This window comes from Streptomyces sp. NPDC002698 (assembly GCF_042888945.1).
Lineage (GTDB): Bacteria > Actinomycetota > Actinomycetes > Streptomycetales > Streptomycetaceae > Streptomyces.
The window spans coordinates 57672-114688 of sequence record NZ_JBIAQM010000008.1 but is presented as its reverse complement, the minus strand read 5'-3'; the positions used below and the strand labels follow the sequence as shown (position 1 = coordinate 114688).

Below are 57017 nucleotides of genomic sequence, written 5' to 3'. Positions count from 1 at the left end.
ATCGGCGCGTTCGTGTTCGGCGACCTGGCGGGCGCGGACGCCGCCCGGTACACGGCGTACGAGGGCGAGTTGCCGTCCGGGCAACTGCGCGAGGCCCACGAACTGGTCTACCGTCCGCTGCGCAACCCGGACGGTCCCCCGCAGCCGCAGGTCGAGTACAAGCTGCGCCGCTTCGTGAACGACTACGTGGCCCCGCCGAAGTCCGGGGCCCGGCTGTCCCTCGCCCTGGAGGCGTTCGAGCGGATGCGGGCCGACATCTCCGCGATGGGCGCCCGTACCCCGCACGAGCTGATGCGCTGCGCCGAGGTCACCTTCATCCGCGACTGCGCGGAGATGGCGGCGCGATCCTCCCTGGCCCGTACGGAGTCCCGCTGGGGTCTCTACCACGACCGCCTGGACCACCCTCGGCGCGACGACACGTCCTGGTTCCACCACCTGGACCTGTACAAGTCCCCTTCCGGAGCGATGGAGTTCACGGCCCGTCCGGTGGCTCCGTACGCGGTACCGGTCGACGGCTTCCGCCCGGTCGGCGGTCCTTCCCGTCACCTCGGTGAGGTCCACCCGGAGCAGGTGGCGACGGCCGGGACCCGGGAAGCGGCACCGGTGGCGATGGGGCCCGAGCACACTCCGGTGGGCACGGCCCTCCCCCACGGTGCCGCCACCGGGGCGCCTGCCACGCCACGCCTGCTCCAGCTCCTCTCGCTCGCGGAGGAGGAACCCGAACTCGCTGCCGTCGCGCCCTACTTGACCGACCCCGACCCCGTCGTCCGCAGGACCGCCGTCACCGTTCTGACGGAGACCGTGCCGACCGGCACCGGCCCGGCCCTCGCCGCCGCGCTCGTCGACACCGACGCCGGCGTGCGCGAGGCCGCGGCGGGCTCACTGCGCGAACTCGTCGAGACGCTGCCGCCCGGAGAAGCCCTGCGCGAGGGCCTCGCCTCCGCCCTGTCCGCCGACGACCCCGTCGTACGCGCCGCCGCACTCGACGTCCTGCGCGCCCTTCGCCTCGGTGACGCCGGACTCTTCAGGGGGTCTCTGTCCGACTCCAGCATCGCCGTCCGGATCGAGGCCGTACGGGCGCTCGTGTCGGTCGACGCCACTGAAGCGGTTGCCCGTGCGGCCGGGGATCCGTCCCGCGAGGTCCGCGTCACGATCGCCAGGGCGCTGGGCACCGGCGTCTCCGGGCGGCTCGACGACACGACACCGAGGGCTTCAGGACCGGCCCGCGCGGTCCTGACCGAGCTCGTCGCCGACCCGGACGCCCTGGTGCGAGCGGCCGCCTACGAGGCGCTGGCGGCCACCGGCTGCCCGGCGCCCCTGGACGCCGGCGCCGTGGCCGCCCTGAACGACCCGGCCTGGCAGGTCCGGGCCGGCTCCGCCAAGGCCCTGTCGGCCGCGGACCCCGGCACGGCCGTCCCCGCCCTCGCCCGAACCCTCGCCGACCCGAACGCCGACGTGCGCAAGGCCGCCGTACTCGCGCTGACCCGCCACCGTGCCACCGAGGGCGCCCGCGCGGCCCTGGCCACGGCGACGACGGACCCGGACGCGGATGTACGGGCCTACGCGGCGCGAGCGCTGTGACGACGCCCCGGTTCGGACGTCGCGGCATTCACTCCGGATCGCACGAATTGCGCCATTCGTGTGACGATGACTGAGGGGCATGGACCCTCCCCCTCGAGTGTCACGCGAGGTGTCCGCACGGAATACCGAGGAGGTCCTGATGACGGACCTGACCACCCGCTCCGCGACCACCAGGAACGAAACGGGCGAGGCCACGGGGAGCCGGCGCTCCGGCACCGGTGATCCGGGAGGCAAGGGACGGACCACCATCGCCGACGGCGTGGTGGCGAAGATCGCGGCGGCGTCCGCGCGCGAGGTGATGGGCGTCCACGACCTCGGCACGGGCATGACCCGGGCCCTCGGGTCCGTCCGCGACCGCGTGCCCGCCGGGCGCCCCGGTCAGACCCGCGGCGTGAGCGTCGAGGTCGGTGAACGGCAGACCGCGGTGGATCTCGACGTCGTCGTCGAGTACGGGTACGCCATCACGGACGTGGTCGCGGACATGCGCGTCGCCGTGGTCTCCGCCGTCGAGCGCATGACCGGCCTGGAGGTCGTGGAGGTGAATGTCGCCGTCGGCGACGTGCGCCTGCCGGACGAACCGGACGAGGAACCGCAGGACGGCCCTCGCGTGACGTGACCCGCCGCCCCGGCGCCGGAGGCTCGCAGCCACCGGCCGCCGTGGAAGAACGCTCAGGAGGTGCGTGGCCGTGGACGAAAAGGACCACGCGGACGGTGTCCGGCTCACAGCGCGCGAACGTGCCGCGCTGGCGGAGATCGAGGAGGGGCTACGGCGGGACCACGCGCCGGCGCCTGCGCCGCACCACCCGTCCGGCGGGCGCCGCCTCCCCGTCGCGGTCGCACTGATGCTGGTGTGCTCGGTGGTCCTCGCGGTGGTCGGCATCCGCACGTCGGACGCCGCGTTTCTCTGGTGCTTCGCGGTTCTGTGGCCGCTGACCGTGCTGCAGATCGTCAGGTTGCTGGGCCGCTGGATCAGAGCCACGGGCCCTTTCACCCCGTGGTTCTGATCCGCCCGCCGCCTCCGGGGCCGACGACGGAACTTCCCGGCTTCCCTCGTGCGGGCAGGCCGACGACGTCGCCGTGAGCGCCTCGCGGGATCCCATGACGTGCGCGGCGGCCCGGGTGAGCCGTGTCTCACAAGGGCTGCGGCGCTTGCCTATGCAACGAGTTGCATAGAAAGCTGTGCGGTATGGCGCTCGAACACGCGATCCTCGTCTCCCTGCTGGAAAAGCCGGGGTCCGGCTATGAGCTGGCCCGGCGGTTCGAGCGGTCCATCGGGTACTTCTGGACCGCCACGCACCAGCAGATCTACCGCGTGCTCAAGCGCATGGAGAGCGAGGGCGTGCTCGCCGTCCGGGACGTGCCGCAGCAGGGGCGGCCGGACAAGAAGGTGTACTCGGTCGCCGGCCCCGGGCGTGCCGCGCTCTCCCGGTGGCTGCACGAGCCGATCGAACCGGAGAGCATCCGTCACGAACTGGCGGTGAAGATCCGCGGCGCCGCCTTCGATGACCCGGCGGCGCTCGTCGACGAGGTCGAACGGCACCACCGGATCCACAGCGACCGGCTCGCGCGCTATCTCGCCGGGGAACTGCGCGACTTCACCGGTCCGGACGCGCCCGCACCGCTCGACGCCGGTCAGGAGCTGCAGCATGTCGTGCTGCGCGGCGGCATCGCCTACGAGCGGATGACGATCGCCTGGCTCGACGACGTCCTCGCCACGCTCCGCGCCCTCGGCACGACGACCGGTGTCACGGGCGGCGACCCGCAGGGCGACCCGGCGCGGCAGTCGCCCTGACTCACCCAAGCTTCCTCCCTCTCCCCGTCAGGCAATCCCCAACCCTCCATCCCTCGGAAGGCGAACCTCTGTGACCACCACTCCCTTGCTGTTCAACCCGCACACCTACGACCCGGCGCACTTCGACCCCGAGACCCGCAGGCTGCTGCGCGCCACCGTCGACTGGTTCGAGGAGCGCGGCAAGCGCCGGATCATCGAGGACTACCGCACCCGCGCCTGGCTCGGTGACTTCCTCGCCTTCGCCGCCAAGGAGCGCCTGTTCGCCACCTTCCTCACCCCGGCCTCCGCCGCCACGGACGAGGACCAGCGCTGGGACACCGCCCGGATCGCCGCGCTGAACGAGATCCTCGGCTTCTACGGTCTCGACTACTGGTACGCCTGGCAGGTGACCATCCTCGGTCTGGGCCCGGTCTGGCAGAGCGAGAACGCCACGGCCCGCACGCGTGCCGCGGACCTCCTGTCCCAGGGCGAGGTGTTCGCCTTCGGTCTGTCCGAGAAGGCCCACGGCGCCGACATCTACTCCACCGACATGCTGCTGGAGCCCCAGGCCGACGGCGGTTTCCTGGCCACCGGCTCCAAGTACTACATCGGCAACGGCAACGCCGCCGGCCTCGTCTCCGTGTTCGGCCGCCGCACCGACGTCGAGGGCCCGGACGGATACGTCTTCTTCGCCGCCGACAGCCGCCACCCGGCGTACCACCTGGTGAAGAACGTCGTCGACTCCTCCAAGTTCGTCAGCGAGTTCCGCCTGGAGAACTACCCGGTCGCCTCCGAGGACGTCCTGCACACCGGCCGAGCCGCTTTCGACGCGGCCCTCAACACGGTCAACGTCGGCAAGTTCAACCTCTGCACCGCCTCGATCGGCATCTGCGAGCACGCGATGTACGAGGCCGTCACCCACGCGCAGAACCGCATCCTCTACGGCCGACCCGTCACCGCGTTCCCGCACGTCCGCCGGGAGCTGGCCGAGGCGTACGTCCGACTCATCGGCATGAAGCTGTTCAGCGACCGCGCCGTCGACTACTTCCGTACGGCGGGTCCTGAGGACCGGCGCTACCTCCTCTTCAACCCGATGACGAAGATGAAGGTGACCACGGAGGGCGAGAAGGTCATCGACCTGATGTGGGACGTGATCGCCGCCAAGGGCTTCGAGAAGGACAACTACTTCTCCCAGGCCGCGATCGAGATCCGGGGCCTGCCCAAGCTGGAGGGCACGGTCCACGTCAACCTCGCGCTGATCCTCAAGTTCATGCGCAACCACCTGCTGGACCCGATCGACGTGCCCGCCGTGCCGACCCGACTCGACGCGGCCGACGACGACTTCCTCTTCCGGCAGGGACCGGCCCGTGGCCTGGGTTCCGTCCGCTTCCACGACTGGCGCGCCGCCTACGACGCCTACGCCGAGGTCCCGAACGTCGCCCGCCTCCGCGAACAGGCCGACGCGCTGTGCGAGTTCGTCACCACCATGGCCCCTGACGAGGCGCAGAGCCGCGACCTCGACTTCCTCCTCGCCGTGGGGCAGTTGTTCGCGCTGGTGGTGCACGGACAACTCATCCTGGAGCAGGCGCGTCTGACGGACCTGGACGAGTCGGTGCTCGACGAGCTGTTCTCCGTGCTGGTCCGCGACTTCTCCGGCCACTGCGTCGAACTGCACGGCAAGGACTCCGCGACCGAGCAGCAGCAGGCTTGGGCACTGGGCGCGATCCGCCGTCCCGTCGTGGACGAGGCGCGCTCGGCCGGGATCTGGAAGCGCGTGGAGGCACTGTCCGGCGCGTACGAGATGTCCCTGTAGCGGCGCCGACCCGAAACTGTCGTGTGCAACCGGCGCCTGTGCAGCGCCGGTTGCGCACGACCTGCCGCCACCCGGCCGAGCTGGGCTCCGGCTGTCCGGGCCGCGGGCCGCGGGCCGGGATCTGCCTACCCGAGGGTCCAGCCGTTGGCGAAGTCGCACCGGAGGTCGGTCCGGCGACGCTGTTCGGCGGGGATCCAGCGGGGGTCGCCCCGGAGGTGGGCCAGGGAGTCGACCCACTGCTCCCAGAGGCCGTCGGGTCCGGTGAAGCGATCCGCGTGGCGGGTGCCGAGGTGGGCGTCGAGGCGGAGGAGTGCACCGAGGGCGGCGGGCTGGTCGTAGCGCAGGTCGGTGCGCGGCAGGTAGTGGTCGAGGTAGGCGGTGAGGATCTCGGCGTCCGCGTGCGTGCCGAGGCGGGCCAGGGCGAAGCAGTAGGCGCCGCCGGAGTAGCAGACCTCGCTGGCCAGGAGCAGGTCCCCGAGGCGCTCGCGGAACGACGTGCGGCGGGCGACACCGATCAGCCAGGCGGCGGTCAGGCGCGAGCGCCGTTCGTAGCCGAGCAGGGCGTTCAGCTCGGCGTCGGTGATCGCGGCGGCGTCGATGAGGCTGCGTGTGATCATCATGGCCGTGCCGTGCTGACGGATCCCGTGGTCAGGAGTTGAAGTCCGCGCCCAGCGCGGAGTTGAACTGTTCGGGGGCGCCGAGGGTGCTGGGTCCGATGACGATCGAGCCCTTCGGGGTCACCCCGCACGCCGTCGACGGAAACACCCAGACCGCGCCGCGAGCGCCGTGCGGGGTGCCGTCCGGAGCGACCTCACCCCCGGCGAGCACATCGGCACGGCCGTCGCCGTCGACGTCGACGATCTTGGTCGCTGACCCGAACGCGTCGGCGCCCTGAGCGGTGCCGGGCACGCCTACGGTGTCCTGGGTGAGGAGCTGCGCGCCCTTTCCGGTCAGGCCGTGCGCGGTTCCCCGCAGCGTGACGACACTGCCCGCGCCGTCCGCGCCGCCGACGTCCTTCTGCGGTATTCCGGCGGATACGTCCGCGTACCCGTCACCGTCGATGTCGCCGACCGAGACGCCGGCGCCGAAGTACTCGGTCCCGCCCTCCTCGTCGGCTCCGGAATCCTCATGGGCGACGCCGGGTATTCCAGGACTGTCCTGGTTGAGCATCGTCATCTTCTCGACGTCGGGGCCGCTCCTGCCGCCCGGCAGATAGACGACCGCCCCGCTCTTGAGGTGCGGCAGGCGGTACTTCCTGGCGTACTCCTGCTCCTCCACCCCACTGCCGCCGGCGCCGCTGTCGACGGGGACGAACTCGAAGAAGGCGTTGGTGACGATGTCGGCGTAACCGTCGCCGTTCACATCCCCGACGGCCACCGCATGACCGGCGTCCTGTGGACCGTGGATACCGCTCAGGGCGACGCCGGCGGTGAGGCCGTCAGGGGTGCCCTTCCAGTACAGGACGTCGCTTCGGCTCGTGCTCCCGTTCTCCGTCTCACCCACGGAGACCAGGTCGGTGATGCCGTCGCCGTTCACGTCCCCGGCGGCCAGGTCCCTCATCCCGGCTTCGCGCGGGCCCTTCACGTCGTGCACGCCGCCGGCCGGCGTGCCGTCATGCCCGAACGGCCCGGACAGGACGCGCAGGTCGCCGCCCCGGACCTGGGTCGCCACATCCGGCGCACCGTCGCCGTCGAAGTCCCCCGCCACGACGAGCGAACCGACCCCGTCGCGGGAGGCGGCGCGACTGGGCAGCGTGACCGAGCCGGACAGCCCGTGCCGGCCTCCCCAGATGACCGAGAGGGATCCCTGCCAGTGATACCGGCGGAGTCGCCCGTCCTCGACCCCACCGCTTCCGTACGCCTCGTCGTGACTGTTCTCGCGGGACCCGACGATCAGATCCGCGTACCCGTCCTGGTCGAGGTCCGCGGTGGTCACGGAACTGCCGTAGTAGTCACCCGGTTCGCCGACTCCCGGCACGCCGGGCTTGTCCTGGTCGAAGATCTGCTTGGACGAGATCCGCAGACCGTGGGACGAGCCGTACACGACGGCCACATAGCCGGGCTTTCGACGGGCTTTGCTCCGGCCGAGGTCGCCGCGCGGAACAGGGAAGGCGACATCGGAGTAGCCGTCGCCGTTGAGGTCGTCATGGAGCGCTCCACGGTGGAGCTCGCCGGCACCGGACGACGCGCTCGGCACGCCGTTCACACACCAGCTGGCCGGAGGGGGGCCGTACACCTTGCTCTTGGCACCGCGGTCGGGTTCACCGGGGTCGGCACTCGTGCACGCCGTGACGGACAGGCCGACCGCCATGGTCAGCGCCAAGCCGCGGGCGTGCGCGGTTCGGAGTGAGTTCATCGGTGTCCTCCATGCGGTGCGCACGCGTGCCCCCGACGCCCGCCCCTTCCCGGTCAGCAGGTGTCACCGGGACGGCGGCCTTCTCAAGAGCATCGAACAGGGCGGGTTCGCGGGCGCGCAGATGCGGTTCCGCACACACGGAACAAGGGCGAAGGCAAAGCAGCGCCTGGCCAGTGGGCGTCAGGTGGTGGTGGGCCAGGTCCGCAGCAGGGCGGCGATCTTCCCGGCGGTGCAGGCGGGGTCGAGGAGCAGGTCCCTGAGGGCGATGGCGTCCTCGCGTACGGGCTTGACGCCGATCCCGGCGGCTTCGAGGTACATGACGCCGCTGGCCGCGGCGACGGCGAGATTGGAGCGCTCCAGCCAGCGGCACCGGCCCAGGGTGTGCACCAGGGCGGCGGCTTTGGCGTAGGGGCCCTCGTAGACGGGTCGCTCGAACAGTTCGGCGCGGTGGCGCGCGACCGCCGAGGCGGGAACGCCGTAGTCGTCCGGAGCCGGATCGTCGGCTCCGGCGGCCTCGGCCACCTGAAGGATCCAGGGAACGTCGATGTGCAGATCCATCAGGCCGCGTGCGCTCCCCGGGCCGTCTGCTGGGCCTGTTCGACCTCGTCGAAGACACTCTGGTGTTCGCTCAGGAAGCGGGCTGCCGCGTCCACCGCACGGGCACGCAGGCCGCTGGTGTCGTCCTGCACCAGTCGGGCGAGATAGTCCCCGATACTCAGCCCCAGGTCGGCGGCTCGCTTCTTCGCGAGGTCCGCGATGTCCTCGTCCACACGCGCGCCCAGCTGTGTCTTCGCCATACCAGCATGGTAACAGCCGTTACCAGACGAGGGAGGGGAATGAGGACATCCCGGCGATGACGGCAAATGCACGGCTCACGCGGGAAGCCGAACGTCCGGCATGCCCTGGGCGTCACAGGTGCGGAACCGGATCCGGCTCCGTTCGACCGTCTTTCCATGGGGGCATCATGCGGTCCTGCAAACTACTCGTAACCCTCGGCCTGGTCGCCGCCGCGGTCGTCGGATGCGGCGACCTGAGTGTGCCCGGCGGTGGGCACGTCCGCGACGACGACACCGCCGAGCGCGCCCGCCGCGTCGCCGCCGCCTGGGAGGGTTCCGAGACGGCGCGCGCGTGGTATCAGGACTACTACCTGCTCGGCGACCCCGTTCAGCTGCCGGACGGCGCCTTTCACAACGACGCCGACAAACGCGCGTACGCCGCCCAGAACTTCGACCTGCGCACCCCCCTCCCCGACGCTCCGAAGAAGCCGGGGAGGATCCGGTGGACCGACGGCGAAGCCCTCTCCTTCCCCCTCACCTCGGCACGAGCGGCCTACGACAAGCTGGACCGCGGCGAGAACCCCGGCCCGGCACTCACCGTGACCGGTGCCCGGCTCGGCGACATGACGGTACTGACCAGCAGGGGGAAAGCGACCGTGCCCGCCTGGCTCTTCACGGTCAAGGGCTACGACACCCCGCTCAAACGCGTCGCGGTCACTCCCCCGAAACCGCTCCGCTTCCCGATCGGGGCCGTACAGCAGGAGACGGACGAACTGGTACCGCTCTACGGGCTGAACACCGTCGCGCGGGACGGCCGGACGCTCACCGTGCTCGCCAAGCACGGCGCGTGCGACGACGGCCCGGCCGTCGATGTGCTCGAGGCCGAGGGCAGCGTGGTGCTCTCGGCCTCGATCCGTGGCACCTCCGACGGACCGTGCACCAGCCAGGCACTCGCCAAGAAGGTGACGGTGAAGCTGCGCCGCCCGGTCGGTGAGCGCATCCTCCTCGACGCGTTCACCGGCAGGCCCGTACCCTACGAGGAGCCCTACTCGGCCTCGCCCAAATCGCGTTGACCCACCATAACCACGGCAAAGAGCGCGCCCCGCTCCGAAACGGCCGCGCATGCGGCACTCGTTCGAAGCACGGGTACGGGGCCGCCCCCGGTGAGGGCGGCCCCGTACCGATCGGTGGTGTCCGGCACCTACTCGACGTTGATCCTGAAGGTGCTGGTCGTGTTGCGGATGTCCTGGGCGTTGCCGCTCATCCGCAGGTTGCGGAAGGTGGCTTCACCGACCGCCGGCCCCTGGCCGGGCTCCGGCAACTCGTTGGCCCAGATGCCGAATCCGGACTTGGCGTCGAAGGCGTCCCCGCTCTTCTTGGAGTTCGTGATGGAGACGTCGGTGAAAATGGTGTCCTTCACCGGGAACTGGGGCTGCCCACCGACGTAGTTGGTCTGGAACATCACGCCTCCATAGGTGGAGTCGTCGATGTCGACGTCGTTGACCCGGATGCCCTGGAAGACCTTCGAGGCGGAGAACGCCCAGATGGCGGGGAAGACCTGCGAGCCCCAGAAGTGGCCGCCCGTCCGCTCCAGGGACACGTTCTCGATGGTCGTGGGCTCGGTCCCGAAGCCGTTCATCGGATAGCCGAAGTCCAGCGAGGAGATGGTGATGCCGGAGTAGACCAGGGTGTCGGCCACCCGGAGGTTGCGGAAGGTGTTGTTGTACCCGCCGTAGACGGCGATGCCGGCCGCTCTCCAGGTGAGCGTCGATGTCAGGTTCTCGTAGAGGTTGTTCTTCTCGTCGGCGCCTCCGGCGTCGATCGCCGAGAAGAGGGCGAAGCTGTCGTCGCCGGTGGCACGGGCGTCGTTGTTGACGACGTGGTTGTCCGTGGAGCCGTTCGTCATGTTGATGCCGTCGGCGAACGTGTTACGGATACGGGAGTTCTTGATGGTCATGCTGTCGGTGTTGGCGCCCCAGTACATGCACACCATGTGCTCGACCCAGATGTTGTCGATGGTGATGTTCGCGACGTTGGCGAAGTCGAACACCTTGCCCGGGCCGTCGATGCGGGACGTGTAGTTGCCGAGGTAGGTGAAGCCGGCGAACGTCGAGCCGTTGGCCGTGGAGTCGGCGCGGAAGCCGACGTCCGTGTTCTCCTGCGAGGAGGGGGCGTGGAAGCGGGTGAACCAGGGGCCCGCCCCGACGACCTTGACCGCCTTGCCGTAGACCTGGAACTTGCTGGAGGTGTCGTAGTCACCGGCGGGCAGGTAGACACCGACGAGCTTGCCGGTGGTGTCCATGCGGACCTTGTCCAGGGCGTTCTGCACGTCCTGGTGGGTGAATCCGGTCGGGACCGCGTACGCGGCCGGGTCCGGGTTGGCGGCCGCCGTCGCCTGCTCGGTGTTGATGAAGTCGACGGCGTACGTGGAGGAGTTGGCCGCGTCCTTCTGGAGCCGGATCTTGGAGCCGGCCGCGACGGTCCTGCCGAGTTGCAGGCTCGCCTCGTCGTAGATGTGGCGCGGGGCACCGGAGCCGGGCGAGTTGCCGGGCGCGGTCTCACTGCCGTACAGCCAGGCGTACTTCGAGGTGAGGTCGATCGCCTTGAGGAACTGGCCGTCCACGTAGACGTTGAGCGTCGAGTCGGTGCCGTCCGGGATCGAGAAACGGGTCACCAGGGTGTTGGTGGCCGCACGGGTGGTCCATTCGACGTACTGTCCGGTCCCGTTGAGGGTCACCGCCTTGCGGCCGCTCGCCTCGCCGGCGACATCGCCGACGGTCCGGTTCGGTCCCACGACCTTGGCGCCGCCACCGAGGGTGCCGTCCTCCGCCTCGTACATGTCGTACGGCATGTCGGCGCCGCGGCCGACGAACAGGGCCTGCGTGGTGGTGTTGTTGGTCCGCTTGACCGGCAGTTCGTTCGCGTCGTCGGCGATGACGGTCTTGACGGTGTACTTGCCGTTGGCGGCCGTCCACGAGCCCAGACTGACCGGCGCGGTCGTCTGGCCCGCGGCGATGGCACCGCTGTAGGAGCCGCTGAGCGTCTTGACCGTGGCGCCGTTGGAGTTCTGGACCGTCAGCGTCACCCCGTGGGTGCCGGAGGCGGAGGCCACCGTGCCCTGGTTCTTGATCGCGACGGTGAACTTGACCTCGTCGCCCGCCGAGGCGCTGGAGGGACTCCAGGAGACCGGTGCGGCCAGGAGGTCGGAGCTGGAGACGGGCTTGACGACCAGGGCGTCGGAGCGGGTGAAGGTGTTGTTCGCCTCGTTCTGCTCGATCACCTTGTTCGACGGGTCCACCTCGGCGCCGACGGGGTAACTGCCCGCGTCCCGGGCCCCGATGCTCGCGGTGACCGTCTTCGTCTCACCGGCCGTGAGCGCCGGGACGTCGGCCGTGGCGACCTTGGTGCCGCCGAGGGTGAAGTTGAGGTCGGTGGCCTTGGACGCCTTGGTCCCGCTGTTGGTGACGGTCGCCGTCAGGCTGATGGCGTCCGACTCGACCGGTGCCGCGGGTGTGTTGGTGATGCCGGTGACCTTGAGGTCGGGGTTGGCGGCCGGGGTGCCGATCACCTGGAACTCGGCGACCTGTCCGCCCGGGGCACCGGAGTTGGACGTGAACTTGAGTTGGATGTCGGCGGCGGCCCCGGTGACCGGGATGGTCACGGTGTTCCCGCTCGACGGGTTGAAGGTGTAGTCCTTCGCCGCGACGAGGCCGGTGAAGGCCGCCGCGTCCTGGTCACGGCCGAGCACCTGGATGTTCTGGGTGCGGGTCGCCCAGGCGGCGTCCGGGTTGAGCTTGACGACGACCTGGGCGAGGTCGGCGTTGGCCCCCAGCCTGGTGGTCAGCGTGGCCGGGTAGGCGCCGCCTCCGCTCTCCCAATAGGTGCCGATCTGACCGTCGTTGGCGTTGGCGGCGACGTAGGTGAAGGTGGAGGAGGAGGCCTCGATGGGCTTGCCCTCGGCGAGGTTGGAGCCGGAGCCGGTCGAGCCGGTCCGGGTGACGCTGTTGCCGGCCGCCGACACGTTCCCGGCGGCGTCCTTCGCCTTCACGTAGTAGGTGACGGTGGCCGTCGCCGAGGGGGTGTCGGTGTACGTCGTGACGTCGCCCGCGACGGACTTGAGCAGCTGGCCGCCCGCGTAGACGTCGTAGCCGGTCACCTTGACGTTGTCGCTCGACGCCTGCCAGGTGAGCTTCACGTCGTTGCCGGACTGGGTGTAGGCGAGGTTGCCGGGGGCCGTCGGTGCCTGGGTGTCCCCGCCCGATCCCTGCCGGGTCACGCTGTTGCTGTTGGAGGAGACGTTGCCCGCGGCGTCCTTGGCCCGCACGAAGTACGTGATGGCGGTGCCGGCCGGCTGGGTGTCGGTGTAGGTCAGGACGTTCCCGGCGACGCTCGCCCGCAGTTGGCCGTTGGCGTAGACGTCGTACCCGGTGACGGCCGTGTCGTCGCTCGCCGCGTTCCAGGTCAGCTTGATCTGCCCGGTGGCCGGCTCGGTGAGGGCCAGGTTCGACGGAGCGGTCGGCGCCTGGGTGTCGCCGGTGGCGGGTCCGTAGACCTCCAGCTCGGATAACTGCCCCGCCGGCCAGCCGGTGTTGGCGGTGATCAGCACGCGCACGTACCGCGTGGTGACCGTGTCGAGGGAGATGGTCGTCGACTGGTCGTTGGAGCTGTCGAAGGTGTACGCCTTCGAGGCCGTCAGATCGGTGAAGTTCTGGTTGTCGGTGGAGCCCTGGACCTTCAGGGTCTGGCTGCGGCTCGGCCAGCCGCCGGGCAGCCGCAGCGTCACCTGGTTCACCTTGACCGATGAGCCGAGGTCGACCTGGATCCACTGCGGGAAGGCGTTGTTGGTGCTCTCCCAGTAGGTGTTGCGGTTGCCGTCACCCGCGTTGGCGGCGGGGTAGACGTCGGCGTGCCCGCTCTCGGTGAAGGGCTTGCCCTGCGCGAGGTTGGGGGTCGAGGCGGCGGCCGTGAGGACCTGCATCTCGGCGAGCTGGGCCGTGGGTGCCACCGAGTTGCCGCTGAAGTCGGCCCGTACGTACCGGGCGAGGGTCGCGGGGAAGGAGACCTTCACCGTGTTGTCGTTGCCGGGGCTGAAGACGTACTGCGCCGACGACTTGAGCGTGGCGAAGCTCTTTCCGTCGGCGCTTCCCTGGAGTGCCAGCGTCTGCTTGCGGGTCTGCCAGTGCTCGGGCAGGCGCAGCACGACCTGGCGGACACGCTCGGTCCGCCCGAGGTCGGTCTGCACCCACTGGGCCGACTTCTTTCCGGCCTGCCAATACGTGTCGGTGTCGCCGTCGGTGACGTTGACGGCCGCGTGTGCGGCGCGGGCACTGCCGGCCTTGGTGGCGGCGTCCGCGGCGGCATCGGGACCGCCGGCGGCGTGGGCACCGACGGCGGGCAGGCCCAGAACCATGACGGTGGAAGCCAGCGCGGCGGTGGCTGCGCGGTGTCTCCAGGATCTCGGCTTGTGTGGAGTCATGCGGGGTTCACTCCCTGCGGAGGTTCGCGCGCCGGAGGGGCGGCGGGGTCGGCTCGTTCCTGGGCAGAGCGGTGGCGCGTTGCGAAGAACGGCAAGAGGCGGCTGCACGCGCGTACGGCGTCCTCAACGGAGCATACGCGCAGCTTCTTGCATTGTTTCATCGCAATATTGCAGAGCAGTGCGAGTACGTCTACCGTCATGACGTCACAAGTTTCACCATCAACACCCGCGCCTCAGCACCAAGGGTCGACCAAGCACCCCCACATGGCCGACAATTGGACCAATACGTGAGGCTCGTCGCGCCAAGTGAAGCGACACTGCAAGCGAACGCAAGTCACGCAAATTCTTGCGCAATTGTGCGGCGCAGCGGAAGCCGATCGTGCCGCGGACCACGGCTCATCCCCTCGCGGACCTGGCCCGTCGAGGAGCGGCCGTCTCGACACCGGAAGGGGAGCGACCGGGACAGGGCGGAGAGGCATACTCGGCGGCATGACTGATCACAGCCCCCACAGAGACCTGACCGTGCCGGTCGCCCCCGACACGGCCGCTTGCGCCGCCGCCCTCGAAGTCGCCACCGCGTACTGCTCCCCCGCGCTGCTCAACCATTCGGTGCGGTCCTATGTGTGGGCCTCCGCGTATGCCGCGCAGCGTGGCATCGAGCACGACGCCGAGCTGCTGTACGTGTCCGCGCTGCTCCACGACATAGGGCTGGTCGCGGAGTTCGACAGTCACAGGGTCGACTTCGACGTGGCCGGCGGGCATGTGGCCTGGGTGTTCGCGGCGGGTGCCGGATGGCCGGCGGAGCGTCGACAGCGCCTGTCGGAGGTCATCGTCCGGCACATGTGGGACAAGGTGGACGTGCGGGAGGACCCGGAGGGTCATCTGCTGGAGCGGGCCACCGGCGTGGACATCTCGGGGCGGCATCTGGACGATTTCACCGCCGGCTTCCAGGCGGACGTCCTGGCCCGGTACCCGCGCGCGGGACTCGCGGACGAGTTCATGGCCTGTTTCCAGGACCAGGCCGCCCGTAAGCCGCAGAGCTCACCGGCCGTGTCGGTCCGGGGCGGCCTCGCCGAACGCGTCCGCGCCAACCCGCTGGACCGCCAGGCCGGTTGACCCCGCCGGGCCCTGTCCGGCAGGTGCGGTCGCGAGCCGTTCCACCGGGTGGCGACGTGACCGGCCCGCGACCGCACCTGCCTGGTCGGTCAGGCGGGTGTGAGCACCATCCGGAAGCGGGCGGCTCCGGAGAGCATCTTCTGGAAAGCCTCATCGGCGTGGTCCAGCGGCACGGTCTCGGTCATCGGCCGGATGCCGTGCAGGACGCTGAAGGCCATGGTGTCCTCCACGTCCTGCGAGGTGCCGGACGGATGGCCGCGGACGACACGGCCGCTGAGAAGCAGTTGGGCGGGGGCGATGCTCATCGGCGAGGGATCCGCCCCGATGACCACCAGCTCACCTCGCGGTGTCAGCCCTTCCACGGTCGCACTGATGGCCTGGGAATTTCCCGCGGTGGCCAGCACGGTCCTCGCACCGCCGAGGGCCTGCAGCGCCTCCGCGACCGGGACGTCCGAGGTGCTGTCGATGTAGTGGTGGGCACCCAGCCGCTCGGCGAACTCCGCCTTCTCGGCGCCGCGGGCGATCGCCACGGTCTCGAAGCCGAGGGCGAACGCGTACTGGACGCCGAGATGCCCCAGGCCGCCCAGGCCAAGGACGGCGACGAGGTCTCCGGGCCTGGCGGAACTGCGTCGCAGTCCGTTGAACGTCGTCACACCGGCACAGGCCATGGGTCCCGCGTCGGTCGCCGCGAGATCGTCGGGGATTTCGGCGAGCGCGTCGGCGGGCGCGATCATCTTGTCGCCGAAGCCCCCGTCGTAGGCCCAGCCGGGGACCTTCAGGTTCTCGCAGACGATGAAGTCGCCTTGACGGCAGCGGATGCAGTGACCGCAGCTACCGCCGAACCAGCCGACCGCCACTCGGTCACCCACCTGCCACCCGCGCTCGTGCACCCCGTCGCCCAGTTCCTCGATGCGCCCGGCGATCTCGTGTCCAGGCACCTCCGGGAACGAGACTCCCGGCAGATGCCCCCCGACGAAACCGGCGTCGCTGTGGCAGACACCGCACGCCTCCACGGCGATTCTGACGTGTCCGGGGCCGGGCTGCGGCACCTCTCGCTCGACGATCTCGAAGGAGCCGCCCGGGGCGGTCACCTGCGCAACTCGGTAGCTGTTCATCGGTCCCTCCGATAGATGTGTGCAAGGGCCTGATTCCAGGGCAACAGGTCTGGGGCGATCACGCGCGTCGAGCCCTGTCCCGGATGAGGCCGCCCCCGGACGTTCTCCTCGTGCGCCCGCGTCCTGGCCGCCGGATACTCGATGCGGGCCCAATGCCTCCCGACCGCAGTCCAGGAGCTGAAGAACATCGACCTTCCTTCCTGGCCCCGAGCGATGAGGAGATTGCGTCATGCGCTCCCAAAGGATCCCGCTGACTCCCCTGGAGGCCGTGACGGCCGGTCTGCTGGCCGGGGCGGTGGGAACGGTGTGCCTGGATGCCGTCCACTACCTGAAATACCGTCGCGCGGGCGGGACGGACAGCCCGCCCGCCTGGGAATTCGCGCCGGTCGAGAGCTGGGAGAAGGCCCCTGATCCGGGGCAGGTGGCGAAGCGGGTGATCGAGGGCTTCACCCAGCGCCCGCTCCCAGATGATTCCGCCTGGCTCACGAGCACCATCGCTCACTGGGCCTACGGATCGGCGGCCGGCGCGGCCTACGGCATCGTGGCCGGATCACTGCCCAGGCCCTCCCCCGTGTATGGCGTGCCCTTCGGTGCCGCGGTGTTCGCCGGTGACTACGTCGCGTTGCCGATCGCGGGGCTCTACAAGCCGATCTGGCAGTACGACGCCAAGATCCTGGCCTGGGATCTCGGCGCGCACGTCGCCTACGGCACCGGCACCGCGATCACCTTCTGGCTGCTCAGCCGACTCGGCACCGGCGCCGTCGGCCGGAGACCGTAAGCCGGCTGCAGGCCCGGTGTGGACCGGGCCACCGTCCACCGGATTCCCGGACGCGGCCCGCGTCCGGCCGTGCGAGTCTCGACATGTCGGCATCTTGTACGAGCGGAGGAAGTGTCAGTCATGGACATGAAACTCGAAATCGTGGTGGTGCCGGTGTCCGACGTCGACCGGGCCAAGAGCTTCTACACGCGATTGGGCTGGAGGCTGGACGCGGACATCGCCCCGGACGAGAACTTCCGGGTGGTGCAGGTGACGCCGCCGGGCTCGCCGGCGTCGGTCATCTTCGGCACCTCGGTCACGTCCCAGACGCCGGGCTCGGCTCAGGGCCTGCAACTGGTCGTGGACGACATCAACGCCGCGTACGACGAGCTGAAACGGCTCGGCGCCGAGCCGAGCGAGGTGTTCCACGACGCCGGCGGCGTCTTCCACCACGCCGGAACGGACGCCCGGCTGCCGGGGCCGGATCCCCAGCGCACGAGCTACGGCTCGTTCCTGTCCTTCAGCGACCCGGACGGCAACGGCTGGCTCCTCCAGGAGATCACCACCCGGCTCCCGGGACGCCTCGACCCCGCGACCACGACGTTCTCCTCCGCGGAGGACCTGGCGAGCGCGCTGCGCCGCGCCGCGGCCGCGCACGGGGTGCATGAGGCACGCACCGGTGCGGAGGACCCGAACTGGCCGGACTGGTACGCCGAGTACATGGTGCGTGAGCAGGCCGGGACCGAACTGCCGTCGTGACCGCGTCTCCGCCGAAGCAGCACTCTCCTGACGGCCACGTTGTTCCCGCCCAGGCGGAAGAAGGCGCCCCATGGACAAGCCCGCGCGGGGGGAGAACGCGGGGTGGGCTCCGGTATCGCTGCTGTCCCGGGACCAGCTCGAGAAGCTGGCGGCTCTCGGATCAGAGTATCCGGCACCCGTCGGCGCGGTCCTCTTCTCGGCAGGTGACGCGTCCTACGACTTCTTTGTCGTTCTGGAGGGAACCGCGGAGATCATCGATCGGCTCGGTCAGCCGGAAGAGCGGCTCGTCGCGTCTTACGGCCACGCGGAGTTCCTGGGCGAGATAGGCATGCTGACGGGCGAGCGCTCACGCTTTTCCGGCGTCATGAAGAGCCCGGGCCGACTGCTGAGGGTGCCGCTGGAGCAGATCCAGACGATCGTCGCGCAGGACAGTGATCTGAGCGAGCTCATCCTCCGGACATTCCTCGTACGCCGGGCGAACCTGTTGAGACGGGGTGCGGGTATCACCCTCATCGGCTCCCGCTACGACGAACGATGCCGAGTCCTGTTGCATTCGTTCTCGCTCAGCAGGACGGCCGTGGAGTGGCTGGACCTGGAGGACCGGCCCGAGGCCGAGGTGCTGTTGCGAAGGCTCAAGGTGTCCCTGGCGGACCTTCCCATCATCCTCGTCCCCGGCCGGCCGTTGATGCGCAATCCACAGCCGGCCGACATCGCCGCGGAGTTCGGGGAATCGCCGCACGCGGTCGACGATCAAGAGTTGTGCGACCTGCTCGTCGTCGGTGGCGGCCCGGGCGGTCTGGCGGCCGCGGTGTACGGCGCGTCCGAGGGACTGACGACCGCCCTCATCGACGCGGACGCCTTCGGCGGTCAGGCCGCCACATCATCGAGAATCGAGAACTATCTCGGATTCCCGGCCGGTCTGCCCGGTGCCGAACTGGCGGCGCGAGGGACGATCCAGGCGGCGAAGTTCGGAGTGCGGCTTCACCGGAACGCCCGCGCGGCGGCCTTCACCAGCGAGGGCGGTGTCCACACCGTCACCTGCGACGACGGCCGGGCGTTCAGCGCTCGCGACGTCATCATCGCCACCGGCGCCAACCACCGGCGCCTGGCCGTGCCCGGCATCGAGGCCTGGGAGAGCAACGGCGTCTACTACGCCGCCACGGTGGTCGAGGCGACGTACTCGCGCGGGCGACCCGTGGCAGTGATCGGCGGCGCGAACTCGGCAGGTCAGGCGGCACTGTTCCTGGCCCGGACGTCCGACCCGGTGCACCTCGTGGTCCGCGGGGACGACCTTGATCGTTCGATGTCCCACTACCTGATCGACGCGATCGCCGCAGACCCGAGGATCCATGTGCGGGTCCACACGGAGGTGGTCGGTCTTTCCGCCGACTCCGAGGTGACAGGGCTTGATGTGGTGGACCGGACGAGCCGACGCCGCTCCGCCCTGACGGTCAGCGCCGTCTTCGTGTTCATCGGTGCCACGCCCTGCACGGACTGGCTCGACGAGCGGCCTGCGATGGATCCCGACGGCTTCCTGCTGACCGGGCAGGACGTCGCCGTCCCTGCGGGCCGTCGCATGCCGCTGCCCTTCGAAACCAGCGTGCCCGGGGTGTTCTGCGTCGGTGACGCGCGAAGCGGAAGCGTGAAACGAGTCGCCGCCGCGGTCGGGGAAGGTTCCGCGGCGGTGCGGCTCATCTTCGACCGACGCAGAATCGATGGGGCCGAAGTCCTGTGACAGCCCCTCTCTTCACCCCGCGCGCGACACTGTGTCCGGACCCGGACACGGTCCGCGACAACACCTCTGGTCCCGGACACGGTCCCACGCGTGCGGGCCAGGAACCTGCTGGTGCGCGCTGCTGGGCGCAGGTGCATTCTGAAAGGTGAGCGTCCCGGTCAGCGAGCCTGCCCAGCAGGCCCTTACGAGGCCTCAGCAGGGCCGGGTCCGCGAACCGGCGCCGGCGAAGCGAGCCAGGCACCCGCGAGGTGCGTACCGGTGGCCGCAGACGGACAAAGGTCATCTCGAACCAGGGAGTAGGTCATGCCGTCCCTACACTTCCATGTGAACTCCTCGATGAGCCCAGGGGAGGTGATGGGCGTCCTGACGAACTTCAGCCCCTCTCGTGTCGACGAGTGGCCCTCCATCGATGCCGAGCACTTCCAGGTCCACGAGCGGGGCGACACCTGGGCGGAGGTGACCGAGGGGAACGACAAGTCGTGGGAGCGCGCACGCTACGAATGGGACCCCTCGGCGAACAGGGTCACGGTCACCACTCGGGACTCGGTGCCCTTCGGCTCGGGGGGCTGGCAGTTCCAGATGACCCCCACGGATGACGGCACCCGTGTCGACGTCAGACTGGAACGACACCCCGACTCGTTCGCGTCGAAGATGAAGTCCTCGATCATTCCCTTCGCCGGTCCGGTGTTCCGCAAGTCCTTCAGGGAACCCCTGCACACCGTGTAGCCGCGAGGCGGTCACCGCCGACCGGGCGCGGTCGGCGGTGACGCACCGTCGTCGATGTCTCCGAGGGGAGCCGTTCATGACCACGGCGAAAGATCTGTTCATCATCGCCCTGGACCTGAAGCATCCCGTGGGGCAGGGCGACCTGTCCCTCGCGCTCGCGGGAGCCGAGCTGATCGATCTCATCGGTGCGGGGGCGGTCGCCGTGGACGGCGACCGCATCGTGCCGGGTGGACCGCCGCCGCCGGGCGATCGATTCCTGGGCGAGGCCGCGGCAGGTCTCCCTCGGCAGGCACCGTACGAGCGGATCGAGGACTGGCTGTGGCGCCGGGGCCGGGACCTCTCGGCCGCGTACCAGGCCGCCCTGGAGGAGAACGGTGAGCTGAAGCCGCAGCGGAGCAGCCGGTTGTCCTTCGGCTCGGAAAGCCTGGAACCGGTCGACACGCCCGCGCGCCGCCGTGCGGTCGACCGCTGGGAAGAGAAGGAACCCGTCCTGACCGCCCTCGTCGCCGTCCTGAGCATCGACGACGAACCACCCGACGACGAGACCGGCCTCGATGACGAGACCGTGACGACGGTGGTGGCCGCCGTCCACGACGCGGTGATGGAGCTGGAGGCCGTACGCCAGCGGCGGACCATCGAGAACGCGGCCTTCGCCAACCTGTGGCGCGGACCGTGAGCCGGGCCGGGTCGTCCCGCCCTCCGTCGCTGCGGGCGAAACGCCATGGCCACAGGTCAGACCCCGGACGGGGTGACGCAGGCGTACAGGCGTAGGGGTTTCATGCCGTGGCGGGTCTTCATGGGCTCGTTGCTGCGGCCGCCCTCGACCCAGCGCTTGCGCCACTCGATGGCCGTGCGGATCTCCGTGGCCCACAGAAGGTAGTTGGGGCTGAAGCCGTCGAGGGTGGCGTGACTGGTGCCGCCCGCCCACATGTGCAGGCGCTCCTCGTCCAGGAGGACGACCGCGGCGGCCAGCGTCAGATCACCGCGGTCGACGCGGACCACACGGGCGTGGTCGCCCAGGGCCATGACGAAGTCGGTGAAGGCGCTCTCGGGATACATTCCGGCGCTGCCGTACTTGGCCGCCGTACGGCGGGTGAGGTCGCCGACCGTGCGCAGGAAGTCCGGGCGGGGTGCTTCGACGGCGGTCGTGACGCCCGCGTCCGCCGCGCGCCGCAGGTACTGGCGGATCGTACGCCGGGTGCGGGCGCCGAGGGTCGCGAGATAGGAGTCGTACGAGTCGAAGGAGCCTCCCTCCGCACTGTGCAGCGGGAGTTGGAAGCGGGTGACGATCGGCGCCACCCGCCACCCCTTGTCCCGGGCGACGTCGAGGACCGGGTCGCCCTCGGGGACGCTGACGAGTCCCGCGGTCAAGGCGCCGTCGGCGGCCGCCAGTTCACGCAGCGCGTCCAGCACGGCCCCGAGAGCACGCGCCCGTTGCGCCGGGCCCGTCGCCCGTACGGGCACGCGGGTGTCGTAGCAGTACCAGTTGTGCCCGAGGAGCGCGGGGCCGTCGGTGCCCTCGATGCCGACGGCGCGCAGGAAGCCGTACGGGTCGCCCTCCTTCTGGAGGTAGCACGGCAGCACGGCGAGAGTGCGGCCCGCGTCGGCGACCGTCATATAGCGCGCCGCGAGATACGGGCTCAACGGGCTTGTCTGATAGGCCCGCAGATACGCGGGGGTGTAGTGCACCGGCGCGGTGTCCGCCGCGGCGACCTGTTCCCACTGGACGGTGTCCACGTCGTCGACGGACTCGGTGACGGTCACGGTGATGCGCGGCGCGCTCAATTCCCTTTCCCTCCCTCGGCCCGTTCCCCTTCGCCCTCTTCCTCCCGCTCCCCTTCCTTCACCCAGCCCGCTCCCGCCATCGCGGCCAGGAAGCGTTCCCCGAAGCCCGGCTCCCACCGGATTCCCGCGTCGAGCTGGGCGGTTCGGACCACGTCCGCCGTGCCGGACACCCCGTCGACGCTCTGGGCCAGGGCCATCGCGGACGCGTAGAACCGGCCCCGGTCCTCGGCGAGGCGACGCGTGAACCAGTGCCGGTCGGACTCGTTCACGGCCCCCATCAGAGCGCGGAGGTTGAAGGGGCCCGGCCATGCCCGGCGCAGGGGCGGGCCCCCGTGGCGCTGCACGGGCACGTGGTCCCAGGCCGCCGCGAGGGTGTGGTGCAGACCGTCGAGGAGGGCCGCCTGCCGGTCGAGGACGCCGGGGTCGGCGCCGAAGGGCCGCAGGGTGTTCAGTGCGTCGCGTCCGTACCGCGCGTGGCGGGCCAGCGAAGTGGCGGCGAGCGGGTCGTCGTCGGGCGGGAGGCGGGCGGTCATCCGGCGTGCCGTCCAGCGGGTGAGGAGGTGGGCGAGCCGGTCGGCCTCCGGGGCGCCGGCCGTCGCGACGACGGCCGCTGCGGACGCGGCGATCGCGGCGGACCTGCGCAGTTCCTGCGGGTCGACCTTGTCCAGCGTGTCGGCGCCGGAGTGGTTGAACCGGTCGGGCCAGTGGCCCAGTTGGACGGAGGGACAGCCGATCGCACGGTCGGCGAGAACCGCGTGATCGGAGGCGCCGACGAACGGGGTCGTACGCCAGGCCCACACGTCACAGCCGACGGCTCCGCTGTAGGAGCGGGCGGCGGCCGGCAGGGCACGCACACAGGCTTCGACCAGGGCGTTGACGAAGTGCGGGAGGTACTCCGGGCTGCGTTCGACGATCAGCGGGCCTCCGCAGCTCCGTTGGTCCTGGCCCACCATGTCGAGGTCGACGGCCATCGTGGGCAGCGGTCCCGCGCCCTCCTCCACGAGCCGGTGGACGTAGGCGGCGAGTCCCACGAACTCGGGTGCCCAGAGGAACCGGACGGGGCGGCGCAGCGGGCGGGCCGCGAGGACGCGCCCGGCCGCGAGGGCGGCCGCGACTCCGGAGGCGTTGTCGTTGGCGCCGGGGGCGGGGTGGCACAGATGGGCGGTGATCAGGCAGGCGTCGGGCGACAGCGGCGACAGGCCGGCATCTCGCCCCGGGGTTCGGGCGACGACCACCGGCATCCGGGCGGGGGTGGTGTCGACGTCGACGACCACGCGGGCACGCTCGCCCCGGCTGTGCGCGCGGTGCAGTACGTCCATCTGGCCGGGCACCACGCTGAACCCGAACAGGGCGCTGCCGCCCGGAAGTTCGAGGCGTCCCGCGCCCTCCTGCCGGTCGGGGCCGGTCGACACGCAGAAGCCGATCGCCCGTTCGTGACGTATCCGGGCGTGGAGTTTCGCGTCGAGTCGCGCGGCCGACGAAACCAGGACCACCGCGCCCGGCGGCCACCCGTCGTCCTGCGCGCGCACGAGAGGAGCTTCGGTGTGCGCGGCGGTCGAGTGGGCGGCGAGGGTGTACGGCTGGGCGGGATAGTCGACCAGCGCGGGCCGTCCGGGGACCGACAGATGCGCGGCGCGCGGGGTCCAGGAGGAGGGCGCGGTGAACGTCCACCACGTGGTGCGGCCGTCGGCGGGGAAGCTCAGTACCTCCACTCCGGCCAGTCCGGCGCGCTCGGCCTCGCCCGCCACGAAGTCGGCCGCGGCGGCGATGCCCGCCGATCCCTGGTAGCGGTCCCACTCGGTGAGCCGGGCGACCCAGCGCATCGCCTCGTCGGCGTCGATCCCGTGATGGATCCCGGCGACGAGGTCGGCGAGGCTACCGGGCATCGGCGAAGGCGTCGAGGAAGGCGGTCAGACGGGCTTCGGAGAGCGGTACGGCGATCTTGTACAGGGGGCCGTCGCGACGGCCGGAGCCGCCGGAACCGGCATGCTCCCCCGGTCTCCCGCCGGAACCGGGGACCTCCCACGGCCTCCCGCCGAACGCGGCCCCGGAGACGCCCTCGGCACCGCAGACGACCTCCACCGGACCGATCTCCTTCACCCGCACCCCGCGCTTCTCCCACACCACGCTCGCGGCCCCCCGCTCTCCGTCCACCGTCACCCACGGCAGGCAGCCGGCCCCTTCGGTGACCTTCAGTCCGGCCCGCCGCAGCGTCCTCGCCACGACCGGCTTCACCTCCGCGATCCGGGTGCGCAGCGCGCCGAAGACGTCGCCCTGCGCGAGGAGGCGGAGAGCGACGGCGAGACCCGCCCCGCCGGCCCCGAGGGGAGGCGCGATCTCGCGCAGTCGCCTCGTCAACCCCGGGGCCGCGAAGGCGAATCCGACCCGGAGACCGCCGCAGCAGTACCCCTTCGACATGCTGCGCAGCACGATCAGGTTCGGATGTTCGGCGACGGCCGGGACACAGCTCGCGCCGGGCCCTGCGTAGACGGCGTACGCCTCGTCGAGGACGACGGTCGTGCCGCACGCGCGGGCGGTCTCGGCGATCTCCTCCAGCCGCTCCCTCCCGAAGAGGTCCCCGGTGATCGTGGGCCGGTCCAGTACGAGGACCGAGGGGGCGTGCCGGTCGAGAGCGGCGGCGAGGTCCTCGAACCGGGTGGTGATCGTCTCGGCGCCGAGGCGGGCGGCCCAGCGGGGCAGGTCCGGGTGGCCGCCGGCCAGTCGCAGCACGGGGCCTGGCACGGCCAGCGCCGCGCACGCGTGCAGCAGACCGGTGGCACCCGCCCCGGCGGTCACCGTGTCGGGCGCGAGGTCCAGCCCGAAGTGCCCGGACAGCGCGGGTGCGGCCATGTCCGCGGAGTAGGGGTCGGACAGGGGGTAGGCGCGTGAGGGTTCGGCGAGGCCGCCGTTCTCGTACGCGCTCCTGAAGGCGGCGTCGACCCACGGTCGTACGAACTCGAACTCGTCCGGCGACCAGCGCAGGTCCAGTGTGGAGGGGTGGGCCTCGTCCTGCGTGGAGGGGTGGGCCTCGTCCTGCGTGGAGCCGCGGTTGTCGCGTCTCCCTTCCCATGCGGTGATCGCCGCCGGGGTGTCCGCCCGGCTCCGGGCGACGAACTGGACGTAGCGCGTCGTCGGGGCGGGCTCCCGGCCGACGGCGAAGTCCGCGTCGACGCGCTCGACGGTGAAGCCGGCGCGGGTCAGCAGGTCACGTACCTCGGCCGGCTGGTACATCCGCACGTCGTCGTGGATGACCACGGGCTCCGCCTCGCCCCGTCGTACCTCGATCTCGCCGGTGCTGCGGCCCGACGCCGTCCGGTACGTACGGCGGAAGTCGGCGCGCAGTCCCTCGGTCTCGAACGTGGCCTCCGGCACGTACTTTCCGGCGATGGCCAGCACGTTGGAGTGGTCGAGGATCAGCAGTCCGCCCGGGACGAGCACCCGGCGGACTTCCTGGAGCAACCTCAGTTGCTGGGCGTCACTCCCCCACCCGAACGACTGGACGCAGACGACGGCGTCGAACTCGTCGACGGGCCATGGCAGTTCGCGCAGCAGGTCGATGCGCAGCCAGTCGACCGGGACGCCCGCCGCGGCGGCCGCGGACTCGGCACGCCCGAGCGCCCATCCCCCCGAGTCGACCCCGGTGACGCCGAACCCCCGCGCGGCGAGCGCTACGGCGTGGCGACCGGTGCCGCATCCCAGGTCGAGGACGCGGCGGCCCGGTGCCGAGGTGTCGAGGACGGCGGCGAGGTATCCGGCCTCGGCCGCGGTGCGTTCGGGCGTGTACTCGTGGTCCGCGACGGCCCAGAAGTCCTCCCCGAAGAAGGTGAGATACCAGGGCGGACTGTCCGGACGGCGGGCATCGCTCATACGGCGTCCGCCCTCAACGCCTCCTGGCGGTGCAGGAATCCGCACACGTCGCACAGGCCGGCGGGGTTGGCCACGCCCTCCTGGAGCACGTACCGGCCCCCGCAGACCCGGCACAGGTCGTCGACCAGGGGAAGCAGTGTGCGCTGGACGTTCTCGAAGGCGTTGAAGAGGTAGTAGTCGATGCCCGGCCACAGGTCGTAGAGGTGGTCGGCCACGGCGTAGGCGAGGGAGCGTTCGTCGGAGCCGGTGGTGAACCGGCCCGGTGCTCCCTGGCGGTTGAGGCCGGGCGCGACGAGCTCCAGGTAGAGCGTGAGTTCCTTCTTGGTGATGCGGTACAGCGGGAACACGTAGCGCAGGGAGCCGAGTTCACGGACCGGGATGCCGCCCATCCGGTAGCCGGTGGTGAACCAGGTGACCATGCTGGCCACCAGGTCGTCGGCGTTGAAGCCGAACGCGACGACCGGGGCGCCCCGCCGTTCGGCCTCCTGTTCCAGCATGCGGCGCAGTACCTGATGGCCGATGACCATGTTCATGTTGCGGTGCTCGCCGGCGACGACCTTGTTCATGACGTCGACGAAGGGCTCGCGCAGCTTGAACACCTCGGCCACGTCGTCGGCGGTGACGACGACGTGGTCGACGCCGAGGCCCGCGCAGGCGTCCAGGGCGGTGCGGAAGGTGGCGGGTTCGTCCCAGTCGGGCAGTCCGGTGATGGTCACCGCGGTCATGTCGACCTCGGGCCACCGCCCGCGGGTGCGTTCGAGGAGCTTGAGATAGGCGACGCTGTCCCGGCCGCCGGAGAGCCCGATGACGACCCGGTCCCCCGCCCTCATGGTGGCGCCGGCGGCGATGCTCTGGACGAACGTCTCCTCGACGTACGTCACGAAGGTCTCCGCGGTGAACTGCTCGGTGCGCCGTTCCAGGGTGCCGCCGTGGTCGAAGAGGACGGACTTGGCGTAGACGGGGTCCGGCGCGGCGTAGACATGTTCCTTGGGCCGGCGCAGTACGTCGAGGTCGTAATGGCGTACTTGGCGCACCTCGATGACGTCGTCGGTTCCGACGACGGCCGTGGCCTCGGGGATCACCTGCCCGTCGCGATGGGCGAGCACGGCGTTCGCCGGGATTCCGTGGAGGCGCAGCACGTCCAGGAGGGGCTGTCCCGGTGTCGCGTGCAGGGTCTCCGAACCACCGGTCTTGTTGCGGAACACGACCGTGCTCACGGGTTCTCCTATCGTGTCGTGTGGTTCCGGGGGGGGATCAGGGCAGGGCGGGGGCGGGTTCTGGTGCGGGGTTCCAGGCGGCCAGCGGTACGAGCGTCTCGCCGTCGGAGACGGATCCGTGCTCCCAGGTCACCGTGGGATCGGGGACGGGGAAGCGGGGGGAGGTGGCCAGGGCGACGACCTCGCCGATGCGGGCGCGGACGACGGGTGTCGCGGGCAGCAGTCCCCGTGCGTCGAGTTCGTCCGGGGTGAGGACCAGGGCGTGGTCTCCCAGCGTGTCGCGCAGTGCGTCGGCCACCGTTTCCTCGTGCCCGGGGAGCGGATGGAGCCAGCGGACGCGGCCTGCGCCGCCGCCGGGCATGCGGCAGTGGGCGGGGGCGTCGAGGCGTGCCCACGCTTCGGCGAGGGCCGCGTCGGGGGTCGCCTCCACCTGGCCGTGGTCGGCGTGGGCGAGGACGCTCCAGCCGGTGTCGGCCCAGCGGGCGGCCGCCGTGTCGAGCAGCGACAGGGCCTCGCGCAGCCGGGAGTCGTAGCCGGACCGGTGGATGTGGTCGTCGAGGTTCACGTAGGCCCACACCAGGGGCGGGGCGTCGTAGGTGTGCGTGAGGACTGCCTCGACCTCGCGCACGGTCCGCTCGGCCACGCTCACCGGGTCGATGGTGAGGGTCGCGGCGGCGGCCGGTGACGGCACGATCCGGGCGCCGTGCAGCAACGCGTCCACCCACGGACCGGTCAGCCGCTCCAGCTCCGCGCCGATCGCGAGGGCGGCCCGGCCCGACGCGGCCGCGCGGTCGAAGAGGGTCGGTCCCGCGTGCAGCAGCGCGGTGCCAGGTGTGCGACGGGAGCCGAAGGCGTACGTGTCCCCGGTGACGAGGTGGGTGACGCGGTCGGCTCCGGGTGCGCGGTGGACCATGCCGACGGCGCCGTGGACGCCGGGACCGGTGCCGGTGACCGCGGTGAGCCAGGCCGTCGTCGACGTGCTCGGGAAGGTGGAGCGCAGTGGCCGGACGTGTGCGTGGTGGAACGCGGACTCGGCCACTTCGAGCGACAGGCCGTCGACCGCCAGGACGCACAGACCCCGAGGAGCGGCGCGCAGGGTGCCCGCGACGACTTCGGTGATCACGCGCAGGTCGGCGGACGCTGTCGACTGTCCGCCGACGCGCGACGCCGTGCTCAGAAGTTCGGCACGCAGTCGGTGCAGGTGGTGCGGAACTTGACGATGTGCGCGGCCTGCCGGTCCGTGATCATGCGCTCGACCAGGCGGGGCAGCAGCATGACGGGCGCCGGGGTCGACGTCCGCGTCACCTCGGTGGGTGCTTTCGCGGTGGGAAGTGGAGCTGTTTGCATGGATTCCTCCTGCCGGGAACGGTGCCAGAGAAACGTGCCAAACAACTTGCCAATTTTGCATGCACAGGTCAGCACACCGCGAGCTCGCATGTCAACGTCATGCCGGGAATCCACCGTCAACTCGCTTTTCGTTTCCCGAATTCGACGGAACGAGAAATTCCGTCGACGGTGCAGGCTTCTTCGAGTAAGCCCCTTATGGATCAGCGGACCCCTTTCGGATCAAGGGCCCCCTCACTGATCAATTGACGAAGATCAGCTTCTCCGCCTCCACGACGATCATTTCCGGATCGGGCGCGTTCGTCAGGGTGTCCGCGTAGCGTTCCGCGTCCGGATCGGCGACGCGGTGGGCACGCGCGACGGCGTCCTCGACGTCGTAGCGAGTGGTCCTGAGCCGGACGTCGGGGCCCAGCAGCGCCCAGTACGCGGTGCCCGGTTCACCCGTGTGGTACGGCAGCCCGACACTGCCGGGGTTCACGCTGCGCAGGCCCGCCACGGCCCGGTCGAACTGGAGGTGCGAATGTCCGGTGACCAGGACCCGCGCGTCGATGGCCGCCGACAGTTCGGCGAACCGCTCCGGTGGTGTCCCCGGCGTGACCAGCTCGTGGTCACTGCGCGGCGAACCGTGGCAGAAGTGCACGGGGCCGAGCCCGTCGATCTCGACGACGAGCCCGAAGGGGAGACGGTCGAGGAAGGCGATGGCCTCGGGCGGGTGCTGTGCGGCGATCCACGACTGACGCGGGGTGTCGGCGGTCCGCGCGGCCGTGCCGATCTGTGCGGCGTAGCGGTCGGCGTTCCCCCGTAGGCACAGGGCGCGTTCGCCCAGCGCGACGATCCGTTCGTACGTATCCCGCGGCTGCGGCCCCCACGTCAGATCGCCGCACAGGACGACGAAGTCGGCGGCGGCGACGTCCGGTTCGGCGAGCACGGCGTCGAAGGCGGGGATGTTGGCGTGCACATCGGAGAGCACGGCGACGCGGGCCGCCGGCCCGTACCGGCGTGGCGGACCCTCCCAGTTCGCGGGACCGTGCAGTTCGACGTCGGCGTCGGTCATCGGGGTCGTTCCTCCTGGTGACTGGGGAGTTCTCGGCCGGATGCGGGCCGTGCGTCCAGGGCTTGGGCCGGACCCGTGCGTTCAGGGCTCGGGTCCAGGCCCGTGCGTTCAGGGCTCGGGCAGGGTCTGTGCGTCCAGCCGCCGGGCGGGGCCCCGCGTGTTCAGCGGTCCGCCGCGGCGGTGGCCGGGGGCCCGGCCGGGCGGACCGCGCGGGGGTGGCCGAGGCGGGTGCCGGGCGGCGGCCCGATCAGCGGCCGGCCTTCGGAGGGGAGGCCCTCCACCAGCTCCGCGGCGATCACGATGCGGTCCCACAGCGGAAGGCCGTCCTCGTCCGCGGCGAGCTGTTCCACCCGTGCCAGCAGCGATTGCGGGTCGGCCGGGCGGCGCGAGGTGTCGCCCGAGGAGTCTCGCCGGGTGGAAGTACCGGAAGGCGTCAGTCGGCGGAGGGCGTGGGTCGGATGACTCGCGTACAACTCGCCCGCCAGGGAGGCTGGTTCGGCCGCGCCGGGCGGCGACGCCTCGGCGGCCAGGAGGGAGAGTGCCTGCTCCCGCCGCCGGGGCAGCAGGACGCCCACCTCGCGGATCAGGTCGGCCGGATCGTCGGGAGTGTGTACGAAGTTGAGGCACATCAGCTCGCAACCGAGCGCCCCGCGCAGTGAACCTCCCTCCGTCGAGCGGTTCTTGGACGACCCCTTCAGCTCGGCGAGCCGTTCAGCCGCGGTCGTCCGGGTGCGTTCGGGATCGCGGGTGTCGCGGAACGCGACGAAGAGGCAGGGCGGTCCCGACTCGAGAATCATGTCCACGGCCCGGATGACCGCCAGGGGCGCCGCGTTGATCTGGTAGCGCCACAGCTCCCGGCACACCCGCGCGTCGACCCGTACGGTCAGAGCGCCGAGGGGTTCGAAGCCGTGCCCTGCCAGGAAGGCCAGCGCGGGCCCGACACGGCGCCCGACCACCGCGTCGGGCTTGAACATCACGAAAGTCGACCGCAGCAGTGCGCGGTCCGCCCTTCCCGTCTCCCAGCCGTCCAGCAAGGCCGCCATTTCCCGGAAATAGACGTCGTCGGGATAGGTGCGGCGCCTTACCGGATCATGAGTGAAGGGAGCCCTCAACCACGTGCGAACCGTCATGCTCCTCCGGCATTCCGCTCGTCCGCCGGGCCCGGGACGGCACCCACGCGGCACGCCGAGTCCACTGTATGCAAAGCAAGTTGCATCATTGTCATGCACCATTCGAGGGCAATACGCTGAGGCTACTTTCGATGACCGACCACATCAAGGAGGGCCCCATGAGTGTCACCTTCAAGCAGGTCAAGGTCCGCCCGAAGCCGGGCAAGTAGTCGTCCGTCGAATGCGGTCGGGATCCGGATCCGGGCCTGTTCGCCCTCCAGCGGTCCTGATCGCATTCCTCCTCGGCCACCACGGAGTCCCCCGGCCCGGGGAACCCGTCCACCTTCGCGCACCGGGGCGGAGCCGGCGTTGACAGACGCACCGACCGGAACGGCGACGGACGTGGAGATGTCGGCCGCGACCGTCCTCGCCCTGCTGGACGCCGGGCCGACGGCGTCGCGCGAGGCCGTGTTGCGAACCGCCCGCGACGGCCGCCACAAGCTCGCCGCGACCCTGCTGAGCCTGTGGGCCGAGGACGGCGAAGCGCTCACCGAGGCGGAGACGGCCGAACTGCGCCTGCACCGGGAACGCGTCGACCACTACCGCCGCGTCTGGTCCGGGCTGCGGACGGCGGCGCCCGGCGTCTCCCTCCTCAAGGGCATGACGATCGCCGGCCTCTACCCGCCCGGGGTGCTCCGAGCGGCCGGTGATCTCGACGTCGTCTGCCCCTTCCACGAGGACCTGTGGAGCTGCGCACAGCAACTGACGGCGACGGGATGGGAGTTGGCGGCCTTCACGGTCGGCCCCGCCAGGACCGGCGACGCCGTGCCCCTGCACCTGGGAGCCGAGTTCCGCAGCCCGGCACCCGAACCTTCCCCCGACCCCTACGCCGTCGGCCTGGTCACCGCGGAGATCGCGACCGAGGTGCGTGCCCCGGCCTGGCAGCTCACCCGCCCCTCCCGCTCCCCGCTGGCCGTCTGCGCGGTCGCCCTGGTGGCGGAACGCTGGGAGCGCCCCTTCCGCAGCCGTGATCTGCTCGACCTGGCGCTGCTGCTCCAGCACCTCGACGAGACGGGCGTACGGCAGTTGCGTACCGACCTCGACAGGACCGGTCTGTGGCCGGAGTGGCGGGAAGCCCGGCGCGCCATGGCCCGGCTGGGCTGGCGGCCCGCCGTGGCGCCGCCCCACACCCGGGCTTCCTCCGTACGCACTCGGCTGCTGCGGGCGATGCGCACCGCGGCGCTCTGGAGCAGCCCGGTCCGGGCGCCCGCGCTGATCGCCCAGTCGGGCATCGAGGGCGAAGGCGGCCGTCTCGCGGAACTCGCCTCCGACCTGGCCCACCGCGGCTTCGGCGCGCGGCGGCTGCTCGGCGCGGGGCTGCCGCTGTTCGGCGTGCCCCTGGACGACGAACCGGCCGGCCGGCTGCGGCTGGACGACGTCGGACGTCACCTCGTCGCACGGACCCCGCTCGGCTCGTTCCTGCTGGTGTCCGGGTCCGCCCGGCAGGAATGGCTGGACGAGGCGAAGGGCGGCGGCCCGGTAATCGAGGAACCTGACGGCGGCCCGGCATCTGGGGAGCCCGGCGCCGACAAGGCCGCAGGGAAGCCCGGCTCGACCTCGGTGGAGCGCGGCACGTGATCCCTCCGTGCCGATCGGCAGACACCGGTCCGACGACCCCCACGGGAACGGGAGCGTGATGGCGGACAGCGGAAACGGCGGAGGTGGCGTCGCCCGTCCGAGCGACGGCGAACCGGCCGTGGAGACAAGCGGGTTGCGGCGGGAGTACCGCACACGCCGGGGCCCGGCCGTCGTCGCGCTCGATGACGTCTCCGTCACCGTGGAGCGGGGCGAGGTGCACGGGCTGCTCGGCCCCAACGGCGCGGGCAAGAGCACCCTGATGAAGATCCTCTCCACGGTGCTGCTGCCGACCTCGGGAACCGCCCGGGTCCTCGGCTACGACCTGACGACCGAACACCGTCGGATCCGGCCCCTGCTCGGTATCGTGTTCGGCGGCGAACGCGGCCTCTACCCGCGCCTGACAGCACGTCAGAATCTGCGCTACTGGGCCGCCTTGTACGGTCTGACGACCCGGGACGGCGTCGCCCGTACCGACGCGCTGCTCGACGAACTCGGGCTCGCCGAGCGCGCCGACGACCGGGTGGAGACCTTCTCCGTGGGCATGCGCCAGCGGCTCCACCTCGCGCGCGGCATCATCGGCGACCCCCGCGTCCTCCTCCTCGACGAACCGACCAACGGCCTGGACCCGCTGGCCGCACGGCAGTTGCGCGAGCTCGTCCGGCAACTCGCCGGCGAGGGACGTACCGTGCTGCTCGCCACGCACGACCTGTCCGAGGCCGAAGTGCTCTGCGACCGCGTCACCATGATCAACCACGGGCGGGTGGTCGCCGCGGAGGCACCGAGGACGCTCGCCCGCCTCGTCGCGCGCCAGGATCGTGTACGGATCCGGGCCGAGGATTCCCTGGTCGCCCAGGTGCGCGCGCTCCCGGGGGTTCTCGGCACGGAACCCGCCGACGACGGGACCACGCTCGTCACGGTGGAGGACAAGGAAGCCGTGGGCCGTGTGCTCGCCTTCGTCGTCGAGCGGGGTGTGACCGAGGTCCGCACCGAACTGCCCGGCCTCGAGGAGGTCTACCTGCGACTCGTGCACCGCAACGAGACGCGCAGTGTGGTGAACCGGTGAGCCTGCTCGCGGCGGCCGGCCGGTTCCAGGGACGCCTGGTGCTCACCCACCGCGACTACCTGATCGACCTGGTGCGTACGCCGCTGCTGGCCGCGGTGTTCCTGCTCCTGATCCGGCACAACGAGCGTCCCGACCTCCTCGCCAACGGTCTGCTCGCCCCCGTACTGATGGGTGTGTGGAGCATGGCCATGCTGATCTCCGGGGAGGTCGTGGACAACGACCGCTGGCTGGGCACGCTGGAGCTCCAGATCGCCGCGCCGGTCGACTTCGCCCGGGTGGTCCTCAGCCGGGTCTGGGTGAGCACCGCGATCAGTCTGCTGACGGTGCTGGAGGTCTCGGCCGTCGCGATCCTCGGCTTCGGCACCGTCCCCGACGTACCGCATCCCGGCGTGTTCACCATGGCGCTTCTGGCCACCGCCGTCGCCACCGCGGGCACCGCCACGCTGATGGCCGCCCTGTTCGTCGCGACCCGGACGGCCCGCACCTTCCAGAACTCCCTGAGTTACCCCGTCCTGCTGCTCGGCGGGGTGTTCACCCCGCTCGACCGGCTGCCGGAGTGGACCCATCCCGTCGGCCGCCTCATCTATCTCTCCTGGAGCTCCGACCTGCTGCGCGACGCACTCGGCCCGGCGGCGGTCACCTCCGTCGCCTGGCGCACCGGCGTCGTCCTGGGCCTCGGCCTCCTCACCGGCGCCGGTGGATGGCTCCTGCTGGGCAGGGTCGTACGGCTCGTACGCGAGAACGGGACGGTGGGGCTGCGATGAGCCGCACCGCCGACGGCATCCGGACGGGCCGCCGCACACGGGTGCTGGGCTGGGCCGCCCGCGCCGGCGCCGCCGACTACGGCACGGTGTTCACCTGGAAGACCTGGCTGCTCGGCTGGTTCGTCCGGATGCTCGCCCAGGTCCTGTTCTTCGCCACCATCGGCAACCTGCTCGGACCGGGGCAGGCCCGCTATCTCCTGGTCGGCAACGCGGTGGCGCTCGTCGCGCTGCACGGCGTGTCCGCGACCGCGTCCACCACCTGGGAGCTCCAGAACGGCACCCTTCCCCTGCTGGTCGCCTCGCCCAGCAGCCCCGCGCTCGTCCTGGTCGGGCGGAGCCTCTTCTGGCTGCCGGACGGGGTGGCCTGCGGGCTGGGCGCCGTTCTCCTCCTCGGTCCGGTGGCGGGACTGAGCCTGAGCGTGGCATCGGTGGCTCTGCTCTCCGTCCTCCTGATCCTCGTCGCGGTGACGAGCTACTGCCTGGGTCTCTTCCTCGGATCCCTGGTGCTGACCGCCGTGGACCTGCGCAACGTCGTGTCCAACGCGGCGTTCACGGTGATGCTGATCGTCTGCGGCCCGGAGGTGCCCGCGGAGGCCGTCGGCCCCGTCCTCGCCGGGTTCGGCCAAGTGCTGCCCCTGACCCACGGATTGCTGGCGATCCGGGAGGTACTGGCGGGCGGGGCGAGCGCGCACACCGCCGCACTGGCCGGCTGGGAGACATTGACCGGCGCGTGCTGGCTGGCGGCGGCGCTGACCGTACTGGGCCTGCGGGCCCGGAGGAGCAGGCGGGACGGGGCGGCCCTCTTCCTGACGTGACGGTCGTCCGGCCGGAAGCGTCCGGTCGCTTCCTCCGGACCTGGTCGAATGGCACTACGGCGACTACGAAGGCCTGTCCGCGGCACGGATCCGGGAGCTGCGGCCGGGTTGGGACCCGTGGCGGGACGGCGTCGTTCCGGAGAGGTTCGGCCGCGCCCGGCGGTACGGCGGCGGCACGGAATCGACTGTGCGGGCCGTACGGCGGCACGCGGGCGCCGCGGACAGTCCCGTACACCCCCTTTCGGCTACGACCCGCGCGCGGAACGGCTCATTCCCCGCGTTGGGCGGGGTGGCTGCTTAGCGTGACCCCATGACCACTGTCCAAGCCCAGCCCGCCCCCGACCACCGGCGGTGGAAGGCGCTCGCCGTCTGTCTGACGGCGGGCTTCATCTCCCTGCTCGACACCTCGATCGTGAACGTGGCGCTGCCCTCGATGGAGCACGGGCTGGCCGCCTCGGAGGCCGCCCAGTCCTGGGTGGTGTCCGGGTACGCCCTGACCTTCGGGCTGGTGCTCGTCCCGGCGGGCCGGCTGGGCGACATGCGGGGGCGGCGCCAGGCCTTCCTGGCGGGGCTGGCCCTGTTCACGCTGGCCTCGTGGGCCTGCGGCCTCGCTCCCAGCGCCTCCTGGCTGGTGCTGTTCCGACTCGTCCAGGGCGCGGCGGCGGGCATGGTCGCACCGCAGACCTCGGGGCTGATCCAGCAGATGTTCCAGGGCGCGGAGCGGGCCAAGGCGTTCGGACTGCTGGGCAGTGTCATCGGGGTCTCGACGGCGGCCGGCCCGCTGGTGGGCGGTGTGCTGATCGACGCCGTGGGCACCGACGACGGCTGGCGCTGGGTGTTCTTCGTCAACCTGCCGATCGGAGTGGCCGCGTTCGCCGCGGGCCTGCGGCTGCTGCCCCGGTTCCCGGCGTCCACGGGCAGGCGCGAGGAGTTCGACCCGGTCGGTGTGCTGCTCCTCGGCGCCGCCGTGCTCGCGCTCATGCTGCCGCTGGTTCAGGAGCAGCAGTGGACCGGGCGGCTGAAGTGGGCCCTGCTGCCGGTGGGCGCGCTGCTGCTGATCACGTTCTGGGCGTGGGAACGACGCCAGAAGCTGCGCGGGCGGGCGCCGCTGGTCGATCTGGACCTGTTCTCCCTGCGCTCCTTCACGCTCGGTTCCCTGATCAGCCTCACCTACTTCGCGGGCTTCACCACGGTCTTCTTCGTCTACTCCCTGTTCCTGCAGAACACGGCCGGATACAGCGCGCTGGCGGCCGGTGTCTCGGTGCTGCCCTTCGCGGCCGCGTCCGCGGTCGGCGCCGCCATCGGGGGCCGGCTGGTGATGCGCCACGGACGCAAGCTGGTCGTCGTCGGCCTGCTCCTGGTGGTGGTGGGGCTGCTCGGGGTGGTCGTGGCGGTGCAGTCGGTGCCTCTGGAGAATGTCGGGTGGGCCACCGCCCTGCCCATGGTCGTGGGCGGGATCGGCTCAGGCCTCACGGTCTCCCCCAACACGACGCTGACCCTCACCCGCGTCCCCGTGCAGCGGGCCGGTGCCGCCGGCGGGGTGCTCCAGACGGGGCAGCGCATCGGCTCCGCGGCAGGGATCGCCGTGGTGGGAGCGGTGTACTTCGCTCATCAGGCCAGCCACGGCCGTTCCGTGACGGCCATTCAGCTCGGGCTGCTCACCGCCGTCGGAATGAGCGTGATCGCCCTGCTGCTGGCCATCGCCGACCAGCGCGTACGCCAGGCACACCCCGAGCCGGAACGGGCCGCGCCGACCGTGCCACGGGGATTCGAGGAGGGCGACGCGGAGGAAGTGGTCCGGCGCGGCTGACGCACCTGACACGGCCGAGCGGTCCTGGCTCCCGGCGCGCGCCGGACCTCGTGGGTGATACGTACAGTACGGTCCCGCGCGCCGTTGCCCGGCGCGGGACCGTACAGGCGACACAGCGAGGACCTCCTGTGGCCGATCGCGAGCACCGACCGAGGGGAGACCGTCTTCATGGTGGGTACCACCGACGCACCGCGGTTCCTCGTGAACTACGACGAGACCTGGGTGGAGCACCGCGTCAGCTTCGCGGAATGGCTCCACCGCTATCTCATCGGCGAAGACATGACGGGACCCAACAGCGCGGTCTTCTATCCGGGCCCCGTGAAGTTGGAGCACCTGCCGATGTCGGCCGCCGAACGCCCCGAACCTCGGTACGGCCCGGACCGGGGCATGTGAGGGCCCACAGCTCCGACCACAGCGCCGGCCTCCGTTCACCGGGGGCCTCTCCCGGGCCACGCGGGAAGGCTGTCGGCGCGGGTGCGATGCTGGGCGGATGTACGAGACAGCCGCCGCACGGGCGACCGCACGGTGGCCCTTCGCCGAGTCACGGGAGGCCGACTGGCTGCGCGAGCTGATCGCCGACGACGGACTCACCGGGTTCATGCCGCCGGCGTCGCCCGACGCGGCCTGGGTGCTGCATTCCATGTACGAGCACGAGCTCGGGCCGAACGACATGTCGTTCGGCGACTTTCAACGGGCCGTGCTGTCCGGCGAGCACGACGTCATCCCGGGCCTCGACCCCGCCGACGTACTCGACGGCGTCCCGGGTGAGCTCCCCGGTCCCCGTTGGCACAGGCTGCGATGGACCGAACTGGCGCGGCGGATCGGTGATCCGGTGGTGCCCGAGGGACGCTTTCCGTGTCACACGTCCTTCCCCACCATCAGGTCGGGAAGCTGGCCGGCCACGATCCAGGCGCCGTCCGAAGGCCATCTGGCCCGAGCCGACTGGAGCCGTCTGATCGATGTCCTCACCGCGCACAGCCCGCTGGGCGCCGACACCCCCTGCCTGGCCTACTACAGCCCCCTGCTGCGCGCGGACGGGGACTACGAGAACCCGCGCATCCGCACGGGCGCGCTCGCGGACGCCGAAGTGCTGTACGACCACCCCGAGGAAGATCACTGGAGCCCGTCCAACCTCTGGTCCCGGGACCGGTCCTGGATCGTCTGCACGGACTACGACCTGTGGGCCACGAAGGTCGCCGGCCCCGTACAGCTCGTCGAAGCACTCCTCGACGACGGGGAGATCGAGGCCGTACGACTGCCCTGGGCCACCTGACCATCCTCGCCGGTGCCCGCGCCCGACTCCGCGGGGTTGGGCCGTGGCAGAATGCCGGCATGGTTCTGATCCGAAAGGGCGATGCCGCGTAGGCGCCCGAAGGCCGTCCGCGACGAGCGATGGCGGCCGCCCCGACACGTACCCGTCCCCAGGATCCCGGGCGTATCGGCTCGAACTCGCGCCGCTGTGCGGCGCGTTGAGGCCCGCTACCTGCACCAGGACGCCGTCGCCGTCGCTCTCGACCGGTTCGCGTGGGCGTTCAAGCAGCCCGGACGGTATCTGACCGGCCCCGGTGAGAGTCCCGGCATCGAGATCGAGGACGGCCGGGACGACCTGGAAGTGGCCCTCCGGCATCTGCCCAAAGGAGCCCGCGCGGATCTCGGTCGGCTCGTGGAGCGGATCGACGCGGAGTTCGAACGACGCACTCTTCCGGATCCGGGCTGGGCCTGCGAATGGACGGCCGGGCGCTGGTGGTGGTGGCGCATACGGGAACGGTGACGCCGATGACCGGCAACTGGCATTGGCTGAGGCAGTGGTACCGGCAACTCGCACCGGCACCGGCACCGGCACCGGCACTGGCACTGGCACTGGCACTGGCACTGGCACTGGCACTGGCGGGGACCTCTCACACGGACGACGGCCCGCGGAAGCCGCTCATACCTCCCCGGCACTCGCCCGCCTCGCATCACCCCGGCCCACCAGCCAGACGCCGAGCGCCGCCAGGGCGTACACCGGCAGCCACAGCGTCGTCGTGGAGGCCAGGCAGTCGTCCACGACGTGCCGGCTCCGGTCGTCCTGGGCGAAGGCCAGCGCGGCGCCGTCCTGCCCGGCCAGGTCGTGCAGGGCGGCCTGGGCCCGCAGTGCCGCTTAGTCGCCCAGGTGGGCGCACTTCGTGCGAGTGCCGGGCATCGGGAAGAACCACTCCCAGCGCTGCATGGCGGGCGCCACCGCGAGGGCCACGCACAGGCCGACGACCAGGGAGTAGGCGGTCAGGCTCCGCACGTACGCCGGCCGCGCGCCGGGCGTGGGAACGGGCGGCCGGGCGCAGGCGAGGATCAGCGCGAGCAGGGTGGCGCCGAGATAGGTGGAGAACCACTGCCAGGAGCCGGAGGAGAGCGCGAAGGCCAGTACCCCGGCGAGGGCGGTGCTGAGTACCCCGGCCCGGTTGGCGGCTCCCCGGTCCGTGAGGGCGGTCACCGATCCCCGGGAGCCCGCGCTGCTGCCGTCGTTCATGCGCTCTCCTGCTCAAGCCTGATGCCGGGCCCTCAGTTTCCCGGCCGCCGTCCTGTTCAGGGCCTCGCACCATGCCGTTCCGCCCGCGGCCTCGCCCGGTTGGCGGGCGCGAGGCCGAGATCCCGCGCGGCAGGGGATCCGGGCCCGTGAAGCACCCGTGGAAACTCGGTGGCAACGGTGTCAGCAGGTCCGTTTATGCTGCACCGAACGATCATGAGGGACCAGGGGAGGGCGCAGCATGTGGGGCAGGCTGTTCGGCAGGGAAGGGGAGCGACCGGCGGCGGATCCGCACGCGCTCCCGGTGGTGCGCAAGGGCAAGAACGGGGTGTACACACTGCGCGCGCTCGGGGACGTACGGGTGCTCGCGCTGGTGGAAGCGGCCGACGCGGGTGACTGGGAGGCGGTCAAGGCCGCGCTGGCCCCGTTCGATCTGGGCCGTGACCACAAGGTGCTCGCCGAGCTGGCCGAGCTGGACGGCGTCCAGGACTGGATCGGGCGGGCCGTCGAGGAGGACAAGGAGCACCGGGCTACGGCCCTGCTGATATCCGGGACGCGTCACATCAGCTGGGGCTGGGAGGCGCGCACCAGCGCGCGCGCCGCGGACGTCAAGCAGGAGCAGTGGCACGTCTTCCGCGAGCGGCTGCTCGTCGGCGAGGAGCACCTGCTGGAGGCCGCCGAGCTGCGGCCGGAGTGGATCACCCCGTGGCGCCGCCTGCTCACCTCGGCCAGGGGCATGTCGCTGGCCTCCTCCGTGAAGGAGGCCCGGCTCGACGCCGCTCTGCGCCGTGACCCGCTGGATCTGGAGACCCACATCGAGTGGGTGTCGCAGTTGCAGCCCCGTTGGGGCGGCGATCCCGGCCAGGCCCTGGCGTTCGCCCGCGAGGCGGTCGGCCGCGCCCCGCAGGGACACCGGCTCGGCTGCGTGATCGCCATGGCGCACATCGAGGACTGGGTCGAGTCGGAACGTGCGGACTGCCTCGAAACCCCGGAGATCCAGGCCGAGTTGCGCAAGGTGGCCGATCACAGCATCCTGCACCCCGGCTATGTGCGGCACCCGGGCTGGCAGCACGACTTCAACGTGTTCGCCATGGCCCTGTCGCTGGCCGGTGAGGGTCACACGGTCCGGCGTGTCTTCCAGGCGCTCGACGGCGCGTACACGAGCTGGCCCTGGACGTACTTCTCGGAGCCCCAGAAGCAGTTCGCCCGCCACCACCGCCGCGCCTGAGCGCACGCCGATCCCGCCACCCGTCTCCTCTCCCCTCCGGACGTCCCGATGACACTGCCCGACACCGCCGCGATCCCGGCGGGCGACGACCGCACCTTCCAAGTGGATCTGCGTGGCCTCGTCGACCTCCTGTCCCACCACCTCTACTCCAGCCCCCGCGTCTATCTGCGTGAACTCCTGCAGAACGCGGTGGACGCGCTGACCGCCCGGCACTCCCTCGAACCGGGCGCCTCGACCGACGCGTTCGGCATCCGCCTGTACGCCGACGGTTCGGTGGTACGCGTCGAGGACGACGGCGTCGGTCTCACCGAGGCCGACGTGCACACCTTCCTCGCCACGATCGGCCGCAGCAGCAAGCGCGCCGAGAAGATCGCCGAACAACGCGGTGATTTCATCGGCCAGTTCGGCATCGGTCTGCTGTCCTGCTTCCTGGTCGCGGACGAGATCCATGTCCTGAGCCGCTCGGCCCGTACCCCCGACGCGCCCACCGTGGAGTGGCGGGGACGCGGCGACGGCAGCTACACCGTCCGCACCCTGCCCGCGTCCGCCCGTCCCCGGCCCGGCACCACCGTCACCCTGACACCGCGCGCCGACGCCGGTGAGTGGACCCGGCCGGTCCAGGTCCAAGCGCTGGCCCGGCACTTCGGCTCCCTGCTGCGCCACCCGGTGACCTTCGCCGACGGTACGGGCGGCACGCCCGCGCCGGTCAACCCCGAGCCCGCGCCCTGGGCGGTCACGTACCCGACACCGGGAGCCCGTTCGCGCGCCCTGGCCGCGTACGGCGAGGAAGTCCTCGGGTTCAAGCCGCTGGACACGATCGAGCTGGACCTGCCGGCCGTGGGCCTCAAGGGCGTCGCCTGCGTGCTGCCCGAGACGGTTCCGGCCGGACGCCGCCACGGCCACCGCGTGCACGTCAAGGGCATGCTGCTGTCCGAGCAGGCCGAGGAGATCCTGCCCGAGTGGGCGTTCTTCGTCCGCTGTGTCGTCGACGCCGAGAGCCTTCGCCCGACGGCGTCCCGCGAGTCCCTGTACGAGGACGACACCCTCGCCGCCGTCCGCGACGCCCTCGCCGAACGGCTGCGGGAGTGGATCGCCCGGGCCGCCGCCAGCGACCCCGACCTGCTCGCGCGCTTCCTCCAGGCGCACCATCTGGCCGTCAAGTCGCTCGCGGTGCACGACGACGAGATCCTGCGGATGCTGCTGCCCTGGCTGCCGTTCGAGACGACCGACGGGCACGCGACGCTCGACGAGTTCGCGCGCACCCACCGCACGGTGCTCGTGACGTCGAGCGTGGAGGAGTTCCGCCAGGTCGCCGCGATCGCCTCGGCCGCCGGACTCGGCGTCGTCAACGGCGGGTACACGTACGACCGTGAACTCGTCCACCGGCTGCCGGAGATCAGGCCCGAGGCGAGCGTCGCGGACCTCGACCCGGCGACCCTGACGGCCCACCTCGACCCCGTCGACCGGGAGACGGAACTGGCCGCCGCGGCGTACCTGGCGCAGGCCCGCGACGCCCTGGCCGTCTTCGACTGCGACGTCGCCCTGCGCTCCTTCCAGCCCGCCTCCGCCCCCGCCCTCCTCGTCGACAGCCGCGAGGCGCGGCACGAGCGCACCCGCTCCCAGCTCGCCCGTGAGCAGGAGGGCGGCGTGTGGGGCGACATCCTCGGTGCCCTGCGCCAGGAGGCTCCGCGGGCCCAGCTGATCCTCAACCAGCTCAACCCGCTGGTCCGTACGGCCGTCACCATCGCCGAGCCCGAGCTCGCCCGCACCAGCGCCGAAGCCCTCTACGGTCAGGCCGCGATGCTGTCCCGGCGTCCGCTCAGGCCCGCCGAGTCGAGCCTCATCAACCGCTCCTTCCTCGACCTTCTCGCCCACGCCCTCCGCAAGGACAGCTGACGATGCCGATCGCACCCCAGACCACCGACGAGCTGCTCCAGGCGCTCCAGGAGAACGACCGGCGCCCCTACGGCCGCACCCGTACCGTCACCGCCGAGGAACTCGTCGAGGCCGCCGAGCAGTTCGAGGAGCCCGTCCCGCTCATTCACGCTCTTCTCGAACTCCAGGAGGCGTACACCTACGGTTCCGAGCCCCGGAAGTCGCCCGTCGTCTTCGCCCGCCTGCTCACCCTGTTCGACGAACAGCCCGACGTCTTCGACGGACGCCTGCGGCACACGCTGTTCTGGCGGTTCAAGTGGGTGGCCAACGCCCTGCTCGCGCTGCCCGAGATACCGCTGACCAGCCTGCGCCAGTGGCAGACGGAGATGCGCGACCGGTACGAGAAGGCCGGCCTCGGCCTCCAGCCCTACTACGGGCAGGCGTACCAGCTCGCCGCCCACATCGGTGAGGACACCGCCCTCGCCTTCGAGCTGTGGGCGGGCCGCCCCCGCACCCAGCTCAGCGACTGCGAGGCCTGCGAGATCTGCGAGCGGGCCCTGTACCACCTCGCGACGGGCGACGACGAGCGGGCCCTGCGCGTCTGGGAGCCCGTCCTGGCCGGGAAGGACTCCTGTCAGGAGGAGCCGGCCCGTTCCATCTCGCACGCGCTGCTGCCCCTGCTGCGCACCGGCGCCGTCGAGCGGGCCGTCGAACTGCACCTCGCCGGCTACCGCGCCTGCCGCCGCAACCCCTCGATGGCCGGGGAGGTCGGCCGTCACCTGGAGTTCTGCGCGCTGACCGGTAACGAGGCACGCGGTCTGGAACTGCTCGCCGAGAACCGGGGGCTGTTCGACGAGGTGGACTCGCCGCGGGAGATGCTCGACTTCCTCACCGGTGTGGACGTTCTCCTCCGGCGGGTCGAGCACCTCGGTCACGGCGAGCTGCCCGCGGCCGGATACGCGGGCCGCGCCTGGACGGTGGCCGGGCTGCGCGCCGAAGTGGGAGACCGTGCCGACGACCTCGCCGCGCGTTTCGACACCCGCAACGGAACCGGCACCCGCGGCGACCGTCGCAAGGCCCGCGTCGAACGTGCCCCGCTCCTGGACGCGCTGGAGCTGACCCTGCGCCCCCGCAGCCTCGACGACCTGGCCACCGCCGCCGTCCCGGTCGCCGCGGCCCCCACCCGTACCACCACCGCCGTGCCCGAGTCGATCGCCGAGATGATCCTCCAGGCAAGGGCGTTGGACGACCAGGGACACCCCGACTCACCGGCCTGCTGGGCACGGCTCCGCACGCTCGCCGCCGCCCGCGACTACACCCACCCCGACGACCCGGAGGTGGGTCCGCTCGTACGGCTGCGCGCGGACCTGCTGGACGACGAGGCGAACCGGGCGGGCGACAAGGACGACTTCACCGTCGCCCAGGCCCTGTACGAGGAGGCCGCGGGCCTGTACGAAGACGCCGCGGCTCCGGGTCAGGCGGCACTCGCCGGCGCCTGCGCGCTGCTCGCCGCCGCGGAGGGCGTCGGCGACGAGGCCGAGGCGAAGGCCGCCGCGCTGACCGCCGCCCACGCGTCCATCGTCGCCCTGCACGAGGGGGCTTCCGATCTCGCGCCGGTGCACGAGGCCCGTCTGCTGCGGCTGAGGGCGACCACCCTCGGCCTGCGCCTGCAGAAGTCGGGGAACGAGGAGGACGTCGCGCCGGTCTTCGCCGAGGTGGACCTGCTTCTCGAGTTCGCCACCCGGCACGACGTCGTGGGGCAGATCTCCGGCGGACTGCTGCTGCGAGCGGGCACGCACGCCCTCTCCGGGGACCTCCCCGCCGCGCTCACCGGGGTCGACGACCTCCTCGACCGGCTGAAGGCCCACGGCCCCGCCTGGCACATGCCTCGCGCCCTCGGACTCCGGGGCCGGCTCCAGCTCGGCCTCCGGGACCCGGAAGCCGCGCACGCGAGCCTGGCCGAGGGCCTGCGACTGGCCGCCGCCTGGCCGGCCGCGGCGGTCGACACCGGCCGCCTCCACGGTGACCTGGCCGAGGTCTGCATGCACCTGGGCCGGCCCGACGAGGCACTGCGCCACCTGACGCGCTCGGCGGAGCTCGACCTCCGTCACGGCAGCCGCACGGAGGCGTTCTGCACCTACAGCAACGCGGCCCAGCTCAGCCTCGACATGGGCCGCGTCGAGGACTGCATCGCCCTGCTCGACTCCCTGATGGCCGAACCGGACGTCACGGCGGGTGAGCTGGACGACCGGCTCCTGGCTCAGCTGCGGCTGACCCGGGCCCGGGCTCTGCACGCGGGAGAGGACCTCAAGGCGGCCACGGCCGAACTCGTCGCCCTCGCCGCCGAGTCGGCCGGCTGGGACGACGACCCGGGAAGCCACGCCATGATCGCCGCCGAGGCGGCCGTTCTCCTCGGCGAGTCCGGCGAGTTCGACCGGGCCCGCGAAGCGGTGGCCCAGGCGCTCGCCGCCCACGGGCAGGCACCGCGTTACGAGCAGCTCAGCAGTTGCCTGCGCGAACTCGCCCGCCAGCGGACCCAGCAGCAGGGCGAGGACGGCCTGGCCGACGCGCTCGCCTTCCTCGCCGACGCCGGCCGGATCGCCGAGGAGGCCCGCGAGGCCGGGTACGAGGCGCAGGGCCGCTCCCTGGAATCGGCCCTGGCCTACGAGCACGGGCGGGTCAACGCCTACGCCGGTGCGTACGAGGACGCCCTGGCCGCGCTGGAGAAGGCCCTCGCCCTGCTCGGCGAGCCGGGACCGGAGGACGACCGGGCCGGCGAGTGGGCCGAGTGCGTGCGCTTCGCGGGTGCCGTGGAGGGCATCTATCTGGAGCGCGTCTCCCCCGCCCTCACGCGCCTCGACAAGGCGGTGTCCCTGCTGACCGCCCTGGGCCGCACGGCGGAAGCCGAACCGCTGACCGCCTTGGCCTCCCGGCTGCGCGACGAGGAGTGACACCCCGGCCGCGGTGCCGGGACACCCCTTTCCCGGCACCGCGGCCGCGGCTCTCCCCCACGCCGGTCAACGGTCCAGCGCGGGCAGCACGACACGGCGGAGGTTGTCCTGGCCGACCGGGGCCGGACCGCGGCCGAATCCGTCGCGGAGCCTGGCGGCGACGGACGACTTCCCCGAGGCGCTGTTGCCGCGCAGGACGAGCAGCCGGGTTTCCTCGTTCCCACCATCACGGCGGTCACCCCGCCGACGGCCGATGACAGCATCGGACGCGATCCGCGGCACCTCCGGAATCGACATCAGGAAGCCGCTGGGCGAAGGGCGGACGTCCCACTCCTCGAGCCGCCCGCCGCGCCGCCGGGAGGATCGCGATCTCCGAGTGGAGTACCACTAGGCTGCCAGGCGGCACCGGCCTCAACCCTGGAGTGGATGTCATGGTCGACCTCTTCGGGAAGCACCCGTACCCCGACTCGTTCCGCTCGGACGAGAAGCCCGCACCGCACGTGCTGCTCACTCCGGTGACCGGACTTCTCGGCACCTGGGCCGGACAAGGCCGCGGCGGCTACCCGACGCTCGACGAGGAGTTCGTCTACGCGCAGGAGGTCACCTTCAGCCACGACGGCCGGCCCTTCCTCCACTACGAGGCGCGCGCCTGGCTCCTCGACCCGGACGGCGCTCCGCTGCGCCCGTCGGCCCGGGAGAGCGGCTGGTGGCGGATGCAGGCCGACGGACGTGTGGAGGCGTTGATCACGCAGCCGACCGGCATCGCGGAGATCCTGGTCGGGCAGGCGGCCGACGGTGCGGTGGATCTGGCCACCCAGCAGGTGGCACTCGCTCCCACGGCCAAGGAGGTGGTCGCCACGCGCCGCCGCTACACCTTGGCGGACGCTGACACGCTGGACTTCCTCCACGACCTGGCGGCGGTCGGTCAGCCGCTGCAGCACCATCTCTCCGCGCGGCTCCGGCGCACGGGCGGGAGCTGAGGCGCGCGGCCGGCCTCGCGGCGGGGCCGGCCGGAGATCGGCGCGGTGCCCGACGGCCCGTACAGGGTGTCGTCGTGTCCGTACCCTGGGAGCATGCGCATGCGCCCCACTCTGAGCTGGATACCCTCCGGAGATCTACCGCCGGGCACCACGGATCTGGAGCCGGTCGCCGCCGCGCTGAGCACCGGCGGTGTGCTGGTTCTCAGCGGGGCGGGTATCTCCACCGAGTCGGGCATCCCCGACTACCGGGGCGAGGGCGGGAGCCTGCGCCGGCACACCCCGATGACCTACCAGGACTTCACCGCCACCGCTCAGGCCCGGCGGCGGTACTGGGCGCGCAGCCACCTCGGCTGGCGGACCTTCGGCCGCGCCCGCCCCAACGACGGGCACCGGGCCGTGGCCGCGTTCGGGCGCCGCGGACTGCTCTCCGGAGTGATCACACAGAACGTCGACGGTCTGCACCAGGCAGTCGGCAGTCAGGGCGTCGTGGAACTCCACGGAAGCCTGGAGCGGGTCGTCTGTCTCTCCTGCGGTGCCCGCACCCCACGGCGCGAACTCGCCCGCCTGCTGGAGGAGGCCAACCCCGGCTTCGCGCCGGTGGCCGCCGCCGTCAACCCGGACGGTGACGCCGACCTCACCGATGAGCAGGTCGGGGACTTCCACGTGGTCCCGTGCACGGTCTGCGGCGGCGTCCTCAAGCCGGACGTGGTCTTCTTCGGCGAGTCCGTTCCGCGGTCGCGGGTCGAGGAGTGCCGCCGGCTGGTCCGTGAGGCGACTTCGCTGCTGGTCCTGGGCTCCTCCCTGACGGTCATGTCCGGACTACGGTTCGTCCGTCAGGCGGCCGATGCCGGGAAACCGGTGCTGATCGTCAACCGGGACGCGACCCGGGGCGACCAGCACGCCCTCACCCGGGTCGCGCTCCCCCTGGGTACGGCCCTCACCACCGTCGCCGGCCGGCTCGGCGTCCCCTTGGACGAGGCCGCGGCCTGAACCGGACCAGGAGATGATCCGGCTCCGGTTCGTGCCTCCGGTTCGTGGCGACGCCCGAGGCCGCGGCCGTACCGCCGGAGGGATGGCGTGGCTCAGTGCTCTCCCCGGAAGCGGTCGGCCCAGCGACGAAGAGTCCGTCGCGGACCACTCATGCGCGAGCGGGCCGGTCGTCGGCGCTCCCGGGCGCCTACCGGGATTCCCGCTCCGGGACCGCGCTCCCCGTGGTCGTCGGGCGACAGGACCGGTGCCTTGCGTTCCTTCTGCGCCTGGATCTCGACGTGGGCCGCGTGTGAGGTCGCGCGAAACGCCTCTTCGTACGAAGCGAGAGCCGCGTTCACGGCTCCACCGGCAAGGCCTCTGGCACGGACGCGGGCGGCGAGCCAGACGAAGAACCCCAGGACCGCGGCGAGGCCGCCGAACATGACGACGAAGGGCACGAGCGCATCCATGGGGTGAGGCTACCGGCCGGCTCCCCGGCTCTGATGGGCGGATCTGATGGGCGGAAGGCCGCGCAGTCCGCCGACAGCCACCGCGGACGGACACCGCGGACGGACACCGCGGACAGCCACCGCGGACGGACACCGCGGACGGACAGAGTGCACCAGCACGCGACGGGCGCGGGGCACCCGTCGCGACCGATCGAGTCGCCCGCTCGCATGAACAGCCGGATACTGGCTGTATGGCCCAGAAGACCGCGAAGGCACACGGGCCGTCCACGGTGACGGTCAAGGGGCGGGACTACCGGCTACGCAGCATCGGATTCTTCGTGCTGGCAGCCCTGACGATCTGGTTCATCGCAGCCAACACCAACTCCGTGACCATCCGGCTCTGGATCCCCGAGGTCACCCTCCCCCTCTGGATCGTGCTGACCGTCACCCTCCTCGTCGGCATCCTCCTGGGGCTGCTGATCGCCTACCGCCGGGCGCGCCGGTAGTCCGCGCTCCGGATTCCCCGGTCAGGCCGCCCGGAGCTGGGGCCTGCCCGGCGGATCATGCCGGACAGGCCCGCGCCGGTCCCGAGAGGGATCAGCGTTTGAGTGTGAAGGTGAAGTCGCCGGACACCTTGCCGCTCAGCCGGACCGCCGAGACGACCTTCCCCTCGTCCATCAGTCTCTCGACCTCGGCCCGCGAAAGACCGCAGCCGTCGGCGATCAGCCGCACCGGCCGGAGGGGTATCCGCGCCGCGAAGCGGACCGAGACGTCGATCACCTCGCGGCCCAGATGATCCGAACCGCCGGTGTCGAGACGCCAGGCGCCGTCCCAGTCGAGGGCGATGCGATTACGGCGCCGCACGACCGGGTCCTGCAGCAGCTCCGCCGCGAGGCCAGGGTCGTTGTCGTGCATCCGGTCCAGCAACTCCGGTCGGACCGAGCGCACATGCGCCCGCTCCAGGATCGTGAGCTTCGCCGTGTCACCGCAGCCGGCGCAGAGCACGAGAAGCCAGGCGTCGAGGAGCTTGTGGTTCGCGTTGACACGGAATTTTCCGTTGGCCCGGAAGCGCTCGGAGGCGCATGCGTGGCATCGGCGGAGAACGGCAGGCAGGCAGGTGGGCATGACCACCCAGCTATTGAGCACAGAAGTACACCGGTTTCAGTGAGAAGTCCGCAGCAAAAGGCAGCGCGGCGCACGGGTGCGACGCGCGACAGATCAGCGCTCGGGAGGTCTCACACGGTGTACAACGGCACGTCCTTGCCTAGACGAACAGGTCCGCGAACACGCTAGTGGCGGACCCCGTCGCAACTCCACCGGTTTTCCAACCGGCCGAACCGACCGAACCGACTGGACTGACCGGACCGACCCGACCGTCCCCGGCCACTTCGACTCCCGGAGGCCGATAACCGACGTATGCGACATAGTCACGCGCGAGTTGGGCAACCATCCTCAGATGGTGACGTCCAACCGATGGCGTACGACCACACGCAGAAGCGTCTTCCCACCGACACTCGCTCGCGGCCCACGGTCCGGGGCACGGAACCACAACGCGCGGGGAGGCGCGGTGTGATGAGGTTCTTCGGCAAGGTCCGGCTCGCGGAGCCGGAAGTGTCCGACGCGGAGCGCGAGTTGTTCGGCGGCCCGTTGCGGTATGACATGGGCTGGTCCCAACACGAGCACGCCCAGCTCGACTTGACCATGCTGTCCGCACTGCGGTCCATGCCGACCCTGGTCGGAGCGACCTTGCGCATGGCATGGAACACCGACCGACGGGCGCTCATAGCCGTCGGCGTGAGCGAGATCGGGCAGGGCGTCGCCGCCGCCGTCGGACTGCTCGCCGTCAACGCGGTCATGCACGCCCTGCTCGGGGTCGGCACCGCGGCCGAGCGGCTGCACGGCCTGATGCCGGGCCTGCTGGCCGCCGCCGCGATCGCCGTCGTCAACTCCGTGCTGGCGGGCTGGTCCACCTCCCGGGCGGGCCGACTCGAACCGCTGGTGGAACGGATCGCCACCACCCAGTACCTGGCAGCCGCGGCCTCCGTGGAGTTGGAGGCCATCGACGACCCGGACTTCCGGCGGCTCATCGACATCGCCCAGTACGGCCCCGCGTCCGCCCGCCGGATGATCAGCGCCTGTGTCGCCGCGCTGAACAGCACCATCTCCCTGGTGGCCACGGCGGGCGTGCTGACCGTGCTGCACCCGGCGCTGCTGCCGATGCTCGTCCTCATCGCCACCCCACGGGGCTGGGGCGCGATGCGCGTGGCCCAGGAGCGGTACGTGTCGGTGATGAGCTGGATCGAGCACCTGCGGGCGAGCCGGCTGATCGGCAACCTCCTCACCGAACGTACCGCCGCCCAGGAGGTACGCATCCACGGCGTCGGCCCCTTCCTGCTCAGCCGGTACGAACGCATGGCGCGCAGCGCCGAGGCCGAGCAGGAACGGCTGGCCGCCGGCAAGGCGGTCACCGAGTGGGTGGCCTCCGCGCTGTCCGGACTGGCGATGGCCGGCACGTACGGAACCATGATCTGGCTGATCATGAGCGGGCACATGAGTCTGGCGGTGGCCGGCACGGCGGTGATCGCCGTCCGGTCCGGGTCGGCGAGCCTGGGCGCGCTGGTGATGAACGTCAACACCCTGCACGAGGAGTCCCTGTACGTCCGCGACCACGGACGCTTCCTGACCGAGGCGGCCGGGTACGCCATCCCCGAGACGGGCGGTCCGGTTCCGGAGCAGGTCAAGCAGATCACGCTCGACGAGGTCTCGTATCGCTACCCCGACCGCGAGGCTCCGGCGCTCGACCGGGTCACGCTCACCATCCCCATGGGCTCGGTCACGGCCGTCGTCGGCGAGAACGGCTCCGGCAAGAGCACCCTCATGAAGGTCCTCTCCGGCCTGCTGCTCCCTCAGGGAGGGACGGTGCGCTGGGGCGACCTGGACGTCACCGGGCTGGAACGCTCCCAGGTCTTCGAGCGCGTCGCCCTGCTCACGCAGGACTTCCAGCGCTGGCCCGTGACGGCGGCGATGAACATCCGGATCGGCCGCCCCGAAGCCGAGGCGACGGACGACGACCTGCGGGCGTCCGTCGACTACGCGGGGGCGGGCCCGGTCGTCTCCAGACTCCCCGACGGGCTGCGGAGTCTGCTGGCCCGCGTGTTCCGCGGGGCGATCGAACTGTCCGGCGGCGAGTGGCAGAAGGTCGGTCTGGCCCGCACCCACTGGCGCAGCTCCACCTCGCGGGCGGACAGCATCCTCATCGTGGACGAACCGACGTCCGCCCTCGATCCGGAGGCCGAGATCGCGGCGTTCGACCGCATCCGCGGACTCGCCGCCCCGCACCGCGCCGTCGTCCTCGTCACCCACCGCATGTCCGGGGTCCGCCACTCCGACCGCATCTACGTCCTGCACCAGGGGCGGCTGGTCGAGGAGGGCGGCCACGACGAACTCATGGCGGCCCAGGGCCGCTACGCGGCGATGTTCACGGCCCAGGCCGCCCAGTACGCACCCACCCCCACCGTCCCGCACCCCAACTCACCCGCGTCACCCAGCCCACCCGCGTCACCCGGCTCGTCCAGCCCACCCGGCTCACCGGCTGTCGCGGACCCCGCGTGACTCCGTCGGCGGGGCAGCCGCTCAAGGCGCGGAACGCGTCCGGGAAAGCGCGCGGTGCGCGTCGGTGAAGTCCTCACCCCCTCCCGCCGAAAGACTCCTCCCTCATGTGATGACGCCGGACCAGGATCTCTGTATCGCGATATAGCGCTAGTCTTCTCCTCGCGCCGCCGCCCGCGGCGCGAGGAGTCGTTCGACAGATCAGGACGGAAGCATGTCGGGAGAGATCACGCCCACCGGGAAGCCCTCCGGCCCCGGCTCGTCGCCCGAGCTGCGGGCCTCGCACGCGGACCGGGACCGGGTGGTGGACGTGCTGCGTATCGCGGCCGGGGACGGCCTGCTGACCGCGGACGAGCTGGACGAACGCCTGGAAGCCGCCCTGTCGGCGCGGACCTTGGGCGAACTGGCCGGGCTCACCGCCGACCTGCCGTCCGTCGGCGCGTCCGGAGCGGAGGCCAAGGACAGCGTCCGGATCGAACAGGTCCACAGCGGCGCGGTCGAGCGCGTGGGGCGCTGGGTCGTGCCGCGGAGGCTGGAGCTCGCCGTGACGTACTGCGAGGTGACCCTCGACTTCACCGACGCCGTGATCACGCACGACACCCTGCGCGTCGACGTCGGCATGACGGGCAAGACCCTGACGCTGGTCACGCGGCCGGGGATCGTGGTCGACACCGACGGCCTGCGGCTGGTGCACTGCAAGGTCGAACACCGGCCGGCTCCGGCGCATCCGGACACACCGGTCGCCTTGCGGGTCGAGCTGGTCGGCGAGAAGGCTCACGGTCGCGTGGTGGTGCGTCCCCCGCGCCGGACGTTCGGGCAGTGGCTGCTGCGCAGGCCCGCCACCCTTTCCCCTGAAAAATACAGGTGACCTGCGGGGACGGCACTGTTTACCATCGGGCGCCGCAGTTCACGTCCGCTGTCCCTGATCGGTCGTCTCGTGAAGTCTCTGGTTCCTGATGTGCTGCGTGATGAGCCGCAGTTCGCCCGCCTGTTCATCGGGCAGTCCCTCTCGGTGGTGGGCGACCGGGTGTCGTTCGTCGCCGTGCCGTTCGCGGTGCTGTCGGTGGGCGGTTCCGCCTCCGACGTCGGGCTCCTCGCGGCCGCGAGCCTCGCGCCCATGCTGCTGTTCGCCCTGGTGGGCGGGGTGTGGGCGGACCGTTTCCCGCGCCACCGCATCATGCTGGTGTCGGACTTGGTGCGGTTCGCGGTGCAGGGGCTCGCCGCCGTACTGCTGTTGACCGGTGTCGCCGAGGTGCGGCATCTGGTGCTGCTGATGATCGTGTTCGGCACGGCCGACGCGTTCTTCATGCCGGCGGCCACGGGACTGGTGCCCCTGCTCGTCGGCGCCGACCGGCTGCGGGAGGCGAACGCCCTGCGCGGGTTCGTCCAGTCGGCGGGACTGGTGGTCGGTCCGGCCGTGGCCGGAGTTCTGGTGGCGGCGGCCGGTCCCGGCGGCGCCCTGGCGGTGGACGCGCTGACCTTCGCGGTCAGTGCCGCGTTCCTGGCCCGGCTCACCCCGCGCGACATGACACCCGGGACCACGCAGGCGACCCCAGGAGGAAGGTTCCTCCAGGAGTTGCGCGCCGGCTGGACGCAGGTACGCAGCCGGACGTGGGTGTGGTCCGGCATGGCGGCCATATCCGTCTACCACGTCGTCGTGCTGCCGTCGGTGTTCGTGCTGGGGCCCGTCCTCGCCGAGCGCGAATGGGGCGGCGCGGCCGGTTGGGCGATCGTGACGGCGGGCTTCGGCATCGGCTCCGTCGTAGGCGACGTCTGCGCCTACCGGCTGAAGGTCAGGCATCCGATGGCGCTCGCCGCCGCGGCGCTCGCGGTGGCCTCCTGCCAGGCCGTCATCATCGGGTCCGGCGCGCCCGTCGTCGTGATAGCCGTCCTGGAAGCGGTCACCGGTGTCGCCGTCTCCCTCTTCTTCGTCATCTGGGAAACCGCGCTGCAGACACACATACCCGAGGCCGCCCTGTCCCGGGTGAGTTCGTACGACTATCTGCTGTCGACGGGACTCATGCCGCTGGGCCTCGCGCTCGCGGGCCCGGTGTCCGACTCCCTCGGCGTGCGTCCCACGCTGTACGCGATGACCGTCATCGGCGTCCCCGCCGCGCTCGCGCTCCTGTGCGTCCCCGCCGTACGACGCCTCCCCGCCCGCGCCTCGGCCACGACCGGCGGCGGTGACAGCGTCCGCGACGCTCCGGAGGTCGGCGTCGCGTGAAACGGGGAACGGGGAGCTCGGTGGTCGCCGAGCAAGGGGACGCGTGGCTGTGTCCCCTTGGCCCGTTCGGGGATGAAGGCCATTAGCCCATCCGTTTCCTGTGTCGAGACGGCCGTCGGCGCACGTCCGCTTCGGGGACCTGCGCAAACGCTCCCGCGGGAGGCGACAAGGCCGCTGCCCGGGTGACACCGGGGCAGCCGCTTCCTGTTGCGGAGCTGACGGAGCGTCGGTTTTCTCGTCGGTGGAGACCACAGGAGCGCCGAGCGGACCGGTCGGCCACTGCTTTGTCGGAGGATTCCCTTGCGAAACACACACGTTGGCGTCGGTGTCGGACTGCTCCTCGGCGTCCTGGCTCTGCAGAGCCCGGCCGCCGTGGCCGCCGGGGACACGGAACTCCGTATCGACCCGGGCAACGCCCTGCCGGGCTCCACGGTCACGGTCACGACCACCGCCTGCGGCCCGGACGTGACGTACGGCAAGGGCGAGTCGGCGTCGGGGGTTCAGTTCCACATGTTCGGGAGCAACCGCAGGGGTGTTCTCGTGGGTGAGTTCCAGATCCCGGCCGAGGGCGCGTCCGGCACCGACACCGTCACCGTGAAGTGCCCGCCGCGGATCAAGCTCACGGACACGTACGAGATCGCGAACCAGCAGCCGAACGGCGCCATCCACGCCGGGTTCGGAGACGCCCAGGACACCAGCACCCAGGTCGCCATGGGCGGCGCGCTGATCACCGCGGCCGCGGGCGGGGCCCTGTACCGGATCCGCCGTCGCTCGCTCGGCACCCGGTCCTGACCTTTCCGCTCCGGCGGCCCCCAAGGCCCCGCCCCCGTTTTCCCGCACGACGGGAACGGACTCCACCCGGCTCCCTCCAGGCAAGAGGCCCGACGTTGAAGGAATCCAGGGACAAGGCCGACGCGCCGACGCGCGCGTTCGTTCCACCGGTCACGTCTCTGATCGTGGCCCTGGTGGCGGGCATCCTGCTGGTGCTCGGCACGATGGTCGACAGGCGGCCCCCGCAGCCCTCGGCCGACCAGGCCTTCCCCACCCCGCCGGCGGGTCTTGCCGCCCCGCCGGCACACCCCGCCGCCCCGCCGCTGCCTCGCTCCGGGCCCGTCCGCATCCGTATCCCCGCGATCGGCGTGGACGCCGCCCTGGCACGGCTGGGCCTCGACAGGGCGGGGGCTCTGCGGCCCCCGCCCGAGGGCGAGCCCGAAATCGCCGGCTGGTACGGCGGGGGCACGACCCCGGGTTCGCGCGGCACGGCCGTGACCACGGGACACGTGGACACACGCGCCGGAGAAACCGGCGTGTTCTACCGACTCGGCGCCCTCACCAAGAGCGAGACGATCGAGATCGACCGGGCCGATGGCCGTACCGCCGTCTTCACCGTGGACGCCGTGGAGGTCTACGACAGGGACCGCTTCCCCGACAAGAAGGTCTACGGCACCACGGGCCGGCCCGAACTCCGCGTGATCACCTGCGGCGGCGGGGCCGGGGACGGCGGATACCGCGGCAACGTCGTGGTGTACGCGACGCTCACCGGCTCGCACCGGACCAAGGGCCACGCCGTGGCGGGGTAGCGCCGGCCCGGTCCGGCAGGTACCGGAGGCCCGTACGGCGGCCGAGCGGCGGCCGTACGAGGCGGTGGCGCGTGCCGCGCACCGGACCGATCCCGCGCTCGCGCCGACTCCGGCCCAGCCGCTGGCGGTGCCGGAGGACAAGCGGGTCCCGGAGCCGGCCACCCCGTCGCGAAGGCGTCTGCCCCTAGCGCGAAGGGCGGGACGCGGGCGAAGAGGATGAGCGGATGAGCGGGTGGGGGGAGGCCGGCTGGGCTGCGGGGAGCGAGCGGTCAGGGAGTTCGTCCGTCAGGGGTGTGAAGGGAGCGTGGTGTCACCGCGTGGTGTCACCGCGTGCTGTTCCGTGAGGTGGCTGTCCATGGTGGTGTTCAGGTCGGCCATGAACGCTTCGAACTGTTCCAGGAACTGGGGCGGGTAGTGCGACATCGCGGCGTCGAGGCGGCGGGCGAGCGGGCCGAAGAACTCGTCCGCCCGTTCCTGGATGTGCCCGCCGCTGCGCAGCGTGACGACGCGCCGGTCGGAGTGCTCGCGGGCGCGGGTGATGTGCCCCGCCGCTTCGAGACGGTTCAGCAGCGCGGTGGTGGCGCCCGTGGACAGGGAGATCCGCTCGCTCAGCCGTGCCGGTGACAGGGGGGTGCCGCGCTCCTCGGCGGCGGCGATCTCCAGGACCGCGGTCGCGTCCGTGGAGTGCAGGCCCAGCCAGGCGGCGAAGCGCCGGCTGAGCTCGGCGTAGTGGCCGCCGTAGATCCTCAGCGACTCCATCAGCCGCTCACGCTGCTCCGCGACACCGTCACGCACTGCTTCCTCCACGCCTCCGCCCTTCTCTCCTGTCACGCGGTCCGCACGGTCATCCCGCTTTGACAACCTACCGCCACCACTTTACCTTCACCGTGGAATTACTTCACCATGGAGGTACTTGACGTGCGTGACCCGTCCCCCACTCCTGACGAGACGACCGAGCCCTACCGGTGGCGGTGGCTGATCCTGGCGGTGATGATCGTCGCGGAGATCATGGATCTCCTGGACGCCTCGATCGTCAACGTCGCCGGGCCGGACCTGGAGAGGTCCCTCGGTGCCGGTTCCGTCGGACTGCAGTGGGTGATCGGCGGCTACGCCCTCACCCTGGGCGCCGGGCTCGTGCTCGGCGGCCGGCTCGGCGACCGCTACGGCCGGCGCAGAATGTTCCTGACAGGACTCGCGGCCTTCACCGCGAGCTCCCTGCTGTGCGCGATCGCACCGAACATCGAGTCACTGATCGCCTTCCGCCCGCTGCAGGGCACCGCCGGAGCGATGCTGCTGCCCCAGGGCCTGGGTCTGCTGCGGGAGAACTTCTCCGGCCCCGAGCTCACCAAGGTCTTCGCGGTCTTCGGACCCGTCCTCGGCCTGGGCGGCATCATCGGCCCGGTCCTGGGCGGCTTCCTCATCGAGGGCGACTTCTTCGGCCTGAACTGGCGGTCGGTGTTCCTGGTCAACCTGCCCATCGGCATCGCGGCACTGATCGTCGCCGCGAAGTTCGTACCCAAGAAGCCGGGCGACCGCACGGTACGGGTCGACATGACCGGCGCCGCCCTGGTCGTGATCTCCTGCGCTCTGCTGGTGCTGCCGCTCAACCAGGGGCAGGAGAACGGCTGGCCGCTGTGGACGTGGCTGTCCATGGCCGTCTCGGTGATCGGTTTCGCCCTCTTCGCCCTCCAGCAGCGCCGCATGGCCGCCGCGGGCCGCGAGCCGCTGGTGACCCCGGGCCTGCTGCGCAAGCCGGCCTTCACCGTCGGCCTCGGCGGCATCGCCCTGTTCTTCGGCGGGCTCATCGGCACCCAGCTCGTACTGACCCTGTTCCTCCAGATCGGCCGGCACTTCACCGCCGGTGAGGCGGGACTGGGCAACCTGCCCCTCGCGGTGGGAACCGCGATCGGCGGCGCCATCAGCGGCGCGTTCCTCGCGGACAGGATCGGCCGCAAGGTGCTGCAGATCGGACCGCTGGTCCAGCTGGCCGGCGCGGCCGTGCTGTGGTTCGAACTCGACGGCCTCGATGCCGCCTCGTTCTCGATCCGGGACATCGTTCCCGGCGTGGCGGTGGCGGGCATCGGTGCCGGCATGGTGATCGCCGCCCTGTTCGGCTTCGTCCTGGCCGCGGTCGACGACGACGAGATCGGATCCGCCTCCGGTGTCCTGTCGGCGGTCCAGGCTGTCGGCGGCTCCATCGGCG

At 71.4% G+C, this 57017-nt stretch carries 50 protein-coding genes and 1 pseudogene (2 of these 51 cut by a window edge); 32 read left to right on the top strand and 19 right to left on the bottom strand.

Annotated elements, in window-relative coordinates; all coding sequences use genetic code 11:
- The 5 genes from ACFYW9_RS14505 to ACFYW9_RS14485 form a co-directional block, all read left to right on the top strand.
- On the top strand, positions 1–1581 hold the 3' portion of the coding sequence (locus ACFYW9_RS14505) for a fumarate reductase/succinate dehydrogenase flavoprotein subunit (protein ID WP_389149221.1). 1197 nt of this gene lie to the left of the window's left edge; 1581 of the gene's 2778 nt are visible here — the last part of the coding sequence; its start codon lies beyond the left edge, outside the window; it ends in the stop codon at positions 1579–1581.
- Between the two features lie 139 nt (positions 1582–1720).
- Positions 1721–2197: an Asp23/Gls24 family envelope stress response protein gene (locus ACFYW9_RS14500; RefSeq protein ID WP_389149218.1), complete on the top strand. Its 477-nt coding sequence runs from the start codon at positions 1721–1723 to the stop codon at positions 2195–2197.
- Positions 2198–2261: 64 nt separating this feature from the next.
- A complete protein-coding gene (locus tag ACFYW9_RS14495; RefSeq protein ID WP_351870110.1) occupies positions 2262–2585 on the top strand; it encodes a DUF3040 domain-containing protein in 324 nt (107 codons plus the stop codon).
- 182 nt (positions 2586–2767) lie between these two features.
- Positions 2768–3373: a PadR family transcriptional regulator gene (locus ACFYW9_RS14490; RefSeq protein ID WP_389149215.1), complete on the top strand. Its 606-nt coding sequence runs from the start codon at positions 2768–2770 to the stop codon at positions 3371–3373.
- Positions 3374–3443: 70 nt separating this feature from the next.
- Entirely contained in the window at positions 3444–5165 is a 1722-nt protein-coding gene (locus ACFYW9_RS14485; RefSeq protein ID WP_389149212.1) for an acyl-CoA dehydrogenase family protein, read from the top strand.
- A 125-nt stretch (positions 5166–5290) separates the two neighbouring features.
- On the opposite strand, the gene ACFYW9_RS14480 is transcribed toward ACFYW9_RS14485, so the two are convergent.
- From ACFYW9_RS14480 to ACFYW9_RS14465, 4 genes are all read right to left on the bottom strand, one after another.
- On the bottom strand, positions 5291–5785 hold the full coding sequence (locus ACFYW9_RS14480) for a DUF6000 family protein (protein ID WP_389149209.1): 495 nt from the start codon (positions 5783–5785) through the stop codon (positions 5291–5293).
- 28 nt (positions 5786–5813) lie between these two features.
- Positions 5814–7520, bottom strand: a complete 1707-nt coding sequence (locus tag ACFYW9_RS14475; RefSeq protein WP_389149206.1) for an FG-GAP and VCBS repeat-containing protein — start codon at positions 7518–7520, stop codon at positions 5814–5816.
- Between the two features lie 180 nt (positions 7521–7700).
- Positions 7701–8078, bottom strand: a complete 378-nt coding sequence (locus ACFYW9_RS14470) for a fic family toxin-antitoxin system, toxin component (protein WP_351870095.1) — start codon at positions 8076–8078, stop codon at positions 7701–7703.
- A complete protein-coding gene (locus tag ACFYW9_RS14465) occupies positions 8078–8317 on the bottom strand; it encodes a hypothetical protein (RefSeq protein WP_328663976.1) in 240 nt (79 codons plus the stop codon). Before ACFYW9_RS14465 ends, ACFYW9_RS14470 begins: the two co-directional genes overlap by 1 nt.
- A gap of 167 nt (positions 8318–8484) precedes the next feature.
- Between ACFYW9_RS14465 and ACFYW9_RS14460 the strand changes: the two genes are divergently transcribed.
- Positions 8485–9369 (top strand): hypothetical protein, encoded by an 885-nt coding sequence (locus ACFYW9_RS14460; protein ID WP_389149201.1) that lies wholly within the window; start codon positions 8485–8487, stop codon positions 9367–9369.
- Positions 9370–9497: 128 nt separating this feature from the next.
- Here ACFYW9_RS14460 and ACFYW9_RS14455 read toward each other — a convergent pair whose 3' ends face one another.
- Positions 9498–13772, bottom strand: a complete 4275-nt coding sequence (locus ACFYW9_RS14455) for a discoidin domain-containing protein (protein ID WP_389149198.1) — start codon at positions 13770–13772, stop codon at positions 9498–9500.
- 489 nt (positions 13773–14261) lie between these two features.
- On the opposite strand from ACFYW9_RS14455, the gene ACFYW9_RS14450 reads away from it, so the two are divergent.
- Complete coding sequence (locus ACFYW9_RS14450; protein WP_389149195.1) at positions 14262–14888, top strand: HD domain-containing protein; 627 nt, start codon at positions 14262–14264, stop codon at positions 14886–14888.
- An 89-nt stretch (positions 14889–14977) separates the two neighbouring features.
- On the opposite strand, the gene ACFYW9_RS14445 is transcribed toward ACFYW9_RS14450, so the two are convergent.
- The gene (locus ACFYW9_RS14445; protein WP_351870085.1) at positions 14978–16003 is read right to left on the bottom strand and encodes an alcohol dehydrogenase catalytic domain-containing protein; all 1026 of its coding nucleotides are present in this window, start codon (positions 16001–16003) and stop codon (positions 14978–14980) included.
- Between the two features lie 229 nt (positions 16004–16232).
- On the opposite strand from ACFYW9_RS14445, the gene ACFYW9_RS14440 reads away from it, so the two are divergent.
- From ACFYW9_RS14440 to ACFYW9_RS14420, 5 genes are all read left to right on the top strand, one after another.
- Positions 16233–16781 carry a hypothetical protein gene (locus ACFYW9_RS14440; protein WP_389149191.1) on the top strand — a complete coding sequence of 183 codons (549 nt, stop codon included), beginning with the start codon at positions 16233–16235 and terminating at the stop codon, positions 16779–16781.
- A 120-nt stretch (positions 16782–16901) separates the two neighbouring features.
- Complete coding sequence (locus ACFYW9_RS14435) at positions 16902–17519, top strand: VOC family protein (RefSeq protein ID WP_389149188.1); 618 nt, start codon at positions 16902–16904, stop codon at positions 17517–17519.
- A 70-nt stretch (positions 17520–17589) separates the two neighbouring features.
- On the top strand, positions 17590–19254 hold the full coding sequence (locus tag ACFYW9_RS14430) for an FAD-dependent oxidoreductase (protein ID WP_389149185.1): 1665 nt from the start codon (positions 17590–17592) through the stop codon (positions 19252–19254).
- A 303-nt stretch (positions 19255–19557) separates the two neighbouring features.
- On the top strand, positions 19558–19980 hold the full coding sequence (locus ACFYW9_RS14425) for a hypothetical protein (RefSeq protein ID WP_351540468.1): 423 nt from the start codon (positions 19558–19560) through the stop codon (positions 19978–19980).
- A 76-nt stretch (positions 19981–20056) separates the two neighbouring features.
- Entirely contained in the window at positions 20057–20656 is a 600-nt protein-coding gene (locus ACFYW9_RS14420) for a GPP34 family phosphoprotein (protein WP_389149180.1), read from the top strand.
- Between the two features lie 56 nt (positions 20657–20712).
- Here the strand turns inward: ACFYW9_RS14420 and ACFYW9_RS14415 are convergent, their stop codons facing one another.
- The 8 genes from ACFYW9_RS14415 to ACFYW9_RS14380 form a co-directional block, all read right to left on the bottom strand.
- Positions 20713–21765, bottom strand: coding sequence for a GNAT family N-acetyltransferase (locus ACFYW9_RS14415; protein WP_389149177.1), 1053 nt, complete (start codon positions 21763–21765; stop codon positions 20713–20715).
- Entirely contained in the window at positions 21762–23651 is a 1890-nt protein-coding gene (locus tag ACFYW9_RS14410) for a DUF4910 domain-containing protein (RefSeq protein WP_389149174.1), read from the bottom strand. The genes ACFYW9_RS14415 and ACFYW9_RS14410 overlap by 4 nt, the downstream gene beginning before the upstream one ends.
- Positions 23641–25632, bottom strand: coding sequence for an aminotransferase class I/II-fold pyridoxal phosphate-dependent enzyme (locus tag ACFYW9_RS14405; protein WP_389149171.1), 1992 nt, complete (start codon positions 25630–25632; stop codon positions 23641–23643). Before ACFYW9_RS14405 ends, ACFYW9_RS14410 begins: the two co-directional genes overlap by 11 nt.
- Positions 25629–26849: a hypothetical protein gene (locus tag ACFYW9_RS14400; RefSeq protein WP_387296863.1), complete on the bottom strand. Its 1221-nt coding sequence runs from the start codon at positions 26847–26849 to the stop codon at positions 25629–25631. Before ACFYW9_RS14400 ends, ACFYW9_RS14405 begins: the two co-directional genes overlap by 4 nt.
- Positions 26850–26886: 37 nt before the next feature.
- Positions 26887–27972: an alkaline phosphatase family protein gene (locus tag ACFYW9_RS14395; RefSeq protein ID WP_389149167.1), complete on the bottom strand. Its 1086-nt coding sequence runs from the start codon at positions 27970–27972 to the stop codon at positions 26887–26889.
- 50 nt (positions 27973–28022) lie between these two features.
- The gene (locus ACFYW9_RS14390) at positions 28023–28196 is read right to left on the bottom strand and encodes a hypothetical protein (protein ID WP_351870059.1); all 174 of its coding nucleotides are present in this window, start codon (positions 28194–28196) and stop codon (positions 28023–28025) included.
- A gap of 238 nt (positions 28197–28434) precedes the next feature.
- A complete protein-coding gene (locus tag ACFYW9_RS14385) occupies positions 28435–29247 on the bottom strand; it encodes a metallophosphoesterase family protein (RefSeq protein ID WP_389149163.1) in 813 nt (270 codons plus the stop codon).
- A 161-nt stretch (positions 29248–29408) separates the two neighbouring features.
- The gene (locus ACFYW9_RS14380) at positions 29409–30377 is read right to left on the bottom strand and encodes a nucleoside-diphosphate kinase (protein WP_389149160.1); all 969 of its coding nucleotides are present in this window, start codon (positions 30375–30377) and stop codon (positions 29409–29411) included.
- A 348-nt stretch (positions 30378–30725) separates the two neighbouring features.
- Between ACFYW9_RS14380 and ACFYW9_RS14375 the strand changes: the two genes are divergently transcribed.
- The 8 genes from ACFYW9_RS14375 to ACFYW9_RS14340 all read left to right on the top strand — a co-directional run bounded on the left by ACFYW9_RS14375 (position 30726) and on the right by ACFYW9_RS14340 (position 38217).
- The gene (locus ACFYW9_RS14375) at positions 30726–31994 is read left to right on the top strand and encodes a nucleotidyltransferase family protein (RefSeq protein WP_389149157.1); all 1269 of its coding nucleotides are present in this window, start codon (positions 30726–30728) and stop codon (positions 31992–31994) included.
- A gap of 58 nt (positions 31995–32052) precedes the next feature.
- Positions 32053–33057, top strand: coding sequence for an ABC transporter ATP-binding protein (locus ACFYW9_RS14370; RefSeq protein WP_389149154.1), 1005 nt, complete (start codon positions 32053–32055; stop codon positions 33055–33057).
- Entirely contained in the window at positions 33054–33821 is a 768-nt protein-coding gene (locus tag ACFYW9_RS14365) for an ABC transporter permease (protein ID WP_389149151.1), read from the top strand. Before ACFYW9_RS14370 ends, ACFYW9_RS14365 begins: the two co-directional genes overlap by 4 nt.
- Positions 33818–34636, top strand: a complete 819-nt coding sequence (locus ACFYW9_RS14360) for an ABC transporter permease (protein WP_389149148.1) — start codon at positions 33818–33820, stop codon at positions 34634–34636. The genes ACFYW9_RS14365 and ACFYW9_RS14360 overlap by 4 nt, the downstream gene beginning before the upstream one ends.
- A gap of 310 nt (positions 34637–34946) precedes the next feature.
- Positions 34947–36446: an MFS transporter gene (locus ACFYW9_RS14355; protein ID WP_389149145.1), complete on the top strand. Its 1500-nt coding sequence runs from the start codon at positions 34947–34949 to the stop codon at positions 36444–36446.
- Between the two features lie 168 nt (positions 36447–36614).
- Positions 36615–36839, top strand: a complete 225-nt coding sequence (locus tag ACFYW9_RS14350) for a hypothetical protein (protein ID WP_389149140.1) — start codon at positions 36615–36617, stop codon at positions 36837–36839.
- 97 nt (positions 36840–36936) lie between these two features.
- The gene (locus ACFYW9_RS14345) at positions 36937–37719 is read left to right on the top strand and encodes a hypothetical protein (protein ID WP_389149137.1); all 783 of its coding nucleotides are present in this window, start codon (positions 36937–36939) and stop codon (positions 37717–37719) included.
- A gap of 186 nt (positions 37720–37905) precedes the next feature.
- Positions 37906–38217 carry a hypothetical protein gene (locus ACFYW9_RS14340; RefSeq protein ID WP_389149134.1) on the top strand — a complete coding sequence of 104 codons (312 nt, stop codon included), beginning with the start codon at positions 37906–37908 and terminating at the stop codon, positions 38215–38217.
- 369 nt (positions 38218–38586) lie between these two features.
- Here the strand turns inward: ACFYW9_RS14340 and ACFYW9_RS14335 are convergent, their stop codons facing one another.
- Positions 38587–38952, bottom strand: a complete 366-nt coding sequence (locus ACFYW9_RS14335) for a hypothetical protein (RefSeq protein ID WP_389149131.1) — start codon at positions 38950–38952, stop codon at positions 38587–38589.
- Positions 38953–39190: 238 nt separating this feature from the next.
- Here ACFYW9_RS14335 and ACFYW9_RS14330 point away from each other — a divergent pair, with 238 nt between their 5' ends.
- Genes ACFYW9_RS14330 through ACFYW9_RS14320 form a run of 3 tightly spaced genes read left to right on the top strand, consistent with a single transcriptional unit; the run spans position 39191 to position 45003 of the window.
- Positions 39191–40177: a hypothetical protein gene (locus ACFYW9_RS14330; RefSeq protein ID WP_351870036.1), complete on the top strand. Its 987-nt coding sequence runs from the start codon at positions 39191–39193 to the stop codon at positions 40175–40177.
- 48 nt (positions 40178–40225) lie between these two features.
- A complete protein-coding gene (locus ACFYW9_RS14325; RefSeq protein WP_389149127.1) occupies positions 40226–42073 on the top strand; it encodes an HSP90 family protein in 1848 nt (615 codons plus the stop codon).
- Between the two features lie 2 nt (positions 42074–42075).
- Positions 42076–45003, top strand: a complete 2928-nt coding sequence (locus ACFYW9_RS14320; protein ID WP_389149124.1) for a hypothetical protein — start codon at positions 42076–42078, stop codon at positions 45001–45003.
- Between the two features lie 69 nt (positions 45004–45072).
- On the opposite strand, the pseudogene ACFYW9_RS14315 reads toward ACFYW9_RS14320, so the two are convergent.
- Positions 45073–45258: pseudogene (locus ACFYW9_RS14315) on the bottom strand (hypothetical protein); the annotation flags it as partial.
- A gap of 176 nt (positions 45259–45434) precedes the next feature.
- Here ACFYW9_RS14315 and ACFYW9_RS14310 point away from each other — a divergent pair.
- Together ACFYW9_RS14310 and ACFYW9_RS14305 are read left to right on the top strand one after the other, a co-directional pair.
- The gene (locus ACFYW9_RS14310; protein ID WP_351870029.1) at positions 45435–45983 is read left to right on the top strand and encodes an FABP family protein; all 549 of its coding nucleotides are present in this window, start codon (positions 45435–45437) and stop codon (positions 45981–45983) included.
- Positions 45984–46076: 93 nt separating this feature from the next.
- Entirely contained in the window at positions 46077–46973 is an 897-nt protein-coding gene (locus ACFYW9_RS14305) for an NAD-dependent protein deacetylase (protein ID WP_389149119.1), read from the top strand.
- A 92-nt stretch (positions 46974–47065) separates the two neighbouring features.
- Here the strand turns inward: ACFYW9_RS14305 and ACFYW9_RS14300 are convergent, their stop codons facing one another.
- Positions 47066–47422, bottom strand: coding sequence for a hypothetical protein (locus ACFYW9_RS14300; RefSeq protein ID WP_389149116.1), 357 nt, complete (start codon positions 47420–47422; stop codon positions 47066–47068).
- 230 nt (positions 47423–47652) lie between these two features.
- On the opposite strand from ACFYW9_RS14300, the gene ACFYW9_RS14295 reads away from it, so the two are divergent.
- Positions 47653–47907, top strand: a complete 255-nt coding sequence (locus tag ACFYW9_RS14295) for a lipopolysaccharide assembly protein LapA domain-containing protein (RefSeq protein WP_387296900.1) — start codon at positions 47653–47655, stop codon at positions 47905–47907.
- Between the two features lie 91 nt (positions 47908–47998).
- On the opposite strand, the gene ACFYW9_RS14290 is transcribed toward ACFYW9_RS14295, so the two are convergent.
- Complete coding sequence (locus tag ACFYW9_RS14290; RefSeq protein WP_351870020.1) at positions 47999–48547, bottom strand: DUF1062 domain-containing protein; 549 nt, start codon at positions 48545–48547, stop codon at positions 47999–48001.
- A 426-nt stretch (positions 48548–48973) separates the two neighbouring features.
- Here ACFYW9_RS14290 and ACFYW9_RS14285 point away from each other — a divergent pair, with 426 nt between their 5' ends.
- From ACFYW9_RS14285 to ACFYW9_RS14265, 5 genes are all read left to right on the top strand, one after another.
- A complete protein-coding gene (locus tag ACFYW9_RS14285) occupies positions 48974–51013 on the top strand; it encodes an ABC transporter ATP-binding protein (protein ID WP_389149634.1) in 2040 nt (679 codons plus the stop codon).
- 211 nt (positions 51014–51224) lie between these two features.
- The gene (locus ACFYW9_RS14280; protein WP_389149111.1) at positions 51225–51878 is read left to right on the top strand and encodes a DUF1707 domain-containing protein; all 654 of its coding nucleotides are present in this window, start codon (positions 51225–51227) and stop codon (positions 51876–51878) included.
- Between the two features lie 90 nt (positions 51879–51968).
- The gene (locus ACFYW9_RS14275; protein ID WP_389149108.1) at positions 51969–53234 is read left to right on the top strand and encodes an MFS transporter; all 1266 of its coding nucleotides are present in this window, start codon (positions 51969–51971) and stop codon (positions 53232–53234) included.
- 300 nt (positions 53235–53534) lie between these two features.
- Positions 53535–54026 (top strand): sortase, encoded by a 492-nt coding sequence (locus ACFYW9_RS14270; protein WP_389149105.1) that lies wholly within the window; start codon positions 53535–53537, stop codon positions 54024–54026.
- Between the two features lie 95 nt (positions 54027–54121).
- Entirely contained in the window at positions 54122–54814 is a 693-nt protein-coding gene (locus tag ACFYW9_RS14265; RefSeq protein WP_389149102.1) for a class F sortase, read from the top strand.
- 285 nt (positions 54815–55099) lie between these two features.
- Here ACFYW9_RS14265 and ACFYW9_RS14260 read toward each other — a convergent pair whose 3' ends face one another.
- Positions 55100–55621: a MarR family winged helix-turn-helix transcriptional regulator gene (locus ACFYW9_RS14260; RefSeq protein ID WP_389149099.1), complete on the bottom strand. Its 522-nt coding sequence runs from the start codon at positions 55619–55621 to the stop codon at positions 55100–55102.
- 96 nt (positions 55622–55717) lie between these two features.
- On the opposite strand from ACFYW9_RS14260, the gene ACFYW9_RS14255 reads away from it, so the two are divergent.
- Positions 55718–57017, top strand: partial view of an MFS transporter gene (locus ACFYW9_RS14255; RefSeq protein ID WP_389149095.1) — the 5' portion only. 227 nt of this gene lie beyond the right edge of the window; 1300 of the gene's 1527 nt are visible here — the first part of the coding sequence; it begins with the start codon at positions 55718–55720; its stop codon lies off the right edge, out of view.

Coding starts and splice junctions, on each gene's coding strand:
- ACFYW9_RS14500 (WP_389149218.1), top strand. CDS start 1,721: ATGACGGACCTGACCACCCGCTCCGCGACCACCAGGAACGAAACGGGC.
- ACFYW9_RS14490 (WP_389149215.1), top strand. CDS start 2,768: ATGGCGCTCGAACACGCGATCCTCGTCTCCCTGCTGGAAAAGCCGGGG.
- ACFYW9_RS14480 (WP_389149209.1), bottom strand. CDS start 5,785: ATGATGATCACACGCAGCCTCATCGACGCCGCCGCGATCACCGACGCC.
- ACFYW9_RS14475 (WP_389149206.1), bottom strand. CDS start 7,520: ATGAACTCACTCCGAACCGCGCACGCCCGCGGCTTGGCGCTGACCATG.
- ACFYW9_RS14470 (WP_351870095.1), bottom strand. CDS start 8,078: ATGGATCTGCACATCGACGTTCCCTGGATCCTTCAGGTGGCCGAGGCC.
- ACFYW9_RS14465 (WP_328663976.1), bottom strand. CDS start 8,317: ATGGCGAAGACACAGCTGGGCGCGCGTGTGGACGAGGACATCGCGGAC.
- ACFYW9_RS14460 (WP_389149201.1), top strand. CDS start 8,485: ATGCGGTCCTGCAAACTACTCGTAACCCTCGGCCTGGTCGCCGCCGCG.
- ACFYW9_RS14455 (WP_389149198.1), bottom strand. CDS start 13,772: ATGACTCCACACAAGCCGAGATCCTGGAGACACCGCGCAGCCACCGCC.
- ACFYW9_RS14450 (WP_389149195.1), top strand. CDS start 14,262: ATGACTGATCACAGCCCCCACAGAGACCTGACCGTGCCGGTCGCCCCC.
- ACFYW9_RS14445 (WP_351870085.1), bottom strand. CDS start 16,003: ATGAACAGCTACCGAGTTGCGCAGGTGACCGCCCCGGGCGGCTCCTTC.
- ACFYW9_RS14440 (WP_389149191.1), top strand. CDS start 16,233: ATGCGCTCCCAAAGGATCCCGCTGACTCCCCTGGAGGCCGTGACGGCC.
- ACFYW9_RS14435 (WP_389149188.1), top strand. CDS start 16,902: ATGGACATGAAACTCGAAATCGTGGTGGTGCCGGTGTCCGACGTCGAC.
- ACFYW9_RS14430 (WP_389149185.1), top strand. CDS start 17,590: ATGGACAAGCCCGCGCGGGGGGAGAACGCGGGGTGGGCTCCGGTATCG.
- ACFYW9_RS14425 (WP_351540468.1), top strand. CDS start 19,558: ATGCCGTCCCTACACTTCCATGTGAACTCCTCGATGAGCCCAGGGGAG.
- ACFYW9_RS14420 (WP_389149180.1), top strand. CDS start 20,057: ATGACCACGGCGAAAGATCTGTTCATCATCGCCCTGGACCTGAAGCAT.
- ACFYW9_RS14410 (WP_389149174.1), bottom strand. CDS start 23,651: ATGCCCGGTAGCCTCGCCGACCTCGTCGCCGGGATCCATCACGGGATC.
- ACFYW9_RS14405 (WP_389149171.1), bottom strand. CDS start 25,632: ATGAGCGATGCCCGCCGTCCGGACAGTCCGCCCTGGTATCTCACCTTC.
- ACFYW9_RS14390 (WP_351870059.1), bottom strand. CDS start 28,196: ATGCAAACAGCTCCACTTCCCACCGCGAAAGCACCCACCGAGGTGACG.
- ACFYW9_RS14385 (WP_389149163.1), bottom strand. CDS start 29,247: ATGACCGACGCCGACGTCGAACTGCACGGTCCCGCGAACTGGGAGGGT.
- ACFYW9_RS14380 (WP_389149160.1), bottom strand. CDS start 30,377: ATGACGGTTCGCACGTGGTTGAGGGCTCCCTTCACTCATGATCCGGTA.
- ACFYW9_RS14370 (WP_389149154.1), top strand. CDS start 32,053: ATGGCGGACAGCGGAAACGGCGGAGGTGGCGTCGCCCGTCCGAGCGAC.
- ACFYW9_RS14360 (WP_389149148.1), top strand. CDS start 33,818: ATGAGCCGCACCGCCGACGGCATCCGGACGGGCCGCCGCACACGGGTG.
- ACFYW9_RS14355 (WP_389149145.1), top strand. CDS start 34,947: ATGACCACTGTCCAAGCCCAGCCCGCCCCCGACCACCGGCGGTGGAAG.
- ACFYW9_RS14350 (WP_389149140.1), top strand. CDS start 36,615: ATGGTGGGTACCACCGACGCACCGCGGTTCCTCGTGAACTACGACGAG.
- ACFYW9_RS14345 (WP_389149137.1), top strand. CDS start 36,937: ATGTACGAGACAGCCGCCGCACGGGCGACCGCACGGTGGCCCTTCGCC.
- ACFYW9_RS14335 (WP_389149131.1), bottom strand. CDS start 38,952: ATGAACGACGGCAGCAGCGCGGGCTCCCGGGGATCGGTGACCGCCCTC.
- ACFYW9_RS14330 (WP_351870036.1), top strand. CDS start 39,191: ATGTGGGGCAGGCTGTTCGGCAGGGAAGGGGAGCGACCGGCGGCGGAT.
- ACFYW9_RS14325 (WP_389149127.1), top strand. CDS start 40,226: ATGACACTGCCCGACACCGCCGCGATCCCGGCGGGCGACGACCGCACC.
- ACFYW9_RS14320 (WP_389149124.1), top strand. CDS start 42,076: ATGCCGATCGCACCCCAGACCACCGACGAGCTGCTCCAGGCGCTCCAG.
- ACFYW9_RS14310 (WP_351870029.1), top strand. CDS start 45,435: ATGGTCGACCTCTTCGGGAAGCACCCGTACCCCGACTCGTTCCGCTCG.
- ACFYW9_RS14305 (WP_389149119.1), top strand. CDS start 46,077: ATGCGCATGCGCCCCACTCTGAGCTGGATACCCTCCGGAGATCTACCG.
- ACFYW9_RS14300 (WP_389149116.1), bottom strand. CDS start 47,422: ATGGATGCGCTCGTGCCCTTCGTCGTCATGTTCGGCGGCCTCGCCGCG.
- ACFYW9_RS14295 (WP_387296900.1), top strand. CDS start 47,653: ATGGCCCAGAAGACCGCGAAGGCACACGGGCCGTCCACGGTGACGGTC.
- ACFYW9_RS14285 (WP_389149634.1), top strand. CDS start 48,974: ATGAGGTTCTTCGGCAAGGTCCGGCTCGCGGAGCCGGAAGTGTCCGAC.
- ACFYW9_RS14280 (WP_389149111.1), top strand. CDS start 51,225: ATGTCGGGAGAGATCACGCCCACCGGGAAGCCCTCCGGCCCCGGCTCG.